This is a genomic window from Rhizobium leguminosarum, assembly GCF_019798305.1.
Lineage (GTDB): Bacteria > Pseudomonadota > Alphaproteobacteria > Rhizobiales > Rhizobiaceae > Rhizobium > Rhizobium leguminosarum_U.
In genome coordinates, this window is sequence record NZ_JAAXDD010000018.1 from 112905 (window position 1) to 158191 (window position 45287).

The following is a 45287-nucleotide window of genomic DNA, read 5'->3' on the forward strand; positions in this document are numbered from 1 at the left end:
AATTCGCCGCTCGCTGAGGTTGAAGAGCGGTTACTTCTTGTTGACGCGCGGAGCGGGCGCCGGACCATGTCTAGGGCTCTCGGCCAACCGCTCGTAGCGGACGCCGGTGAACCAAAGGATCTTGGCTTCGCGGGGCTCTTTGTCCGGGCGACGCGGCGCCCGCGGCTGCCGATCCGCCAATGCGACTACTATTGCCATTCTCGTCTCCATGCACTGCCCGAGACGGATGAACTTGCGATGGATTTCACCCTGCCCGCCAATGTGCGGGCCGGCGCGTCCTGCGGTGCCGGAATGACCGGACCGAGGGCATTCGCGCCTTTCCCACGGCACCTGATTGAAATACCGTGATGTGGAGTTTCGACGATCCAACTACTCAAATCGCGTCGTTCCTATCCGAATTGAGACACATGACAGTTAACAGTTTACTAATGTTCGGCGATGCCAAACACAGTTCGACTCGCCTTCCTTTTAACGCTCGAAGAGTCGATTTGGTTTCACGCCGCCTGCGCAAGGGCCCGGATTGGCATCGGCGCTAAAATTAGAAATAATTCATATAGTTGGCATTGGTGCGGCAATCTCTCCACCTCGAAAAGGGCGGTGTTGCAAAAATGCGTCATGAAAATATTTAATTGCGAGGCGTTCAGATGCGCGTATGTTTCGCTCAGTCGATCACAGTTTCCAGGCACCGATCGATCGGGGATTTTCCACGCTCTTGCCGGAATGCGGAGGATAAGCGATGTCTTTGCTGGTCAATTCATCCTTCTCCCCTGACGATCTCGACGTGCTGCGCAGTGCGCTTGATGCCTGGTGCTCGGAACGGCGCATCGACATCAAAAGCGTCGAGGCGCAGTTCGCGGCATCCGCGGCGCTCGACCTTTATCAGCCCGGTTATGACAGCCGCGAAAAGCTGCTGCACGCGCTGCGCGATCATAGAATCGCCTGAACTTTTCCGCGATCACAGCGGCGATGAGCAATCGTCGCAGCCCCCTTCCAAACCACGCATTTTATGTTGCCGGCTAATCATATCACGACACGCATTGCGTGTATATTTCTGTTGCATTTTAATAAAATCTTCAGCATGCATTAACCCTACCGGTGTAGGATTTGTTCATAACCGTATGGCCTGACATGCGTTCCGCCAGCGCATATCGGCCCTTGGTCCCGTTGTTCTGCGTTTTCGGGGTGTATTTGTGCGTGACCGGTTTCGAGACCTAGAAGGCCCGTTGGCCGTCAGGAAAAAGGACGTGGTATTGATGGCGACTGTCAGCAGTTTCGAGAACCTGTCTCATCCGACACGGTCCGAACTGCGCCAATTCGCCGAACTTTTCATGCCGCTGTTCCAAGCCTCCTCCGACGAAGCCAAGCGGCAGGCGGTCGCCGCCCTTTCTCAATGCAAGAACATGCCAGCTGCGGTGGCGCTGTTCATCGGCAACCAGCCGATCGAGATCGCGGCCCCTTTTCTTGCCGCCTCCAAGGCAATCGCCGACGATACGCTGATCACCATCGCGCGCATGCAGGGTGCAGCGCATGTCAAGACGATCGTCAGCCGCGATTCACTCTCGCCGAAGGTGATCGATGCGCTGGTGGCGCTGCGCCAGAGCCAGCCGCGGCCCGCGGGCGCATCGGCGCCGATCATGGAATCGCCGGCGGTCCCGCTTTCGCCGGCGCCGGCCGAGACCAACGAGGCCGATGCGATGGAGGAACAGCGGGTTGCCAATGAAGAGGCGTTGCGCGAACGCATCCTCGGGCTTGCCGGTCATCTCGGCCGTGCCGACGAAGACAGGCTCGGTCTGCGCACGCTCAGCGACATTCAAGAGGCGCTGCTGGTGCGCTTCGCGCGCTCACGCGAAGCGACGCATTTCGCAACAGCACTTGCCGATGCGCTTTCCGCCAGCCGCTGGCTGGCCGAGCGCATCATGCTCGATCTTTCCGGCCAGCAGCTTGCCACGACACTGACGAGCCTCGGCATGGGCTTTCTCGATGCCGTCTTCGTGCTCGAAAGGCTCTATCCGCACCTTGCCGAACAGCAGCACAACGTCACTCGGGGCTGGATGGTGCTCGATGCGCTCGATCCGGAAGAATGCCACGAACGCGTCGAAGCCTGGCGGCGTGCCGATCGCTACACCTATAGGCACGACGTGTCCAATGTGCCCGCACCTCAGGAAACGCCCAATCACCGCTTCATCCGCCAAGCGCCGCCGCAGCGCGACATGCGCGTCATGGGGCGGCGGTCCCGCTGAGCCGCGGGCTGACCTTGCCACATATCAGCGGTTTGAAATGGCGCTGAACTGACGAGCGCCTTGGCTCTCAGCCGCACTTCGCAAGTGGGATCATATCCCCCAGTTCATCCGCCTCCAGCTCGACGATCCAGAGATCGGGATCGAATTTGCGTTCGCGCTCCAGCATCGCGCGCACCGCTTCCGGTTCGCTGCGCAACAGCCGGATCTCGAACAGGCGGTCGCCGGCCTGGCCCTCGTCGAAAGCGGTCTGCGGCGCCGGCGCATAGAGCGTTTCCAGGCCGTCCCGGAAGTGCTGACGGATGAAGATCGCACCGGCCTCCTCCGCACCCTTCTTCTCGACGGCGGCGAAATCGCCGCTGGCGAAGACGCGGCGCAGGAGGGCTGAAACGAAGATGTCGGCGCGTAATCTCATCGGCGCGGTATAGACCGGCGCGCCGGTTGCGGCAATGCAGGGTCAAGGTCGGATCCCAGGGGTCAGACCTTGACCCTGCATTGCCGCAACCCTCCCCAATGCCGTCCCCGGACGGTGATCGGGGCGGAGGGCCGGCCGTGTGGCGCTCCATCAGCTGGCGATGAAGCCCGTCAGCCGCTCGCTCAGCTGCCAGAGGCGTTCGGCAAGTTCCGGATCGGTTGCCCAAGGACGGACACCGAGCATTTCGGACGAATCGCCGGGGACGGCGGTAGCGATATTGCAGTTCTCGCAATAGACGCCGCCGAGACCCTCGAGCTTCTTGCTGACGGCGCACCAGACGGTGGTCGAAGCCCCTTGCTCTATCGTCTTCTTGTTGTTTTCCGGATCGATGACCGGCTTGCCATCCTCGTCGACATAGCCGCTCGCCTTGAGGAAGTCGGTCGACTGATGGCGGACCAGATTGGTGGTGACGATACCGCCGGGATGCAGCGAGAAGGCCCTGACGCCGTGCTTCGCACCCAAAGCATCCAGTGACACCGCAAAGAGAGCATTTGCCGTCTTCGACTGGCCGTAGGCGAGATAGGGCGCGTATTCGCGGTTCTCGAAATTCGGATCGTCGAAATCGACGCCGGAGAAGACGTGGCCGCGCGAGGAGACGGCGACGACGCGCGCACCCTCGGCCTTCACCAGCGCCGGCCAAAGGCGGGCAGTGAGCTGGAAATGGCCGAGATGATTGGTGGAGAACTGCGATTCGTAACCGCGGGCATCACGCGTCAGCGGATTTGCCATGACGGCAGCATTGTTGATGAGAAGATGCAGGGGCTCGCCGCTTTCGAGGAAGCGGTCGGCGAAGTCGTCGATCGAGCCGGGGTCCATCAGGTCGAGCTTTTCCAGCGCAAGGCCGGGAATGCTTTCCACGGCAGCCTTGGCTTTTTCGAGATTGCGGGCGGGGACGACAAGCCTGGCGCCGGCTTCGGCGAGCACACGAGCCGTCTCGAGACCAAGACCGGAATAACCGCCGGTGACGATCGCGACCTTACCTGAGAGATCGTGCCCGGCAATGACCTCCTCGGCGGTCGAGGCCGCACCGAAACTGGAACTGATGGGAGCCTGTGGAGTGGACATGACATGCCTCCGTTGTGCGTGATGGCCTTATCTACGCCCGTGAAATGGGATTCTGAATGCTTGCAAATCCCGATTTCCTGCTTCATCGTTCAAAAATGACCAGCGATCCGCTCTCCGAAATGCTCAATCTGCTTGATGCGCGCTGCCTTGTGTCCGGTGGGCTGATCGCCGGCGGCGCATGGGCGCTGCGCTTCCCCCGGCCAAAGCGGATCAAGATCAGCGCGGTCGCCAAAGGGCGCTGCTGGCTTTGCCTCGACAATGGCAGCGAACCGATACTACTGGAGGCAGGCGACGTTGCGCTTCTGAACGGCCGGCACTCCTTCATCCTGGCGAGCGACCTTGCCGTTGCGCCCACTGACGCGGTCGGCGCCTTCAAGGAGAAGGTTGACGGCACGGCGCGCCACGGCATTGGCGAGGATTTCCATTATCTCGGCGGCCATATCGCGCTCGGGCCGCAGGGCATGGAGCTGCTGTCCGACGTGTTGCCGCCGATCATTCATGTGCGCGCCGCCCTTGCCGAAGCCGGCGTGCTGCGCTGGCTGCTCGACCAGCTGGTGCGGGAGATGGCGGCAAAGCGGCCGGGTGCCCTGCTCGCCTCGACCCAGCTTGCGCAGTTGATGTTCGTCCAGGTGCTGAGGGCGCACATCATGAGCTCGGCGCCATTGACGGTCGGGTGGCTCCGCGCCTTCGGCGACGATCGCATTGCGCCGGCGCTGCGGCTGATGCATGGCGATCCCAGCCGGTCCTGGCAGCTGGGCGAACTGGCAAAGGCGGCCGGCATGTCGCGCACGAGCTTTGCGCTGCGGTTCAAGATAGTGGCGGGGGTTGCGCCGCTCACCTACCTCACCGGCTGGCGCATGCGCCTTGCCGAACGCGAGCTGCGGGAGGGCAGCATGCCGGTTTCGGCGCTGGCGCTTTCGCTCGGCTACACATCCGAAAGCGCCTTCAGCAACGCCTTCAAGCGGATGACGGGTATGGCGCCGAAGCGCTATCGCGTGGCGATGTCCCGCGAGGCCGGGCCGATCGAAGAGGCGGTGGATGTCGAGGGCCAGGCGATGACGACACATTACAGGCTGGTGAAGGCGGCATCCTGATGGTTAAAGCATTCCGTGTTCTCCAAGTCGCGGAAATGCTCTACCTTTTTGTTTGCGCAATTCCGGACGCAAAACCGCTGCGCACTTTTGCTGGACTTGCTCTATATCGCCCCGATTTCCTTGAGTTTCTTCAGCACCGCCTGGTTCGGCTCACCGTCCTCAGGCAGGTTGTAGTGCTTTTGAAAATGGCGGATAGCCGCGCGGGTCTGCTCGCCGGCGACACCGTCGACGCCGACATTGGCATAGGCCATGTTGGAAAGACCCTTCTGGATCTTCAACACCAGGTCGACATTGGTGATTTCGCTTGATGGAACCTGCTTTGCGGCTGACGAAGCCGTTTTGACCGTCTTTTCAGCGCTACGGATCGCCGCCGCCACCGGGTCTTCCGCCGCGGCCTTCGAGCTTACATCCTCGGGCGGCTTTTCGGCGGGCACGGTCGAAGGACCCGCGGCATCAATCTTCAGCGCTGCCAGCACCTCCGGCGTGGGATCGCCGGTCTGGGTCATGCCGACGGTCTCTTCGAAGAAGAGGATGGCGGCGCTGGTGCGCGGGCCGATGATGCCGTCGGGTACGCCGTTATAGAGGCCGCGGCGCACCAGCTGCTGCTGGATGTCCATGACCAGTTGGCTCGGCTGCTGGCCAGGCGCGGCAGGCGCCGGCGTCGCATTGGTGGTGGCGGCATCCTGTGGCCGTTCGATCCGGAATGTGGTGACCTCGCCCTGCTGCTCCTCGGCCGGGCGGCGGGCACCGAGCACGGTTGGAGACTGCGGATCACGGGTGCGGAAAATCGGATGCGGATGCAGGCCCGGCTGATACCAGAGCGCATTGGCGGCGACGAAGGAGAAGATGACGACGAAAGTGATCGTGCCGCCGGCGACCGACGGATTGCGGCCGATGACGCCGCCGAGCACGGATGCGCCCTGCAGGCCGAGCCCGCCGAGGGCGGCGGCGCCTGATATCAGAAGGCCCGGCTGCTGCCGTCCCCTCTTTCCCTTAGGCGATTTTCGCTTGCGCGCGGCCATCGAAACGCCCCTCTTCCAATTCTGCACCACTATTGACCGCGCCCTTCAGCCGCGGCGGAAACTCGACAGTCGCGCCATGGCCGGCATCTTCGGCGTGCTGGGCACCCGAGCCGTCCACTGCGATCTCGATGGTAATGATCGTGCCTTCGCCCGGCTGGCTGGCGATGGCGAAATACCCGCCATGCAGCGCTACCAGCCCCTTGACCAGGGAGAGGCCGAGGCCGGAGCCTTCGAACCGGCGGGTATAGTCGTTCTGGATCTGGACGAAGGGCTGGCCGAGCAATGCCAGCTTGTCGGCCGGGATGCCGATGCCGGTATCGCTGACCGTCAGCTTGAGGATGCCGTCGCGCGCTGCCGCATCGACCGAGACGACGCCGCCGGCCTCGGTGAATTTTATGGCATTGCCGACGAGATTGATGAGGATCTGCTGGATAGCGCGCTGATCGGCGACGATCTCGCCGAGATCGCGCTGGATACGGCTCGTCAGCGTGAGGCCCTTGGTCTTGGCCTGCAATGCCAGCATCGATTCGCAGGATTTGACGGAGCTTGATATATCGAAGGCTTCGAGGATCAGCTCGTAGCGGCCCGCTTCGATCTTGCTCATGTCGAGCATGGTGTTGACGACGGAGAGCAGATGCGCGCCGGATTCGCGGACCAGGCCGACATATTCGCGCTGCCGGTCGTTTTCGAACTTGCCGAAATATTCACCGATCAGGATATCGGAAAAACCGAGAATGGCGTTCAGTGGCGTGCGCAGCTCATGGCTGACGGCGGCGAGGAAGCGCGACTTGGCGTCGTTTGCGGATTCGGCATCGGCCGCGCGGTTCTGGGCTTCGTCACGCAACTGCTGCTCGACGGAGACATCGCGCAGCTGGGCAATGATGGCGGCAAGTTCGCCATCGGCATCACGCCGGGCTGTCATGTCCATTCTGAGAAAGGCGAACTGGCGTTGATCGCGCGAGACCGAGGGCCGGTCGAGGCGCAGATCGACGCTCTGAGCATCCTCGCCCCGGCGCAGGTCATCAAGCGCCTGCAGGAAAAGGATGCGGTCAGAGACATGCACCTGCTCGAGGAAACCCCTGCCCTTGGGATCGCGCATCCAGGCAAGGAAATCGCGCCGGTCGCGGCCGCCGACCGTCGCCACACTGCCGTGCGGGTCCAGGAAGAAGACGAGGCCGGGGGTGGCTGCAAGGAAGAAATCCTCGGCCGACTGCGTGGCGATACCGGCAGACGAACCCTGACGGTCGAGCGCGATGCTGCCGACGGCGGAAAAGAGAAAGGCGGCGCAGACCATGGCGACACCCGCCGGCAGCGCGACGGCCGGACTGGTGACTGCCGAAAGACCGATAGGAGCAGCAACGAGAGCAGCCGACGAGAACAGCACGAGGCGGCGCAGGATCGCGAGCTCGCGTTGGCGTACGGCTTCGCCGCCGCCCGTCCGGGAGAGCCAACTTGTCGCTGCCCGGTCTACGAGGGCCGTCATCCAGCCGCCAATGTTACTCAATACACGCACGCAATACCCGCCCGAAAGGCTGTCGATCGATCCGGACAATAGGCCTTGGCGACTTAAAGAAAGGATAAGGCAAAAGCGCTGTTCACAGGCTGAAACGGCCGAAATTCCCGTTTTGAAGCATCTGGAAGGCTCTTTGCCTTTTGTGGTTAATAGCAGGTAAGCGACGGATTTTCCTCATATTTCAGCATTGCGTTAACTCTTGTGGCAAGGCGAGCTAGCAAAAGCCCTGCAATTGCAAGCAGGTGTTGCCCTGATGCTTAACGGCGATCGCTCGCATTCGACTAAAATGCGGCTCAAATACCGTTCGCTAAAATTTGAACTAAATTTGCCGCAAATGCGCGTGAGTTTCGAAAAGCGGCATTCGCAACTTGGCGGTAGGGTGAAAACACACCGGACAACCGGCCTGATTCGGCGACAAGAACCGGACGGGGAAAACAGGATGGGCGACGACAATGTGGTTTCTGATCAAAGGATCCTTCTGGTTTGGCCTCGTGCTCGTGCTTCTTTCCGTCTTCAGCACGGAGAGTTCCGACAAGTTGGCCAACGGCCCACAACTGCAGCTTTCCGACGCGTTCACGGCGGCAAGCGGCGCCTATGACTATCTCACAGGCATGTGCTCGGAAAAGCCCGAGGTTTGCGCCAAGGGCGCCGAAACCTTCACCGCGCTCGGCTACCGGGCCCGCGAGGGCGCCCGCGTCGCCTACGAACTTCTCGACAGCCAGTTCAAGGACGAGGCGCCGGCGAACGCAAAGCTTGCCGAACCGCAGATGCCAGTGGCGCTCACCATGCCTTCGCTGACAGCACCTGCTATCCAGGAAAAGGTGCGCGAGGCAAAGGCTGCACTCAACCAGCCGATGCCTTACCGTCCGCCGGTCGAGGATGATGCCTCTCCTGAGACGGTGGTAACTGGCGCGATCCCGTTGCCGACGCCGAAGCCGGCGACCTGACAAAATTTTCGCGGGCATTCGTCCGCAACGGCTTTCGGTTTTATAGCTTGCATCGGCGGTCCGCATGACGCGGAGATACCCCATGCCTGACGTGCCTGCCCTGTTTAATTCAGCATGTTGCTGCGCCGTGAGGAGCCCATCCCTCACGGCGTTTTTTCTATATTAATTTACGCAATTCCCGGCAAAACCGCTTCGTGCTTTGCCTGGAATTGCTTTAACGGTTCAAATCTGCCGGTCTTACACCTATATGCAGTCTGAGAGCATTTCCTGACGCATTCCGGACGCAAAGCCGCTGCGCACTTTCGCTGGAACTGCTTTAATAGTGAAAGGCAACCATGGCATCCCTCGACCAGATCATCGACGACTTCGCCTTCCTGGACGATTGGGAAGACCGCTACCGTTATGTAATCGAACTCGGCAAGGCGCTGCCCGACTTGGCCGAGGAAAAGCGCACCTCGGAGAACAAGGTGATGGGTTGCGCCAGCCAGGTGTGGCTGGTGACCCATACGGCAGGCGATCCCGACAATCCGGTCATGAGCTTCGAGGGTGATTCCGACGCCCATATCGTGCGCGGCCTCGTGGCCATCGTGCTTGCCACCTATTCCGGCAAGACCGCATCCGACATCGCCGGGCTCGATGCCTTCGAGATATTCTCGAAGATCGGCCTGGTGGAGAACCTGTCATCGCAGCGCTCGAACGGACTGCGCTCGATGGTGAACAGGATTCGCGAAGAGGCAAGAGTCCGCGCCGCGGCTTGACCGCGATGATGGCTGATCGGCCTTTAGAGCCTTTCCGGGTTAGATTGAAGCATTCTGTTGGCTCAAACGGAGTCGGATGGTCGACCGGCCCGCGCGTCGTAGCCCAGTTCTACGGCCAAGCCGGCCGGTCGAGCAGCCGGCCCGTTTCAGCCAACCCCCGCAGATTTGCCTGCCAAATCTGCAAGACTTTAAAATCGCTGGCAGAATGCTGCAATCTAACCCGGAAAGGCTCTAGGGCCACAGCCGATCGATTCGGACAGCCCTGCCTTGGCACATCGAATACATTAACACTTGCTGATAGTATAGGAATACATTCTAAGCCTGTCGGCAAAGCATAAGACAGGGTCGCTCAGACTATCTTGGCGCCCGTCCGAATCATCTGCGAAGGGTTGGACTACCAGCGCGATTCAGCTTTTGATAGAAGCGCAGAACCGCTTCGCGCTTTGCCGGGGAAAACCATTTCGCACTTTCCTGCAATGGCTCCATCGAGATTATTTTCCTCGCCTTGAAAAGGCCCACAAAAAAGCCGGGCACAAGACCCGGCTTTTTGTCGTCGATGCTTTCGAAAAAGCTCAGCCGCGGCCGCGCTTGCGGCGTTGCCCGAGGCCCATCTCCTTTGCCAGGCGCGAACGCGCTTCGGCATAAGCGGGCGCTACCATCGGGTAATCGGTCGGCAGGTCCCACTTCTCGCGGTATTCTTCCGGCGAGAGGCTGTGATGCGTCATCAGGTGACGCTTGAGGGACTTGAAGTTGCCGCCGCATTCCAAACACGTGATCTGCTCGTCCTGTACGGACTTGCGGACAGAAACTGCAGGCTTCTGCTTTTCGACGATCGCCGCAGCAGGCTGCGGTACGGACGTGTTGCTCAGTGCCGAATGCACGTCGGAAATCAGATTGGCCAGGTCGCTGACCGGTACAACATGGTTGCTGACATAGGCCGCGACGATGTCGGCTGTCAGTTCCACAAGCAGCTCCGGCGCATTGCCGGTCGCTATATCCGTCATATTTTTTCTCCTGTTAGCATGCACAAACGGTCTTTGACCGACACGCCAAAGACCCGCCTCGTAGAAGCGAACAGCAAAAGCACCGGAAGCGATCTTCTGTTTCGAAAAACGCGAAATCCACCCCTAGATTCCGAAGAGCGAGACCTGTCCTTATACTGCCTGATTGGAAACCACTACGTCATGCTCCAGGCGATGGCCTCAGTTTAGACATTAAAAATCAAAACTGAGGGACTTGGAAGCAGTACGATTGCAATTCACGATCAGAACTCTACTTGCATTTTCAAATACCATCGTTTGACCAAAAGGCCAATTATTATTTGTCGTTTTTCTTGAGAAAATGTGACAGATGAAGAATTGAAGGGCTTTCCGGCAAGCTTTACTCACAGCTTCCTGTGCATAAGTTTTGCATAAATCTGGTAATGTCGCCGAACAGCAAAGGCTCAGCGATCCCTGATATCGTCACGGACCGAGAACTCACCGAGATCATATCCTGAACGGTGGGCAGCTCTGGCAAGCAGATGGGCAGACACCGGCGCCGTCAGCAGGAAAAAGACAAAGCCGGCGATGGCGCGGGCGAGAATCGCCAGATCTTGCGAATAGAGGCCGGCGGCGAGGAGCAATAGGCCGGAGCCGACTGTCCCCGCCTTCGAGGCCGAGTGCATGCGCGTGTAGAGATCGGGCAGCCTGACAAGGCCGATTGCCGCTACAAGAGCAAAGAGCGCACCGACGATCAGCAGCAGGGCGGTGATGGCAGCCACGATATAATCGATCATCGCTTCTTGCCCCCTGACCGCTTTTGCGTGTTGCCATTTGCCGCAGATGCAGACGGCTTCGATTTGATGTTGCCGCGCGACAGCACAAAGCGGGCGAAGGCGACAGTCGCCAGGAAACCGACAAGGCCGAGCGAGATGGCGATATCGATATAGAGCGAAAAGCTGGTCTTGACCGCGATGACCGCAATAAAACCGATGGCGATGCCGGTCAGCATATCGAGGGCGAGAATACGATCCGGCAATGTCGGGCCGGCAACGACGCGCCAGACGGTGAGGATCAGCGCCAGGCCGAGGATCACGAGTGCGGTCGAGGATGCGACCGCGATAATGGCGGCAGGCGTGATCACCGGAAGGCCTCCATGATCTTACGTTCGAAACCGTTGGCGATATCACGCTTGGTTGCCTCAGGATCGGAACAATCGAGCGCGTGGACATAGAGCGTGCGGCGATCTGTGGAAACGTCGACCGAAAGCGTCCCGGGGGTCAGCGTGATGAGGTTTGCGAGCAAAGTGATCTCGAAATCGCTCGTCACCGTCAGCGGGAAGGCAAAGATGCCGGGCTTCAGCTTCATATCGGGCGAGAGGACGGTGACAGTGACCTTCCACGCCGACAGCGACAATTCCTTCAGGAACAGAGCGGCGAGCGAGAGCACCGGGCGGAAGCGGGGGATAATATATCCCTTGCCGCCGAAAGATTCGCGGATGATGACCAGCGCCAGGGTCCCGAGCAGCAAGCCGAGGACGAGATTATGCAGCGAGGCGCTACCCGTCACGGTGACCCAGGCGATGGCAAGCAGCAGGTTGAAGAGGACGAAGATCACGGCGCACCTCCTTCCGGGAAGACCGAGTGAAGATAGGCCTGGGGATCGGCAAGGCCGGCAGCTGCCGATTGCGACAGCGCCAGCAACTGTTCCGGCAGGATGCCGAAGCCGACGACCAGCGCTGTCAGCGCGGCGAGCGGCAGACCGGTGCGCCACCTCGGTCCGGACGGTGTCAGTGCTATCGCCGCCGGGCGCCAATAGGCGAGCAGGAAGAGACGGCCGAAGGCAATCGTCGTCAGAAAACCGCCAACCAGGATCGAAGCCGCCAGCCACCAGGCGCCGAGATCGAGCGAGGCCTTGACGAGAATGACCTTCGGCCAGAAGCCGGAAAAGGGCGGCAGGCCACAAGCGGCAAGGAAGAGCACGAGGGAGAGCGCGGTGAAGCCACCGCTTTGCCTGTAGAGCCCGCCGAGGGCCAACAGCGAAAAGCCGCCGCCGCGGCGGGCGATCTCGCCGGCGGCAAGATAAAGCGCCGTCATCAGCACCATGGAATGGAGCGCATAGAAGACCGCGCCGCTGATGCCGCCAAGGCCGCCGAGGGCGACGCCCGCAAGCATGTTGCCGATGCCCGATATGACGACATAGCCGAACAACCTGCGGATATCGTTTTCGGCAAGTGCGCCGAGGGCGCCGACGACAATGGTCGCGGCGGCGGCGAGCGCGATCACCAGGCTCAATTCCTGGCGCTCCATCGGCAGCAGCATGACCATCACCCGGATCAGCGCGTAGATGCCGACCTTGGTCAGCAGGCCGGCAAATAGCGCCGAGACGGTGATGCGCGGGGTATGGTAGGCGGCCGGCAACCAGAAATTGACCGGAAAGGCCGCCGCCTTCATGCCGAAGGCGAGCAGGAAGAGGCTTGCCAGCGTCATCAGCGGCGCCGTGCCACGCAATTCCGCAGCTTTTGCCGCGATATCGGCCATGTTGAGGGTGCCGAAGGCGGCGTAGAGGATGCCGACGCCAATCAGGAACAACGTCGTGGCGATGAGATTGAGCACCGCATATTTCAGCGCGCCGTCGATCTGTTGGCGCTCGGAGCCAAGGATGATCAGCCCGAAGGAGGAGATCAGCAGCACCTCGAACCAGACATAGAGATTGAAGACATCGCCGGTAAGAAAGGCGCCGGTGACGCCGGCCATCAGCAGCATCAGCAGCGGGAAGAAACCGTATCGCCGGCCGCTTTCACCAATATCGGCCAGCGCATAGATGCCGCCGGCGAGCGCGGCAAGGGCTGCGGTGAAGGCCATCAGCGCACCGAAGAGATCGACAGTGAAGGCGATGCCGAAGGGCGGCAGCCAGCGGCCCATCACCATGGTGAGCGGCCCTTCGGCGGCGACCTTGGCGAGCAGTGCCGCATCGATCAGCGCCAGCGCGGCAAGGCCTGGGATGGCAAGCCAAGCCTGCAGGCGGGGATAGGCGCGCAGCATCAGCAGGACGGCACCCAGCGTAATGCAATGGGCGACCGGCAGGATGGCGAGCCAATGCCCGATCGGCACCGGGGTGGTGATGAGGGCGGCGGAGAGATCGGCGGTGGAGGTGGGGGCGGCCATCAGATGGCGCCTCCGCTATCGCACGAGAGGGTTTGCCGTGGGGTGTGCATCCGCACCAACATCCTCAATACCCCAATGGCGGCAGCGGCCGGTCGTCGGGCTCGGCGGCGCGCATATCGCTGGTGTTGTCGGTGCCGAGGTCCTGATAGGCGCGGTAGGTCAGCACCAGCAGGAAGGCAAGGAAGGAGAAGGAGATGACGATCGCCGTCAGGATGAGGGCCTGCGGCAACGGGTTGGCCGTGTCTGCGGGCAAGCTGTCGAGCCCCACAGGGATGATCGGCGGCACCTCGCGGGTCAACCGGCCGCCGGTAAAGAGCAGCAGGTTGACGGCATTGCCGAGGACGGCGATGCCGAGCATGATGCGGATCGAGAATTTCGACAACATCAGATAGATGGCGGCGGCGAAGAACAGGCCGACGAGGATCGCCAGAAGCGGCTCCATCATTCCACCTCCTTTTCTTCCAATGCCAATGCAATCGAGGTGATGGCGCCGAGCACGACAAGATAGACGCCGACATCGAAGAGCATGACACTCGACAGCGGCACCTCGGCGCCGAAAAGCTTCGGGTAAATCCAGAGGCCGGTCATGAAGGGAACGGCAAAGAGGATGGAAAGAAGACCCGCCATGGTCGACAGCAGCAGGCCGAAGCCGGCAACCGACAGCGGATGGAAGTACAGCGCGCGGCGAACGGCGCCAACACCGCGGGCGATGCCGTAAATCGCCAGCCCGGAGGCAGCAATCAGCCCGCCGATGAAGCCGCCGCCCGGCTCGTTATGGCCGCGCAGCAGCACGAAGACGGAAAAAAGCAGCATCAGCGCGGTGAGAAACGGGGCGACGGTGCGGAAGATGAGGGTGTTCATGCGATCAGCCCTCCGCCGCGGGATCATTTGCGGCAAGCTTGCGCTCGCTGCCAGCGCGGATGCGGATCAACGCCAGGATGGCAAGGCCGGTGACCGCGACAACGGCAATTTCGCCGAGCGTGTCGGTGCCGCGGAAATCGACGATGATGACGTTGACGACGTTGGCGCCGTGGGCGATCGATTTGGAATAGGCGTTGAAGAAAGTCGTTAGCGCATCGTTGAACGGCGCCTCGGTCGCTCGCATCAGCAAAAGCATGAAGCCAAGGCCGCAGACAAGCGCCAGCGCACCGTCGAAGAGCTTGCGGCCGAGCGGCCGCCGATCGGCGGGAGAAAGGCGGAGCCTGGTCATGACCAGCGCGAGGATGACCACCGAGAGCGTTTCGACCATGAACTGGGTAAACGACAGATCCGGCGCGCCGAACAGCAGGAAGATGATGGCGACGGCGAAGCCCTGGATGCCGAGCGAGACGATCGCCGTCAGCCGGTCGCGGGCGACGAGCACGGCGGCAAGGCCGAAGGCGGCGATCAGGAAGACCGCCCATTCATAGAGCCTGACATCGGCCGGCCAGACCGGAAGGCGCGGCAGTTCGCCATAGACGACGAGCGGGATGATGAGGATGGCCGCAACGCAAAGGAAGCTGCAGGTGACATAGATCTCCAGCCGCCCCGGCTGGAGGACACGCATGAGGCGGCCCGAGAAGCGGACAAGGCCCGATATAGCGACATCAAAGCCATGGTCCGGCCCACGGCCTGCCGCGCGCAAGAAGACGGCCATCAGGAAACGAGCGCGCGCGAGCTGCCAGTAAACGCCGATACCGAGCAGTATGGTCAGGGCGGAGAGCGCCAAGGGCAGGCCGATATGCGGTGTCAGCGAAATGTCGATGTCGACGGATGTCTGGCGGATGGCGGCTGCGATCGGGGAGGACAGCACGGTATGGGTGAAGGTCGAGAAGATCGCCGCGAGCAGGCCGAGGACGGCGAGAACGGCCGGGCCGAGCCAAAGCAGGACAGGTGCTTCGTGCGGAGGTTTCGGCGTCTCCACCGGCCGTCCGAGGAAGGGTTTCAGCGCCACGGCGAAGGCGACGGCGAACATCAGCGCATTGCCGAAGACGGTTATCGCGGTAAATGTGATCGCGCGGACATCGGCACCGACGAGTGCCGTGTAGATCTCCTCCTTGGCGAGGAAACCGAAGAAGGGCGGCAGGCCGGCCATCGAAACGGCCGCCGCAAGCGCGATCATCCAGGTGAGCGGCATCGCCCGCATCAGGCCACTGAGCCTGGTGATATCGCGCGTGCCGGTCTCGTGATCGATGATGCCGGCGACCATGAAGAGCGCGCCCTTGAAGAGGGAATGCGCCACCAGATAAAGCGCCGCCGCCTCGACCGCATGGTCCGAGCCGAAGCCGATCAGCAGGACGAGCAGGCCGAGCGAGGAGACGGTGGTATAGGCAAGCTTGAGCTTCAGGTCGGTCTGGCGGATGGCGAGTGCGGTGCCGACCACCAGCGTCAGCCCGCCGAAAAAGGGCAGAAGGATTTCCCAGGCAGGCGTTGCCCCCATGACGGGATTGAGCCGCATCAGCAGATAGACGCCTGCTTTCACCATGGTGGCCGAATGCAGATAGGCCGAAACCGGCGTCGGCGCCTCCATGGCGTTCGGCAGCCAGAAATGAAAGGGAAATTGCGCCGACTTGGTGAAGGCGCCGCCTAAGACCAGAAGGAGGGCTGCGAGATAGAACGGGCTTTCGCGCACGACATCGCCCGTTCCGATGAGCTGCGACATCTCAGTGACGCCTGAGATATTCCAGAGGATCAGCAGACCGGCCAACAGGCAGAGCCCTCCCCCGCCGGTCACAACAAGCGCCTGCAGGGCAGCTCGGCGAGCCGCCGCACGCTCGTGATCGAAGCCGATCAGCAGGAAGGACGTGATCGACGTCAGCTCCCAGAAGATGAAGAGCATCAGGAAACTGTCGGAAGCAACGACGCCGAGCATCGCGCCCATGAAGAGGAAGATCAAGGAGAAGAAGCGCCCCTGATCCTTGTGTCCCTTGAGATAGCCGCCGGCATAAAGCACGATCAGGGTGCCGATGCCGGTGATCAACAGCGCGAAAGCCAGCGATAGGCCGTCGAGGAACCAGGAAAAGGAGAGATGAAAGCTCGGCACCCAGGAATACCCGCCGGTGACGACCTCGCCGCGCGCGATCTTGGGAACGAAACGCAGAAAATGCAGGAAGGCGAGCAAGGGAGCGATCGCCAGGAGCCAGGCACCGTTTGCGCCGAAAATGCGGATGACGAAGGGAGCGGCAAGAGCGCCGACGAGCGGCAGACACAGGGCCAGAAATGTCAGAGCCGTGACATCGGCCATGTCTCCTCCTCTACCAAGATATTTCTTCGGATCGGAATCGATTCAAAGATAAAAATCATGCAGCAATTCAAAGTGCTACAGCATGTTTCGCTCATCTGACAAGACGCGCGGCGCTGTAAGGGCAACGGACGAAAAGCGAATGAAAACCGGCCTGTCTTCTGACTTAGGCGAAACGGGGGAGTGTCTCAAGCGATTTCGGCCGGACTGACGAAGCAGGTGATCTTCCGGTCAGGCCATCGGTCGGGAAAGGCGCGTCAGCAGCCGGGTGATGCAACCATGCAGAATAAAGACCACAAGCGTCAGCGGCCAGAGCAGGCAGGCGAAGAGGCCGGCGAGACGATGGAACGTCAAGCCGTCATGGTTGGCCCAGCCTTCCAACAACGTAACCGCCATGGCGGCCACGGCCACCAGGCCGTAAAGCAGGACGATTGCTGCCTCAAACACCAGTGATTCTCCAATGCACGTAACATTAACCCTAACAGAAAACCCCTAACGGATGTAAAAGCAAGCGTCTTACTCCAATTGCGGTCTACCGCCAATCTCATGGCGCGGCGCTGGAGACTTGATGAAGTGAACGCGGCGCACCACATTTTGCGCAAACGGAAACGCCCCTCGGCGAAAGGAGCACCTCATGTCCGAAACTGCGACCACCGCCAAGATCCACAAGACCGATGCCGAATGGAAAGAGCAGCTCTCCCCCGAGCAATACCGCATCACGCGCCAGCACGGCACCGAACGCGCCTTCACCGGCCCCTATTGGGATTCCTTCGAGACAGGGCTTTACCGCTGCGTCGGCTGTAATGCCCCGCTTTTCCGCTCCGACACGAAATTCGATGCCGGCTGCGGCTGGCCGAGCTATTTCGAAGCGGTATCGCCCGATGCGGTGACCGAACATCGCGACACGGCCTTTGGCATGGTGCGCACCGAAATCCGTTGCGGCAGCTGCGAAGCCCATCTCGGCCACGTCTTTCCGGATGGCCCGCCACCGACCGGCCTGCGCTACTGCATCAACGGTCACTCCATGGTGTTCGAGCCCGGGAAGTAAGCGCGCAGCGCCGCAATCGGCATCTGCCGATCCCGCGGCCATGAGCAGACTAGGCGCGACGGAAATTTCCGTGCCACCATGGACGACATGGTAGCGGCGGCCGCCAGGTGGTCGGCCGCCGCCCTCTTTTCGATCAGCTTCTGATGGCGATGCGCTTGACCTGCGACTGCGCCTTTTCGGTCTTGGGCAACGTGACGGTCAGGACGCCGTTCTTGAAGGTGGCGTCGACCTGATCTTCCTTGACCTCGGTGCCGAGCGGGATGCGTCGCTCGAAGCGGCCATAGTAGCGCTCCGAGAACTGCTTCTCCTTGTCTTCCGTCTCCGAATGCTTTTCACCCTTCAGCGTCAGAACGCCGTCATCGAGGAGGACTTCGATGTCCTTTTCCTCAAGGCCGGGGACTTCGGCCGTCACCTTGATATCCTTATCGGTGTCGGAGATCTCGACACTCGGCCAGCCGGCACCGAAACCGCTGGCGCCCCGCAGTGACGGCAGGCCAGCGCCGAAGCTGCGGAAAGCATCGTCGAGCAGCCGGTTGACTTCGCGATGGAGCGACAGGAAAGGATCATGGTCGTCCTCGCGGAGGAGACTTGGAACTTGGTGGCCGTTGCTGCGGCCCCACGGAATCAAATCACGAACACTCATGGCTTACTCCTTTCTGGTGGTTCTTGAGCATTCCTGAGGTTCAGGCGGCCTGCGTCTCGGCCTCGATCTGCTTGGTCTCGGCCTTCGGCATTGCATTCCCAGTTCCGATCTCGATCTGGCGCGGCTTCATCTCTTCAGGAATTTCACGCTTGAGATCGATGGTCAGCAGACCGTTGACGAGGCCGGCATCCACGACCTTGACGTGGTCGGCCAATTCGAACCGACGCTGGAAGCTTCGACCAGCAATGCCGCGATGCAGGTATTCAACATCTTCGCCGTTCGCCTTCTGCCCTGAGACGACGAGCATGTTCTGCTCTTGGATGATCGCCAACTCGTCTTGCGAGAAGCCCGCCACCGCCATGGCGATGCGGTATTCGTCCTCGCCGGTTTTGACGATATCGTAAGGCGGCCAGTTGTCGATCGTCTCGGCGCGGCTTGCAGCCTCGAGTGCGTTCAACATCCGCTCGAAGCCGACGCTCGACCGGATCAGGGGAGAGAAATCGAGGTTTGTCCTCATAGCCATATCCTCCTTACAAGCAACATGGATACAGGAAACGCCAAGAGCGACAGGCGTCTCCTGGACCTGTCGATCCCTGCTCGGCGATCGACAATACTGATATAATTCAGCCGTTTACTGTTTCAAGAGGATGAATTTCTCAACGAAAAAATTGCTTTCTTCGAAGGCGCCACCATATCTGGGCGTAGCTTGAGAGAGGAGCAATGGTTATGACAATGACTTCAAAGGATGTCATCGCCGTCCTCGGGCGCGCCGATGAAACGCTCGTGGCCGAGGTTATCGCGACAGGCGCCAGCCAGGCTGAACTCGCCGAGGCATTTGTGTGGGCCAGCAACGACGAAGCCTTGATGGGTGAAGGCCGGCCCCTGCCAACAGGTAGGGTTGCTGCGCTTGTCGATCTGCTGAGCTCGGATGAAGAGGAACCGGAGTAGGAAAGGCGGATGACCCGCCTCCAGCGGCTGATCGGACCGAACGAATGGCGTCGCGTCACGGGCGAGTTGTTATTGCACTAAATCGAATCCGACCGTCCCAAGCCAGATCGTTGTGTGCCCCCAGCCATTGTTGCCCACATGGCCCTGCCAGCCGCTCGGTATCGCGCGAAAGCCCCAATCAATCGTGATCGGCAGGGCATGGCCAAGTCGAGGGTACCGAGAGGCCGGCCGGCAGCTTGGTCGAGGCATCGCCGCAGGCAAGGTCGATCTGCGCCTGTTCGAGCCCGGCTGCAGCCGAGAGGTCGAGGCCTTCGATGCGGGTCAGGAACATGAAGGCGCGATCGAACATCGGCGTCGTTTCGAAGGTGGCGCCGGAGAGATCGGCACGGGAGAGATTGGCGAAGGAGAATTTCGCCCCCGTCAGCACCGCTTTGTCGAAGTCGGCGCGGCCGAGCTCGGCCTTTTCGAAGCTCGCCCCGGCGAGCTGGGCGCCGGCGAAATTGGCTCGCTGCAGCTCGGCGCCGGCAAAGGACGCGCCCTCGGCAGCGATATTGGCGAAGCTGGAGCGATAGGCCTCGATCTTGGCGAAGTTGGCGCCTTCAGCATGTGCGCCCTCCAATGAGGCACGCACCAGCGTCGCTTTCTCCAGATTGGCGGATTTGACATTGGCGCCGGCGAGATCGGTCAACGAAAAATCGGTTCCGACGAGATTGGCGCCTTCGAGATCACTGCCCTGCAGCATCAGGTTCTTCTTGGTGCATTCGTGCCAATCGAGCTGCGGCGAGGCCATGCTGCCGCAATCGGCGGCCCGGGTGACAACCGGCGGCAACGCCAGGACGAGGGCAAGGAGACCGAGCGACGATCTTTGCATTGCCATTGAACTATTCACCCCCATGACGCTTACAATACGCTTCAGTCAGCCTTCCGCGAAGCAGGCTGCTTCCACATTCTTACACAGCTCAGACTACAATAAAAAGATGGTGCGCGCCGTTCACAATGGCTTTGCAGGTCAGTCTTGGGCTTTGCCCGATGCGTCTGGGGCTTTGTCGGGCAGGCAGGTCAATCCGCCTTGCCGGGCAGGTGGATCAATCCACCTTGCCGGGCAGGCGAAGTTCCATGCAGGTGAGGTCCAGCCAGCGGCCGAACTTGGTGCCGACCTCGGGAAATCTGCCGGCGATACGGAAGCCGAGCTTTTCGTGCAGCCTGATCGAGGCCGTGTTCTCAGCCTCGATGCCGGCGATCATCACATGGACGTTAGCGGCTGCAGCACGCGCGATCAGTTCCCGCATCAACCGCTCTCCGATGCCCGCACCGCGGCAATCCCTGTCGACATAGACGGAATGCTCGACCGTGTGGCGGTAGCCGTCGAAGGCCCGCCAATCACCATAGGAGGCGTAACCTGCGACCTTACCCGACATTTCGGCGACGATGACAGGAAAGCCGCGCGCCTTGCGCGCCCTGAACCATTCCAGCCGATTTTCGAGATCGACCAGCGTATCGTTCCAGATCGCCGTCGTGTGCTCGACGGCGTGATTGTAGATATCGCGGATGGCGGAAAGATCGGCTTCGGTGGCGTCGCGGAGGAGGACAGCGTCTGTCATGATGCTCGGGTTCATATTGTTTGCGAAGGCGGGCATACGCCCCGCCTCGAGAGATGTAAACGACGGATGCGAACCAGGAACGACTTCGGGCACACCAGTCGTTCAGAGGCCGGGCGGCGACAGGCTGAAACAGGTGAAGACGGCCGAATAATGCACGGCCGCGGCGGTGACGACGAAGCCGTGCCAGATGGCGTTCTGGAAACGCAGCTTCTCCCAGACATGGAAGATGACGCCGAGCGAATAGATGACACCGCCGATGACGATCAGCAGCATCGAGGCGGCGGGAATGCGCGAGGCGACGGGCTCGGCCACCAGAACGCCGCTCCAGCCCATGGCGAGATAAAGCAGGATGGCAAGACGGTCGAAACGCCCGGGAAAGACGCATTTCAGGATAATGCCAACGGCGGCGAACAGCCAGATCGCGACCAGCATCAACAAGAGCAGCGGTTCGTCGGCGCCACGTTCGAGGAACGGCGTGTAGGTAGCGGCGATCAGCAGGAAGATTGCCGAATGATCGAAGCGGCGCAGATACCATTTGGTGCGCGAGACCGGCCAGGCGTTGTAGGAAAAGGAAATGGCAAGCGTCAGCACCAGCCCGACGCCATAGATCCAGGCGGCAGCGAGCGCGCCGTAGGAACTCCAGAGCGTGGCGTAGAAGATCAGCACGGTGGCGCCGATCAGCGCCAACACGAGACCGACGCCATGGACGATACCGTCGGCGATCAATTCGTATCTGTCATAAGCCCAGCGAATGCCGTTGAACTCGCCCATGCACGCCAATCCGTTTCATACCTCGACTGCAATCGTCGCATCGAACGGACGGGCGCGCAACTGCGGCAAAGCGCACGGGCGGTAAATCTTCGTGACAGGCCGCAGTTGCGCAAGATCAAACCTTCTGCCGGTCGATCAGAACCGAGCATTTGGCATGGCGCACGACCCGGTCGGCGGTGGCGCCGATGAAGTAATTGGAAAAGTCGGGAACGTGCGAGGCGACGATAATCAGGTCGGCGCCACGGCGTTCGGCGGTCGAGATGATGGCTTTCGCGGGCGGGCCGTTGGCAATCTCGATGGTTGCCGTGACGCCGGCTGCGGTGATCAGCGCTTCCAGCTTCTCGCGGCTGTCCTTCATGGCGTCCTCGATCATATTGGCCGGCAGTTCGATCGCGACATAACTCGGCACATCCTCGACGACATTGAGTGCGATGATCTCGCCGCCTGCGTCGAGCAGGGACGCGGCCTTGCGGAGGATTTTTTCTCCCTTGTCGATGCCGCCGAGCGCGATCGCTACGATGACCTTCCTGTACATGGCTTCCCTCCATGACTGGGATGCATAAGTTTCCTCTAAGGAAGATATGGGCGCATTGATCGCGATCAAGTGGACACAAGTCATCGTCAACATCTGCTCAACGCTTCATCCTCAAAAGCGGATCTTCTGTGAACAATCGGAATGCGCCATATAGGGATCAAGTACGGCGGCCGAGGTGCGCCTTCTAACTTACAGGCCAATTCAGAGGCAGGAGAACAATCCATGACGACCGAAACTTCCTATGCGCTGACGCGGCCCGCTTATATCGACCAGTCGCATCTCGTCGTGACCGACCTCGGTCTCGTTTCCGGCTTCTATCAATCGATGCTCGGCCTGAAGGTGATCGAGAAGGCGGCGAGCGGCGAAGTCCTGGGCGTCGGCGATCTGCCGCTGCTGACGCTGACCACTGCAAAGAATGCCAGGATCGCGCCGCGCAATGCCGCCGGCCTTTTCCACACCGCTTTCCTGATGCCGAACCGGACGGAGCTCGCCCACTGGCTGCGCCATGCGGCACAGAACAATGTCGTTCTCGACGGCGCCTCGGACCATCTCGTCAGCGAGGCGATCTATCTGTCCGATCCCGAAGGCAACGGCATCGAGATCTATGCCGACCGGCCGCACGAACAATGGAAATTCCATCAGGACGGCATGGTGGAGATGGCAACGCTGCGCCTCGACCTGCAGGCGCTCTACAATAGCGCGCCTGATGAGCGCTGGGGCGGCATGGCCGCGGGGACGGCGATCGGCCACCTGCACCTGCAGGTCGGCGACATCCCGCAGGCAGACGGCTTTTACCGCGACGTCCTCGGCCTCAAGCTGATGGCTCGCTATCCCGGCGCGAGCTTCTTTGCCACCGGCGGCTACCATCACCATCTCGGCGCCAATATCTGGAACAGCCGCGGCGCCATGGCTCGCGCCGGCAACATGACCGGGCTTTCGGACTACAAGGTCCGATTCAATGACAAGGCGACGCTGGATGCGGCGGTTTCCAAGCTGGATGATCTCGAGATCAAAAGCGAAAATCGCGACGGAGGCGTCTTCTTGAAAGATCCGTGGGGCATCGGCCTAACGCTGTCGGCCTGATCCGAAGAGGCTATCGGACCTTCTCGGCACCGGATGGCGTCGTCACCTGCGTCGGCCCCCCACCGTTTCCGCTCGGCGATGGTGAACGGTCCACAGCTTCCGGAGGCCTTGCCGGGCCGGAGGCAGGATCGTTGTTGAAGGTGCCAGGGCCTGATGGTTGCGCATTGATCGGATCCGGCTTGGTCGAGGCTGTCGCCGTTGGATCATTATTGCTGGGGTCGGGCCAGATCGCGACACTGACGCCGGCTATGATGAGGACTGCCAAGCCCGCCGCGATGATCCCCCAGGCCCACCATCGCCGCTGGTCGGAGGCGTCAAGCGTCGCCTTGTCCGCATAGGGCGGCTCGGTGCGGTAAGTCTCGGTGGCATTGATCTGATCTCGATCTGCGGTCATGGCTGTAACTCCTTCCGAGGCCGAACTCCCGTGACCGAAAACTTGTTCCGGCGCGAAAGCCTCACATTCACATGATGACCGCTCGTGCGGTCGGAGGCTCCGGCTGCGACAAATGTGCGATAGCGCACACAGCCGCTCGATTGCCGGCGGAACCGGAACCGCACCGGCGCGTTTCCGTCACGAAGCAATGGGGCTTCGGGGACCTCACCGCATGGGCATCGCCAATGGCATCCGCAAACACGCAAAGAAGATCGCCATCGGCGAGCGCCATACCAGCGCCTGGGCGCAGTCACTGAAGGAGGCGGCCGAGGAGCTGCCGCCGCCACCGCTGCACCGGCTGGAAAAGGACGGGCTCGATGTCAGCATGGCCTGGGCGATCATCGGCATCTTCGGCATTCTCTTCCTTGCCGCCGTCTATCTGATGTCGCTGATCCTCATACCGATCACACTTGCCGTCGTCGTCGGCATGATCCTCGGCATGGCGGCAGAAAAGCTCAGTAGGATGGGGGTGCCGCGGCTTGCCAACGCCTTCATCCTGTCAAGCAGCGTGGCGCTGGTGATCTTCCTGCTGATCAACTCGCTCGCCGACCCGCTGATGACGCTTGCCAATGAGGGTCCGGCCTTTGCCGAGCGAACCATCAACCGCGTCATGCCTTATCTGGAGCGTATCAGATGGCTGCATATCACGCCGGCGACATTCGAAAGCGGGTCGATGTCGATCGGTGCGTTGCTCGAGAACACCGGCAACGTGCTGCACGTGGTGACCACCAGCCTGACGCCGGCGCTGGTGCAGGGGATGATCTTCTTTGCGGCGCTGCTTTTCTTCCTCGCTGGTCGGGTCAACCTGCGCAAGACGATCATCATGACCTTCCGCACCCGCACACAGCGCCTGGCGGCCATCCGTGTCATCAACGCGGTCGAGCAGGTGCTCGGATTCTATTTCGCCACGGCCTCGCTGATCTATGTCGGGCTCGGCGTGGTCATGACAGTCATCGCCTATGCCGGCGGGCTGTCGGCGCCAGTGCTCTGGGGCTTCTTCGCCTTCCTGTCGAGCTTCATCCCCTATCTCGGCATCACGCTGATGACGCTTGCTGTCGCGGTCGCCGGCATCCTCACCTATAATGACTTCATCATCGGCCTGATGCCGGCCGCGGCCTTCTTCACCGTGCATCTCGTCATGGAGAACCTGATCTTCCCGGCGGTGATGGGGCGGCGGCTGGAAATCAATCCCTTCGTCGTCTTCCTCGCCATCCTGTTCTGGACATGGATGTGGGGCGCCGTCGGCGCCATGCTGGCGCTGCCGCTCTCGCTGATCGTCATGACTGTTATTGAAGAATTGCTGATTGAGGAAAAGCCGCAGCCGCAGTTGCCGAAATGATCAACCGGGGGGCCGTCAGTGGCATCTGATCTCGATCTTGCCGAATCCGATCACGACCAGATGGTCAGCGGCCGTTCTCTCTGGGGGAAGAGCGGCATACGGCCGGAATGGCGGCCGATCGAGCAGAGCTTTTCCATCGACATCGCCGTGATCGGCGGCGGCATCACCGGCGCATTGGTTGCCGAACATTTGACGGCGCGCGGTTTTTCCGTCGTTGTCATCGACCGGGAGGAGCCCGGTTTCGGCAGCACCGCGGCGAGCACGGCGATGCTGCAATGGGAAACCGACCGCACGCTCACCGAACTCGAGGATTATTATGGCTTCGAGCGCGCCGCCGGCATCTATCGCCGCAGCGGCGCAGCTGTCGCTGGCCTTGCCAAGCTGATCGCCGCCAACGGCATCGCCTGCGGTTTCCGGCCGCGCAACACGCTCTATCTCGCCGCCAATCGCGAAGGCGCGCGCGACCTCTTGGAGGAGCGCCAGCTCCGTCGCCGGGCGGGTCTGCCCGGCGTCTATCTCGAACATCCCGATCTCTTCACGCAGTTCGAACTCGACAGGGATGGCGCGATCTATTCACCGGGTTCGGCGGAGGCCGATCCGCTGCTTCTGACCTGGGCCTTGATCGAGATGGCGGTGCGGCGCGGCGCGCGACTGGTGAGCGCCTCCGTGACCGCGCTCAACAGCGAAGGCGATCGCGTGACGGCGGAGACAGACAGCGGTCATCTCATCGAGGCGCGTCATGTCGTGCTTGCGACCGGCTATTCGTTGCCGGGTGTCGACATGCCGAAGCTACACCGCGTCAGTTCGAGCTGGGCGCTCGCCACAGTGCCGCAGGACCCGGCAAATTTCTGGCGCGACAGCGCACTGATCTGGGAGAACAGCCACCCCTATCTCTACATGCGCACGACGGCGGACAATCGCATCGTCGCCGGCGGCGAGGACGACGAGACGAGCGATGCGGAGGCGCGCGATCGCAAGCTGCCGGCCAAGATCATCGCAATCCAGGAGAAAATGAAGCGGCTGTGGCCGAAGGCGGATACGCGCGTTGCCCATGCCTGGTGCGGAACCTTCGGCGAGACGGCCGATGGCCTGCCGCTGATCGGGCCGGTGCCGGAGATACCGCATGTGTTCGCAGCCTATGGCTACGGCGGCAACGGCATCACCTTTTCCTACCTCGCCGCACAGATGATCGGCGCCATGCTCGCCGGCATGCAACGGGATTGGTTCGAGGATTTCGCGCTCGACAGGGATGGACCGGGTTTAGCACGCTTTCATTCGGGAATGTATAGAAGCGAGGCGGAAAGCCAAAGGCGCTGAAATTTCAATCGTCTAGCTGGCTTGCTTTCTTGCACTCATTCGCAATTCTTCAACGTGCCTAGACACTTCGCGAACGTTTGGGATACCGATAAAGGCGAATTTTTTGACGCTGTCCCCGTCTCCCTCCCGACGGAAAGTGAGTGTTCCCGAGCGGTCCCATTTTTCCTTAACCTCAACAACGTTGATGGCTGTCGGTGCTATCGTCATTGCTCGTCGCCTGATCAGATTTCGAACAACGAGAAGCCTGCGATCAGTGGCGGCGTAAGCGGTTCGACTCGTGGCAATCATATCGAAAACCACCCCCGCGATAGTCGAGATGCCAATGAGCAAGAAGATCCCGGGGAATATGATGCCCATGATTCCAGCTGGCTTATCGATGCTGATAACCCCGTTATCTGCCCACAATAGCGCGGGGGAACCCACAATCACGAAGATCACGCCAAAAAGCACATCGGGACACTTAAAAACGAAAGTTCCCCAGGCACTTGGCTGGCCTGTCCAGACAACCACTTCCGTGGAATGAAGCTCATTTCGAATTTCACTTTCGACATCCCAAATCGCACGAGACATGCGTTCCCCTACGTCCCCTCAGCCGAACAAGCAATAACAGCATTATTCGTTTTCAGCGGGCGAGCAAGAGAAGAGCTCCCAAACCCTACTCCGTCGTCTTGTCGTCACCGGTGTCCTCGACATCCTGGAGGCGGACGAACTCCGTGCCCTTGGCCTTGAGATCGGCCAGCGCCTTGGCCACACCTTCGCCCGCCGCATGGGTCGGCTGGTTGACGTGGGAAATGACGACGTCGCCGTCCCCGGCCGAGGCGATGCGTTTTTCGGTGATGGCGGCCCCGAGCAGCGAACCGCCGTCGCCGTTTACCGAATAACCGGCGATGCGATAGCCCATGGCGCGAATCTCGCCGATGGCGGACAGGTCATATTTGGCGGTCGAGCCGCGGAACCAGTGCGGCGCCGGGATGCCGGCGGCGACCATGGCGGCAGCGCCGCCTTCGACTTCCTGCCGCACCGCCTGCGGCGAGCCGGCAGAGGCGATGCCATAGACGAGCGTCGGGGTGTCGACGGCCGGAATATGGTTCTGGCCGTGGTTTTCGAGTTCGAAGAGATCGGGATTTTGCAGGAACACGGCAAGTGCTGCGGGATTGCGCTTCAGCCAGCGGGCCGTGACGAAGATCGTTGCCGGGATACGTTCACGCACCAGCGTCCAAAGGATGCGCTCGTCCGCCTGGCCCATGCAGGCATCGAAGGTCAGCGCAATGCGGGCATGGCCGGCGATATTGGAACGGGCGATATGCAGATGCGGCTCGACGAGCTTTGGCGCCGGCGCCTTCGGGGCCGGACTGACCATGGCCGAGATCGGACCGGCTGCGGTCGGCACGGATGACGGAATTCCGTCCGCGAATGCAGCGGAGATGCTGACGAAAAGGAACGCCGACGCGAGCAGGATGCGGTTCATATAATGGGTTTCTATGGTTCGAACTGCCGATTTTAGCGGCAGCTCTCTCCCGGCGCCATGCGGCCGGATGTCACCGCAGCCGCTTTGGGCGGACAGGGCCGTATCAATCGTAGAGATAATACTTGTCCCACTTCTCGCGCGGCACCTTCTCGCCGATCTCGTAATCGAGCTGGCGCACATTGATATGCTGCGGACCGGTGATGCAATTGTAGGAGAGATGATACCAGTCGCCCTTGCTGCGGAAGACCGCACCCGGCGCATCCAGCGAATTGTCGCCGGGGATCGGGTCCTTGAAGGTATAGGCGATCACCTTGTCGGGCTTGAAGCCGGTGCTGTCCTTATTGATGCGGCTCATCGCCTCGGTGTCGCAGCTCTGTTCCAGGCGGGTCGAGGGATCGAGTTTTTCCAGCTGCTTCTTGATGGCGGGATCGACGGCAAAGGCGGGGGCAGCAAGGCTTGCGAGGGATACAAACAGGATCAGACGTTTCGGCATTGCGGAGAGAATCCCTTACTGTTCTGCAATTTCTACCCTACCGCCGACAGCTTGCCGGGAGCTTGGCACGTGCAAATTCACTGAGATAGCGGACTTTGTTAAATATTGTGGTGACATCAAGGCAAGGTGGGCTGGGCGTCCTCCTTGTCTGTGGAAGGTCATCTGTGCCCTTGCCGCTTGATCCGGCGGCGGCGCGCCTCTATCTTTTGCCAACCTGACATTCCCACCGGAGCCATTCCTTGTCCGTTTTCAAGAGCCTGCCGACACCGCCTGCAGCACCGAAGAAGCCCGTCTCCGATACGCGCCACGGCATCACCCGCACGGACGACTATGCCTGGCTGCGCGCCGACAACTGGCAGGCGATGTTCAAGGATCCGTCGATCCTCGACCCTGAGATCCGCCGCCATCTCGAAGCCGAAAACACCTATATGAACGCGGCGATGGAGGACACCAAGCCGCTGCAGAAGGTGCTGTTTGCCGAGATGCGCGGCCGCATCAAGGAAGACGATAGCTCGGTGCCGATGAAGGACGGCGCCCATGCCTACGGCACCTTCTATGTCACCGGCGGCGAACAGCCGCGTTATTTCCGCATCCCACGCGACGGCAATGTCGCCGACGAAACGATCCGCACCGTGCTGCTCGATGGCGACAAGGAGGCCGCCGGCAAGGCCTATTTCCGCCTCGCCGGTCTCGATCACACCAGCGACCACAGCCGCGGCATCTGGGGTTACGACGACAAGGGCTCGGAGTTCTTCACGCTTCAGGTACGCGACCTCCAGACCGGGCAGGATCTCGCCGACCGGATCGAGAATACCGGCGGCGGCGGCGTCTGGGCGCCCGATGGCAAGAGCTTCTTCTATTCGGCGCTCGACGAGAACCACCGGCCGTCGAAGGTGTTCCACCATATTCTCGGCCAGCCGCAGTCGGAAGACCGGCTGGTCTATGAGGAAGCGGATGCCGGCTTCTTCATGGGCGTCGGCGGCTCGCTGCTCGACGATTTCATCTATATCGACATTCACGACCACGAGACCAGCGAATACCGGCTGCTGTCGACCAAAGACCTCACAGCCGAGCCGAAGCTGGTGGCGACGCGCGAAGAGGGCATCGAATATTCGCTGACCGAGGGCGGCGACGTCTTCTACATCCTGACCAATGACGGCGACGCCAAGGATTTCAAGATCATGGAAGCGCCGGTTGATAAGCCCGGCAAGGAAAACTGGCGCGAGGTCGTGCCGCATAAGCCCGGCACGCTTGTTATCAGCCACATGGCCTATGCCCGCCATCTTCTGTGGCTGGAGCGCAAGGACGGGCTGCCGCAGATCATGATCCGCGATCGGGCGACCGGCGAGGAGCATGCGATCGCCTTTGCCGAGGAAGCCTATTCGCTGGGACTGCAGGGTGCGGCAGAATATGATACGGATACGATCCGCTTCTCCTATTCGTCGATGACGACGCCGTCGCAGCTCTATGACTACAACATGGTGACGCGCGAGCGCACGCTGCTGAAGACGCAGGAGGTGCCGTCCGGCCACAATCCCGACGACTACGTCACCCGCCGCGTCTTCGCCCCTGCATGGGATGGCGAGAAGGTGCCGGTCACCCTGCTCTATCGCAGGGATACCCCACTCGACGGCAGCGCCCCCTGCTTGCTCTATGGCTACGGCGCCTACGGCATCACCATTCCAGCCGGCTTCAACACCAACTGCCTATCGCTCGCCGATCGCGGCTTCGTCTATGCGATTGCCCATATCCGCGGCGGCAAGGACAAGGGATTTTCCTGGTACGAAGACGGCAAGATGGACAAGAAGACGAATACCTTCAAGGACTTCGTCGCAGCGGCCGATTATCTGAGTCAACAGAGGTTCACCTCTTACGCGAAAATCATCGCCGAAGGCGGATCGGCCGGCGGCATGCTGATGGGTGCGGTTGCCAACATGGCGCCGGAGAAGTTCGCCGGCCTTATTGCCGCCGTTCCCTTCGTCGACGTGCTCAACACCATGCTCGACGACACTTTGCCGCTCACCCCGCCGGAATGGCCGGAATGGGGCAACCCGATCGACAGCAAGGAAGAATACGAGCAGATCGCGTCCTACTCGCCCTTTGATAATGTCGACGCCAAAGCCTACCCGCCGATCCTGGCGCTCGGCGGCCTGACCGACCCACGCGTCACCTATTGGGAGCCGGCCAAATGGGTGGCGAAGCTGCGCGACAAGACGACGGGCAATGCGCCGATCCTGCTCAAGACCAACATGGACGCCGGCCATGGCGGCGCCTCCGGCCGCTTCCAGCGGCTGGAAGAGATCGCGTTTGAATATGCGTTTGCGATCAAGGTGGCTGGGAAGATGTGAAGCGTTGGGGCATGCCGTGTGGCACCCCCCTCTGCCCTGCCGGGCATCTCCCCCACAGGTGGGGAGATCACAAGTGGCTTGAACTTCCTGCCTCTCTACCGTTTCGCCGTGCTGGAAGCTGATTGTTTGGGGAAGCCGATGCGCCCAGCCAATCTCCCCACCTGTGGGGGAGATGCCCGGCAGGGCAGAGGGGGGCTGGCACCGCACAAGGTCAAGGGAGAAAGAAATGCCCATCTATATCGCCCTACTCCGCGCGGTAAACGTCGGCGGCACCGGCTCTTTGCCGATGGCCGAGCTGAAGGCGATCTGCGAAGGCCTCGGCTTTTCCGACGTCAAGACCTACATCCAGAGCGGCAATGTGCTTTTCCGCTCGGATGACGCGGAGAAGACGGTGGAGGAGCGGCTCGACGAAGCGCTCGGCAAGACGATGGGCAAGCGGCCGGGCGTGATGGTGCGCAGCCGCAGAGAGCTCGACGGCATCGTCGCCGATGCCCCCTTTCCCAAGGCCAAGCCGAATTTCCTGCTCGTCTACTTTCTCCCCGAAAAGCCGCCCGGCGATGCGCTGGAAAAGATGGTGGCGCCCGATGGCGAGGAGGCCAAGCTCGCCGGCCGGGAAATCTATGTGCATTACCCCAATGGTTCCGGCCGCTCGAAGCTGAAGCTGCCGGCGCTGAAGCCAGGAACGTCGCGCAACCTCAACACCGTGCGCAAGCTCGCGGATATGGCGGCGGCGATGGAGGACGGGGACTGAGGGCCAGTGGTGGGGACCTTGGCGTCGCATAGAATTTGATTCAAGCGACGTGCTTCATCTCCTTGTTTTCATGCATATCGTCGTCGCAGGACCGCTGCGCATCTGTGGCCGTATCCATCAGGTCGCCAGCATCTCTCCGGGCTGCCCGGGAAAGGCGGCGTCAGCCTTTGGCGACGGCGCCTTTCGTCTATTTGGCCTTGTAGCCGCTGATCTCCTCGCCGGCGGTCGGCGAGAAGCGCAGGTTCCAGAAGGTGGCGGTGATCGAGATGATGGTGACGACGACGAAGGCCGCCGAAAAATCGCCAAGGGCCGGCGTCTCAGTGCCTGACAAGGCCATGGAACCGTGCAGCGCCAAGGCGCCGATGCAGATGCCGAGCGACAGCATCAGCTGCTGGAAGGTGGTGTAGAAGCTGGTAGCCGAGCTCATCCGCTCCTTGCTGATCTCGTCATAGGCAATGGTGTTATAGGCCGTGAACTGGAACGACAGGAAGAAGGCGCTGAGCACCAGGACGATAAAGACCAGCGGCATCGGCCAGTCCGGCCGGAAGGCGGCACAGAGGCCATAACCGATCGTCCCGAGGATGCCGTTGAGGACGAGGCTTCTGCGGAAGCCCAGCCGGCGGAAGACAAACTTCGCCATCGGCTTCATGGCGAGAGCGCCAAGCGCGGTCGCGATGATGACCTGGCCGGCCGCGGCGGCAGACAGGCCGAAGCCGATCTGGAAGAGCAGTGGCAGCAGGAAGGGCTGCGCGCCCTGGGTGATGCGGGTCAGCGAACCAGCGATAACAGATGTGCCGAAGCTCGGCACCTTCATCAGCGAAAAATCCATGATCGGCGACGGGTGCTTGCGGGCATGTCTGAGATAGGCAATGCCGAAGAGCAGGCCGACGGCGATCAGAAAGATCGAGAAGGCGCCCTCGCCTTCATGGCTCGACATTTCGAAGCCGAAGAGCAGCGAACCGAGCGAGATGCCCGAGAGGACGAAGCCGATGGTATCGAAGCGACCGTTCGCCTTGCCTTTGACCTCGTCGATGTAGATCGAGACGAGGATCATGCCGATGATGCCGATCGGCACGTTGATATAAAAGATCCAGCGCCAGTCGAGATAGGTGACGATGAAGCCGCCGAGCGGCGGGCCGACGATCGGGCCGATTAGCGCCGGCACGAGCAGCCAGGACATGGCGCTGACCATATCCTTGCGGTCGACGCTGCGCATCAGCACCAGGCGCCCGACCGGCATCATCATCGCGCCGCCGATGCCCTGAAGCAGCCGCGCCAGCACCAGGAAGGACAGCGTCGGTGCCAGCGCGCAGAGGATGGAGCCGACGACGAAGACCGCGATCGCCGAGCGGAAAACGGTGCGGGAGCCGAAACTGTCGGCCATCCGGCCGCTTGCCGGAATGAAGATCGCAAGGCTCAGGAGATAGGAGGTCAGGGCGATCGACATCGCCGGGGCGCCGACGCCGAAATCGTGCGCCATGGTGGGCAGCGCGGTCGCGAGCACGGTCGCATCGATGTTTTCCATCAGCATCGCACTCGCGACAATCATCGCGATCACCCGGAAATTGGGCGTGGCGCGCCGAACCATAGGCGCCTGGTAAATCTGATCCGACATCGTCCGGGATCACTCGCGGTGGCGCGGCGGAGCACACAAGGCAGCAAGGCCGCGGGGGATGACATGGCGCAAAGCCAAGGAGAGACGATTTGCTATACGCCCGCGATCATGGCGGCGCTATGTCGTTTATGGCAAAGCTGCTTTGACGAGAGGTAAAGGCAGGTCACGATTCCTTGCATCGGCTCGATCTTCGTGAAGGTCCGGCTTGCGCCGCAGGCACCCCGGCCCTACCTATGAACCATGACCTCCGCCCTGCAGAAAAACCGGCCCGGCGCGGCCTTTCCGTTCGACAACAGCTATGTCGGTTTGCCCCAGCGCTTCTTTGCGGCGCAAGCGCCGACCGCGGTGGCGGAGCCTTGGCTGATCAAGCTGAACGAGCCGCTTGCCGCCGAGCTTGGGCTCGACGTCGAGGCCTTGCGCCGCGATGGCGCGGCAATCTTTTCCGGCAATCTTCTTCCCGAAGGGGCCGAACCGCTGGCGATGGCCTATGCCGGGCACCAGTTCGGCGGCTTCTCGCCGCAGCTCGGTGACGGGCGGGCGATCCTTCTCGGCGAAGTGGTCGATCGCAGCGGCAAGCGCTACGACATCCAGCTGAAGGGCGCCGGACCAACGCCGTTTTCGCGCCGCGGCGATGGGCGGGCGGCAGTCGGGCCAGTCTTGCGCGAATATATCATCAGCGAGGCGATGTTTGCGCTCGGCATTCCGGCCACGCGGGCGCTGGCGGCGGTGACGACAGGCGAGCCGGTCTATCGCGAAGAGGTGCTGCCCGGCGCGGTCTTCACCCGCGTCGCGGCCAGCCATATCCGCGTCGGCACCTTCCAGTACTTCGCGGCCAGGGGCGACACCGACGGCGTGCGGGCTCTGGCCGATTATGTGATCGACCGGCACTATCCCGCGCTGAAAGAGGCCGAGAACCCCTATCTCGCGTTGTTCGAAGCGGTCTGCGAGCGCCAGGCGGCGCTGATTGCCCGCTGGCTGCATGTCGGCTTTATCCATGGCGTGATGAACACCGATAATATGACCGTCTCCGGCGAGACGATCGATTTCGGCCCCTGCGCCTTCATGGATGCCTATGACCCGGCGAGCGTCTTTTCGTCGATCGACCAGCATGGGCGTTACGCCTATGCCAACCAGCCCGCCATCGGCCAATGGAACCTCGCAAGGCTCGGCGAAACGCTGCTGCCGCTGATCGACGTCGAGCCCGACGGCGCGGTCGACAAGGCGAATATCGTGATCAAGAGTTACGGCGAACGCTTCCAGGCGCATTGGCTGGCCGGCATGCGGGATAAGATCGGCCTTGCCGGCGAAGAGGACGGCGATCTCGACCTGGTGCAGGCGCTGCTGTCACTAATGCAGGCGCAGGGCGCCGATTTTACCCTGACCTTCCGGCGTCTGTCGGATCTTGCTGGCGATGACGCCGCAGAGCCTGAATTTGCGGCGAGTTTCCGCGAGCCGGATGCCTGCGGCGCGTGGCTCAAGCAGTGGTGCGAGAGACTGTCACGCGATCCGCCGACGGTCACCGAGCGCGCCATTGCCATGCGCAGCGTCAATCCGGCCTTCATTCCGCGCAATCACCGGGTCGAACAGGCGATCAAGGCTGCCGTCGAGGACGGCGATTTCTCGCTGTTCGAGGCGCTGCTGACCGTGCTTTCAAAACCCTATGAGGACCAGCCAGGCTTTGCCGCCTATCGGGAACCGCCGAAGCCTAGCGAGCGGGTGCTTGCGACCTTCTGCGGAACCTGACAGGCGCTATGCCGGCACTAAAGCGCCATCCGTCCGCTGCCGGATCGATATCCAAATCGAGCCGAGATCGATGCGGGAGCCGTCATTACCGCGTTGAAATTTCCCGCATGTGAACTATTTGCTGCACCGGTGGTTGAGAACGCTCTTGCGAGGGATCCGCCGATGAAGAAAAATAACATTCTGATCACCGCTGGCGCAGTGATCGTCCTGATCGTCATTCTCCTGCTTTTCACCGGCATCGGCCAAGACGAACCTCCGCCCCCCGGACAGCCATCCCCGCACGCGCTTGATCAATCCCAGCAGTGAGTAGGAACCGCCATGGCTATCATCGGCACCTCGATCCTCTTCATCATCATCGGGCTCACTCTTGGCGGCGGCGGGCTCTGGCTCGTCACGCTCGGCGGCAGCGTCTTCTATTTGTTCGCCGGGCTGATGTTCCTGATCACCGCCGGGCTGCTGCTGATGCGCAAGGCGGTGGCGCTCTGGGTCTATGCGGTGCTCGTCGTTGCAGCACTCGCCTGGGCGATCTGGGAGGTTGGCTTCGACTGGTGGCAGTTGGGTCCGCGCGGCGGCATGATCATCCTGCTCGGGCTCTGGCTGCTGACGCCATGGATCCGCCGGCCGCTCGGCCTGCACAGCCCGACGGGCATCACCTATGCCGCGAACCCATGGCCGCTCGCCGTGCCCGTCGTTCTCGCCATCCTCGTCGCCCTTTATTCGATGACGACTGACCCGCATGATCTTGCCGGCGAGCTACCTAGGGATACGGTTGCCGCCAATCCCGCCTTCGGCGGCAGCGTGCCGGATGGCGAATGGCATCAATACGGCCGCACGGCCTTCGGCCAGCGCTACTCGCCGCTCGACCAGATCACCGCCGAGAACGTCTCCACCCTCAAGGAAGCGTGGCGATACCAGACCGGCGACGTCAAGCGGCCGGACGATGTCGGCGAGACGACCTATCAGGTGACGCCGCTCAAGGTGAAGGACACGCTCTATCTCTGCACGCCGCACAATTGGGCGATCGCGCTCGACGCCAAAACCGGCAAGGAGAAATGGAAATATGACGCCAACTCCGGCATGAACCCCGACCGGCAGCATCAGACCTGCCGCGGCGTCACCTATTATGCCGATCCTGCCGTTGCCGCCGGCCAGCCCTGCGCCGAGCGCGTCTACCTGCCGACCTCCGACGCCCGGCTGATCGCGCTCGATGCGGCGGACGGGAAGGTCTGCACCAGCTTTGCCAACCAGGGCGTGCTGCATTTGGAAACCGGCATGCGCTACAACCCGGCCGGCTATTATTATTCCACCTCGCCGCCGGTCGCGGTGGCGGGCAAGATCATCGTCGGCGGGGCGGTGAACGACAATTATTCGACCGAGGAACAATCCGGCGTCATCCGCGCCTTCGACATCAACACCGGCGCCCTGGTCTGGAACTGGGATTCCGGCAATCCCGATGTGACGACGCCGATCACTGAAGGCCAGACCTATACGACCAACTCGCCGAACAGCTGGTCGGTCTTCAGCGTCGACGAGGCGCTCGGCATGGTCTACATCCCGCTTGGCAACCAGGTGCCCGACCAGATCGGCATCGGCCGCAGCGACAATGTCGAGAAATTCTCGTCTTCAATCGTCGCGCTCGATATTGCCACCGGCCAGCTGCGTTGGGTGCGCCAGACGGTGCATCACGATCTCTGGGACATGGACGTGCCGGCCCAGCCGGCGCTGATCGACCTGACGAAGCAGGACGGCACCGTGGTTCCGGCCTTGGTCGGCCCGACCAAGCAGGGCGATATCTATGTGCTCGACCGGCGCAGCGGCGAGCCGATCATCCCGGTCAAGGAAATCCCTGCGCCTGATGGAACGGTCTCGGGCGATCATAGCTCGCCGACGCAGCCGATCTCGGACCTCACCTTCTCGCCCGAGCCGCTTCAGGAAAAGGACATGTGGGGCGTGTCGCTGTTCGATCAGATGGCCTGCCGCATCGACTTCCACCGCTACCACTATGAGGGCCGCTATACGCCGCCTTCGCTTAAAGGCACGATCGTCTATCCCGGTAATTTCGGCACCTTCAACTGGGGCTCGGTGGCGGTGGATCCGGAGCGGCAGATTATGTTCGGCATGCCGACCTATCTCGCCTTCACCTCGCGTCTGGTACCGGCCGCCGATATTCCGCCGAGAGGCCAGGACGAGAAGGGCAGCGAACAGGGGCTCAACCGCAATGACGGCGCGCCCTACGGCGTCTTCATGGGTCCCTTCCTCGGGCTGCTCCAAATCCCCTGCCAGGCGCCGCCATGGGGCTATGTCGCCGGCGTCGACCTGCGCACCGGCAAGATCGCCTATATGCACAAGAACGGCACCGTGCGCGACATGACGCCATTGCCCCTGCCCTTCAAGGTGGGCGTGCCCGGCATCGGCGGGCCGATGCTCACCAAGGGCGGCGTGGCCTTCCTGGGGGCCGCGGTCGACAACTACCTGCGCGCCTATGACGTGACGAATGGCCAAGAGCTCTGGCAGGCGCGGCTTCCCGCCGGTGGCCAGGCGACGCCGATGACCTATACGACTGATGACAGCAAACAATATGTCGTCATGGTCGCCGGCGGCCACGGCTCGGTCGGCACCAAGCCCGGCGATTACGTGATCGCCTATACGTTGCCGTGACGCGAAGCTTCCCGCAAGCTCTGCGCAGGTTTGCCGCTTCATTCTCTCCCCGTTTTTCGGGGAGAGTTTTTATGGAAATTTCCAGTAATATTCGCAACTATTACGGCATCGGCGGCCTTTTCGATCAGCCGGCCAAATCCAAAAATCAGCAGACGGCCGATTTCACCAAAACGGCCTCCAATGCCGCGCCCGGTCTCGAACCAAGCAGTACGCCGCCGTCGATCGCTAATACCATCTGGGCCCTTCAAAGCGCTGAAGGTCCATATATTAGCCCGCCTTCCGACGAAGAAGTGGCGGCAAGGGCGGTGCATAATTCCTTGGTCGACGAATTCTCCAAATGGGGAAACATGACGCCGGCGGAATATATCCGGGCCCGCTATCTCGAGCAGCACGATCTGTCCGAAGCCGATCTGGCCGCCATGCCGGCCGACCAGCGCGCCGCGATCGAGAAGGAAATCGCCGACCAGATCAAGCGCGAGATGGCCGGGATCGAAGATGACGGCACCGAGACGGCAGACGATATCACCGCCGCCTGAGCCACCGAAAGATCGACGGCATGCGGCGGGAGAGCCTCCTCCGCCGCATTTTCCCGTTTCACACCATCTCGACGATCATGCGGCCGACGTCGGCAAAGAGCGGGTTGAGCTCCTTTACCGGCACGGTCGTCTCGCTGATATAGACGGCGGCGACGATCGGGCCGCGATCCGGCGGCCAGATCACCGCGATATCGCCGAGTGATCCATTCGGGCCGGTGCCGGTCTTGTCGCCGACCTTCCAATCCGCCGGCAGGCCGGCCCTGAGCCGCTCCTTGCCTGTCGTGCTCGCCACCAGCCAGGCGATCAGCCTGTCCGAGGAGGCCTCGGTGAGGACCGAGCCGAGGGTCAGGTTGCCGAGCGTGTCGAGCATCGCATCCGGGGTCGTCGTGTCGCGCGGATCACCCCTTCTGCCCTCGTTCAACGTCGGCTCGGTGCGGTCGAGACGCGTCGTGCCGTCACCGATCGAGCGCAGCCAATTGGTCAGCCCCGCCGGACCGCCGAAACTTTCGAGCAGCAGGTTGCCGGCGGTGTTGTCGCTGACGGTCACCGCCGCCTCGCAGAGTTCGGCAAGGGTCATGCCATCGGTTCCAGCATGTTTTTCGCTGATTGGCGAATAGTCCACGAGCTTGTCCTTGCCGTAGCTCACCCGCCGGTCGAGGTTCTCCTCACCCTTGTCGGCACGGGCAAGCACGAAAGCTGCGGCCAGCGCCTTGAAGGTACTGCACATCGGAAAGGCCTCGCTGCCGCGATAGCCGAAAGAGATGCTCGTCTGGGTGTCGAGCACAGAGACGCCGAGGCGGCCGCCGGTGCGTTTTTCCAGCGCAGCAAGGCGGCGGTCGATGTTGTCGTCGCCCTCGCCTGCACTCTCCTCGGCCCCCTCCTTGGCATTGGCGGGAAGCGTCAGCGCGGACAAGCCCATCGCGGGCAGGCACAATGCCGAGCCTATCAGCATGCGGCGGGTCAGACTGAGATCCATGAAATCCTCCGGCGAATCAAGAGGACAGAGCTAAGCAGCGATTGCGGCGACTTGTCGTCCCGACGGCGATGTTGATCGTCCGTCGAGCGATGTTAATCGTCCGTCGAGCGATCTTGTCGTCCGCCGAGCGTCTCGGCCCGCCCCGCTCATGCGGCGCGGGTGACCTCGACCGTCACATGCGACAATTCCTCCAGCGCCGAGAGCCTGCCCTTGTAGAAAGCCGGATCGCGCGGCTGCGAGGTGAGGACGGCGACGATTGCGGCATGATGGCCAGGGCCGACCTGCCAGACATGCAGATCGGTAATCCGGTCGTCCTCCGTTTCGATGGCTCCGCGGATTTCAGCCGGCAGCGTCTCACCTTCGGAAATGACATCGAGCAGGACGCCGCCCGACGATTTCATCAGGCTCCAGGACCAATTGGCGATCACCAACCCGCCGACGATGCCCATCAGGGGATCGAGCCAGAGCCAGCCGTATAGACTGCCGAGCGTCAGCGCCGCGATGGCGAGCACCGAGGTCAGGGCATCGGCGATGACGTGCAGATAAGCAGCGCGGATATTGTTGTCGCCGGTCTTTGCGTGCTGGGCATGGTCGCCGTGGCCGTGATGGGCATGGTCGCCATGACTGTGATGCGCGTGGTGGCCATGCCCGTGATGGCCACGGTGATGGTGCGCATGATCGCCATGCGCGACATGGCCGCCACCGGCCAGCAGCCAGGCGCTGGCCAGATTGACGGCAAGGCCGATGACCGCGACGGCGATCGCCTGGGCAAAACCGATCGGCACGGGATTGGAAAGGCGCAGCAGGCTTTCCCAGGCCATCAGCAGGGCGATCAGGGCAAGGATGATGGCGCTGGCGAAGCCGGCGAGATCGCCGAGCTTGCCGGTGCCGAAGGTGAAACGTGGATTGCGCGCCTGCCGGCGGGCGAAGAGATAGGCGAGCGCCGAAATCAGCAGAGCGCTGGCATGGGTCGACATGTGCCAGCCATCGGCGACCAGGGCCATGGAGCCGTAGAGGGTGCCGGCGGCGATTTCCGCCACCATCATCACCGCCGTCAGCGCGATCACCAGCCAGATGCGCCGCTCGTTGCGCCTATGATCGGCGCCGAGGAAGACATGATCATGTTCCAGGGCATCAATTCCAGCCTTCTCGATTCCGGCACTCATTGCAGGCTCCTTCGCCACCGCTATAAGCTTTTGTTTTTACGCAATTCTCGGCAAAATCGCTTCGCGCTTTGCCTAGGAAAACCGCTTCACACTTTTCCTGGAATTGCTCTAGCGCATATAGGTTCTCAACACTTCCGATATTTCCTCGACCGCCTCCGCCCTCGCCGCATCGTCGGCGGCATTCAGCACATGCTCACGCAGGTGATCGTCAAGCACCTCGCCGGTCAGCCCGGTCAGCGCGCCGCGGACGGAGGCGAGCAGTTGCAGGATCTCGCCACAGGGGCGCTCGGCCTCGAGCGCGCGCTCGACCGCCTCCATCTGCCCCTTCAGGCGGCTGATGCGGGCGACGAGCTTCTTTTTCTGCAGGGTGGTGTGGGACATGATGGGCCTGCCTATAGCATAGGGGGGTATAGTATTAAGTGTGAAGCCGGAGCTCAATGCCTGTGATGGGCTTGAATCCACCATTGACAATGGCTGCATTTCCGACGATCTATCATCCATGATCAAGAACGCGCACCAGAGCCGCTCGTATTTTTGGCTGTACCTGTAAAGGGCGGCCGGACAAGATCATATTGTCAACAAGCCGCCGTCAGGCGGCTTTGTTGTATCGGCAGCGTCCTGACGGCAGACTATCAAAGGACGCGAAGACCATGACCGAAATCGAAGACAGCGAAATTTCACTGATGCGCCCATCGGTGGTGACCATCCGCGCAGCCAAGCCGCGCGACCTGCCCGAACTCGGCGAGATGATCGCCCTGCTTGCCGCCCATCACGGCGATGCGGCTGCGACAACGGCAGAGCAGTTGGAGCGCGACCTCTTCGGGCCTTTGCCCTGGATCAATGCGCTCGTCGCCGAGACCGACGAAGGGCTGATCGGCTACGCCATTCTCGTGCCGCTTTACAGGGCGCAAGAAGGCAAGCGCGGCATGGACCTGCACCATCTCTTCGTGCGTGACGGCCATCGCGGCCACGGCACCGGCCAGCTGCTGGTCGACCGGGCGCGCGAGACCGCCCGCAATGCCGGCTGCGGCTACCTCTCCGTCAGCGCCGCGACCGGAAACGTGCTGGCACACCGCTTCTACGAGCAGCTGGATTTCACCCCGCGTCCGGTGACCGGCATGCGCTACATGCAGTCGATCGCCTAAAGCGCGTCGCAATCTTTCAGATTCGCTTGATCGGCGCTTTAAGTCTTTATTTTTGTTAGGAGCTTTCATGCCTGATTTCAAACTTCATTGCTTCGCTCTCTCCGGGAACTGTTACAAGATTGCACTCTTCTTTGCGCTTGCCGGCATCAAGTGGGAAAGCATTTTCGTTGATTATCTGGGCGGCGAAACGCGTACTGAAGAATGGCGAAAAACCATCAACGAACAGGGCGAGGCGCCTGTGCTCGAACATGGGCAAACCAAGATCAGCCAATCGGGGATTATCCTGGACTATCTGTCAGAGGTGACAGGCCATTTTGGGGCGCAGACGGCCGAAGAACGTCGCGACGTCATGCGCTGGATCTTTTTCGACAATCACAAATTCACGAGCTATTACGCGACGCTGCGGTTCATGTATGGCCTGCAGAAGAGCGGCGAGACGCCCGTCGTCGAGTTTTTGAGACTAAGGGCCAAAGCTGCCTATGCCATTGTTGACGAACACCTCGCCGATCGGGCGTTCATGGTTGGCGACCGGGTGACGATCGCAGACCTCTCTCTGGCGGGCTACGTCTTCATGCCGGAGGAAACCGGGATCGATCACAGCGCCTTTCCGGCAATCGCAGCCTGGAAAGATCGTATCAGCAACATGCCCGGCTGGCGCCACCCATATGATCTGATGCCAGGTCCCACCTCCCTATAAACAGGCGTGGGACCTTGCGAAGGTGCCAAACAACCAAGTTACCGTGCCGGAACCCTCGCGCGATTGGCATCGTTGCTTCCATCGCTAACGGCTGGGCACGGCCTTCAGATAGGCGGCGATCGCCTCGCGGTCGGAGGCAGGCAGGCGGGCGATGTTCCGTTGCACATCAACCATCGAGCCGCCGACGGAATCGAAATCGGGGGTGAAGCCGGTTTCGAGGTAGCTCACGATATCGGCCTCGCTCCAGCCGCCGATACTCTTGGAGGCCGGGGTGATATCGGGTATGCGCCCCTTGCCTTCCGGATTGGGCGCGCCGGCAAGCCACATATCGGCCTTGAAGCCGCCGAGCTCATCACGCGGCGTATGGCATTCGCCGCAATGACCGGGGCCTTCGACGAGATATTGCCCGCGCTTGATCTTATCGTCGCTCTTTGCCAGAGCGACGCGCGGCTGGTCGCTGAAATAAAGGAGTTTCCAGCCGCCGAGGGCCAGCCGGATGTTGAAGGGGAACGGCAGCTCATGCGGTGGCGCGACATTTGTGCTTTTCGGCAGGGTTTTCAAGAAGGCGAAGAGATCGTTGACATCCTTGTCGCTCATGCGGGAATAAGAGCCATAGGGGAAGGACGGGTAGAGATGCTCACCACCCGGGCCGACGCCGCGCTTCATCGCGTTGCCGAACTCGGCAAGCGTCCAGCCGCCGATGCCGGACTTTTCATCGGGTGAGATGTTCGGCACATGGAAGGTCCCGAAAGGGCTCTTCAGCGCCAGACCGCCTGAAAGTGTCAGCTTGGCATCGCCTTCGGAACCGGGTGCGGCATGACAACTGACGCAGCCGCCCGCCCAGAACACCATCTGGCCGTTTGCCGCGTCGGGCGCGCCGAGACCCGCCCAATGGCTCTCCGGCAGCGGATCGGGCGCGGTGACGAGATAAATCGCGCCCCCGCCGAGGACGGCGACGCCGATCAGACAAAGCAATAACCGGATGAACCTGCGGATCATGCCCCGCCTCCCCTTTCGGCGAAATTTCTGTGCGGAACGATTCTGCGGCCAGCCCGCACGGGCGGAGAATAAGGTGATCCGCGCCGGCGGCAAGGCCGGCGCGGATCACCTATCAAGTTCCAGATCAAACGGCCTATCAATCTTTGATACGATAGGCCTTGTGACAGCCCGCGCAATTGGCGCCAAGCGTGTTGATCGTGGCGCCGACGGCGGCAGGATCGGCCGGAAGCTGGGCGAGCGCAGTTTCGGCGTCAGTGGAGAGCTTGGCGGCGCGGGCCTTGAAGTCGTCCATGTTTTCCCAGATTTTCGGGCTCGCCTCTTTGTCGCCGGTCTCGGTGCCCGGTTTGAACTGATCGGGGAAGACCTTGGCCGTTGCGGCGATCGTCGTCAGCGCCGTCTTTACCGTCTCGGCGTCATAGGGTTTCTCGCCCTTGGCGATGGCGGCCATGGCGCCCGCCGAACCGCCGATCTTCTTCATCAGCGCAATGCGCGAATCATGGGTGCCGTCGGCGGCGGTCACCGAACCGAAGGCCATGCCGGCGATCGCTACAGCCGCAGCTGTTGCTTTCCAATTCATATTTCTCTCCCATTTCCTCGGCCAAGATGGCCGATCGCCAATCTGCACCGGGAGCATGACAAAATCCATGCGTCCTGGCAGTCACGTTTTGCCGGATCATCATAAAAACAATGTGATAGGCAGTTCTCTGCTTTTATGCATGTCGTTATCCCGAAACCGCTGCACACTTCCGGGCGACATGCAGTGGCGCTCAGGCGCTTTTCCACCCCTGCCAGAGGCTGAAGGCGGAAACCGCAACCAGCAGCAGCCCGGCGAAACGGCCGACAAAGGCCGTGACGTCGGGATTGGCGACGAGCAGGTCGCGGCTGCGGCCGGCTGTCATCGCCAGCGTACCGTAGATGGCGAACTGGGTGACGACGGTCATGGCGCCCATGATCAGCCCCTGCATCCAGATCGGGCCAAATTCCGGCCTCAAGAACTGCGGATAGACGGCAAACATGAAGATATAGGCCTTCGGATTGACGAGACAGGTGACAGCGCCCTGGCGGAAGGCGCGCCAGCCGGAGCGCGCCGTTCCCGGCCCGACCGCCTCGACGGTGATCGAACTGCGGATCAGCGAGATGCCGATCCAGATCATGTAGGCGACGCCGGCAAAGAGCAGCACGTTGAAAAACTGCGGCAGCATGGTGACGAGCACGCCGACGCCGGCGGCGCCATAGGCCGAATGCACGGCGCCGCCGGCCATGATGCCGCCGGTCGCCGCCAGCCCGCGTTTGACGCCGCCGGTCAGCGAATTGGCGAGCACGAAGAGCATGTCCATGCCAGGCACGATGATGATGCCGAAGAGAAGGGTGAAGAAGAGCCAGAGGTTTTCATGGTAGTTCATGTCAGTTACCGCCTTGGGTTCTGCGGGTCGCTTGGAAAGACCCTGATTGATTTCAATCCGATAGGCGGCTCTATACGCAAACCCAACTGACAGTGTATTGTCAGGAGCGTTGGGATGGGAGAGGTAAAATGCGCAAGGCCTCACGGCTTTTCGAGATCATTCAGATCCTCAGGCTGGCGAGAAAGCCGATGACGGCGGCTGTTATGGCCGAGACGCTCGAAGTGACCGTGCGCTCGATATATCGCGACATCGCCGCCCTTCAGGCGATGCGGGTGCCGATCGAAGGCGGGCGCGGCATCGGCTACATCATGCGGCCGGGCTTCGACCTGCCGCCGCTGATGTTTTCGATCGAGGAGATGGAGGCGATCGTGCTGTCACTGGCACTGCTCGAACGCACTGCGGACGAGGAACTGAAACAGGCGGCACGCCGCGTCAACCGTAAGATATCAGGCGCCGTGCCGCCGCCACTGCGCCAGGCGATGGACAACAAGGCGCTTTACGCCTGGGGCTCGGTCGCGCAGCCGGCAGGCTTCGATCTTGCAATCGTGCGCCGCGCGATCCGCGACGAACGCAAGCTGATGCTCGGCTACCGTGACGAGCTCGGCCGCGCCAGCGAGCGGACGATCCGGCCGATCGCGCTGATCTATTATTCGCAGACCGCCAATATCGTCGCCTGGTGCGAATTACGCCAGGCGATTCGCAATTTCCGCAGCGACCGGGTGGAGCGCTGCGCGACAGCTGAGGATTTCTTCAAGGGCGACGGCGACCGGTTGCGGGAACTTTGGACCAGCGGTTGGACGGAGAAGGCTGTGCCTGCCTAGTGCGCGGTTTGCAGCACAGCTATCCGGAGAATGCCACAACGTCACGACTCCCTCTTCTCCCCAGCGGGGAGCAACCATGTTTCAATTTTGCCGGTACTGTGGCGTCCATTCGGTCTTTCGGATGAGGATGGCGTTGGCGAGAATGATGAGTTTTCGGGCGACGGCTATGACGGCGCACAGGTGTTGCTTCCCGTTGCTGCGCAAGCGCGTATAGAAGGAGGCCAGATCCGGATTGTGCCGGGTTGCCGTGAAGGCGCACATGAACAGGCTCT

51 protein-coding genes and 1 pseudogene (1 of these 52 only partly in view) are annotated in these 45287 nt (G+C 61.6%); 20 read left to right on the plus strand and 32 right to left on the minus strand.

The genetic code is table 11. The annotated features are described in order from the left end of the window. On the plus strand, positions 1-17 hold the final stretch of the coding sequence (locus HFO99_RS28155; RefSeq protein WP_222364946.1) for a DUF1254 domain-containing protein. 532 nt of this gene lie to the left of the window's left edge; the window shows 17 of its 549 coding nt (coding positions 533-549); its start codon lies beyond the left edge, outside the window; it ends in the stop codon at positions 15-17. Positions 18-30: 13 nt separating this feature from the next. Here HFO99_RS28155 and HFO99_RS28160 read toward each other — a convergent pair whose 3' ends face one another. Then, the gene (locus tag HFO99_RS28160; protein WP_003578079.1) at positions 31-198 is read right to left on the minus strand and encodes a hypothetical protein; all 168 of its coding nucleotides are present in this window, start codon (positions 196-198) and stop codon (positions 31-33) included. A gap of 538 nt (positions 199-736) precedes the next feature. Between HFO99_RS28160 and HFO99_RS28165 the strand changes: the two genes are divergently transcribed. Next, complete coding sequence (locus tag HFO99_RS28165) at positions 737-943, plus strand: hypothetical protein (RefSeq protein ID WP_222364948.1); 207 nt, start codon at positions 737-739, stop codon at positions 941-943. Between the two features lie 247 nt (positions 944-1190). After that, positions 1191-2240 carry a hypothetical protein gene (locus HFO99_RS28170; RefSeq protein ID WP_222364950.1) on the plus strand — a complete coding sequence of 350 codons (1050 nt, stop codon included), beginning with the start codon at positions 1191-1193 and terminating at the stop codon, positions 2238-2240. A 67-nt stretch (positions 2241-2307) separates the two neighbouring features. Here HFO99_RS28170 and HFO99_RS28175 read toward each other — a convergent pair whose 3' ends face one another. Further along, a complete protein-coding gene (locus HFO99_RS28175; protein WP_222364952.1) occupies positions 2308-2652 on the minus strand; it encodes a DUF1491 family protein in 345 nt (114 codons plus the stop codon). A 150-nt stretch (positions 2653-2802) separates the two neighbouring features. After that, complete coding sequence (locus tag HFO99_RS28180) at positions 2803-3777, minus strand: oxidoreductase (RefSeq protein WP_222364954.1); 975 nt, start codon at positions 3775-3777, stop codon at positions 2803-2805. Between the two features lie 56 nt (positions 3778-3833). Between HFO99_RS28180 and HFO99_RS28185 the strand changes: the two genes are divergently transcribed. Beyond that, positions 3834-4871, plus strand: a complete 1038-nt coding sequence (locus tag HFO99_RS28185; protein ID WP_222364956.1) for an AraC family transcriptional regulator — start codon at positions 3834-3836, stop codon at positions 4869-4871. Between the two features lie 101 nt (positions 4872-4972). On the opposite strand, the gene HFO99_RS28190 is transcribed toward HFO99_RS28185, so the two are convergent. Both HFO99_RS28190 and HFO99_RS28195 read right to left on the minus strand, forming a co-directional pair. Beyond that, entirely contained in the window at positions 4973-5893 is a 921-nt protein-coding gene (locus HFO99_RS28190) for a peptidoglycan-binding protein (protein WP_222364958.1), read from the minus strand. Then, a complete protein-coding gene (locus HFO99_RS28195) occupies positions 5865-7445 on the minus strand; it encodes a sensor histidine kinase (RefSeq protein ID WP_261323352.1) in 1581 nt (526 codons plus the stop codon). The genes HFO99_RS28190 and HFO99_RS28195 overlap by 29 nt, the downstream gene beginning before the upstream one ends. 413 nt (positions 7446-7858) lie before the next feature. Between HFO99_RS28195 and HFO99_RS28200 the strand changes: the two genes are divergently transcribed. Beyond that, the gene (locus HFO99_RS28200) at positions 7859-8353 is read left to right on the plus strand and encodes a DUF5330 domain-containing protein (RefSeq protein ID WP_222364960.1); all 495 of its coding nucleotides are present in this window, start codon (positions 7859-7861) and stop codon (positions 8351-8353) included. A gap of 335 nt (positions 8354-8688) precedes the next feature. Next, positions 8689-9111 carry a SufE family protein gene (locus HFO99_RS28205; protein WP_064245563.1) on the plus strand — a complete coding sequence of 141 codons (423 nt, stop codon included), beginning with the start codon at positions 8689-8691 and terminating at the stop codon, positions 9109-9111. Between the two features lie 572 nt (positions 9112-9683). Here HFO99_RS28205 and HFO99_RS28210 read toward each other — a convergent pair. From HFO99_RS28210 to HFO99_RS28250, 9 genes are all read right to left on the minus strand, one after another. Next, positions 9684-10115 carry a MucR family transcriptional regulator gene (locus HFO99_RS28210; protein WP_003557810.1) on the minus strand — a complete coding sequence of 144 codons (432 nt, stop codon included), beginning with the start codon at positions 10113-10115 and terminating at the stop codon, positions 9684-9686. Positions 10116-10555: 440 nt separating this feature from the next. Next, positions 10556-10888, minus strand: coding sequence for a monovalent cation/H(+) antiporter subunit G (gene mnhG / locus HFO99_RS28215; protein ID WP_222298620.1), 333 nt, complete (start codon positions 10886-10888; stop codon positions 10556-10558). Beyond that, positions 10885-11235 carry a cation:proton antiporter gene (locus HFO99_RS28220; RefSeq protein ID WP_164579085.1) on the minus strand — a complete coding sequence of 117 codons (351 nt, stop codon included), beginning with the start codon at positions 11233-11235 and terminating at the stop codon, positions 10885-10887. The genes mnhG and HFO99_RS28220 overlap by 4 nt, the downstream gene beginning before the upstream one ends. Then, complete coding sequence (locus HFO99_RS28225) at positions 11232-11708, minus strand: Na+/H+ antiporter subunit E (RefSeq protein ID WP_064245560.1); 477 nt, start codon at positions 11706-11708, stop codon at positions 11232-11234. Before HFO99_RS28225 ends, HFO99_RS28220 begins: the two co-directional genes overlap by 4 nt. Further along, positions 11705-13258, minus strand: a complete 1554-nt coding sequence (locus HFO99_RS28230) for a Na+/H+ antiporter subunit D (protein ID WP_222364961.1) — start codon at positions 13256-13258, stop codon at positions 11705-11707. Before HFO99_RS28230 ends, HFO99_RS28225 begins: the two co-directional genes overlap by 4 nt. Positions 13259-13322: 64 nt before the next feature. Beyond that, positions 13323-13703, minus strand: a complete 381-nt coding sequence (locus HFO99_RS28235) for a Na+/H+ antiporter subunit C (protein WP_222364962.1) — start codon at positions 13701-13703, stop codon at positions 13323-13325. Continuing rightward, on the minus strand, positions 13700-14119 hold the full coding sequence (locus tag HFO99_RS28240; protein ID WP_222252664.1) for a Na(+)/H(+) antiporter subunit B: 420 nt from the start codon (positions 14117-14119) through the stop codon (positions 13700-13702). Before HFO99_RS28240 ends, HFO99_RS28235 begins: the two co-directional genes overlap by 4 nt. Before the next feature lie 4 nt (positions 14120-14123). Then, a complete protein-coding gene (locus tag HFO99_RS28245) occupies positions 14124-16481 on the minus strand; it encodes a putative monovalent cation/H+ antiporter subunit A (RefSeq protein ID WP_222364963.1) in 2358 nt (785 codons plus the stop codon). Between the two features lie 228 nt (positions 16482-16709). Beyond that, a complete protein-coding gene (locus HFO99_RS28250) occupies positions 16710-16925 on the minus strand; it encodes a hypothetical protein (protein WP_222364964.1) in 216 nt (71 codons plus the stop codon). Between the two features lie 187 nt (positions 16926-17112). Between HFO99_RS28250 and msrB the strand changes: the two genes are divergently transcribed. Continuing rightward, positions 17113-17526, plus strand: coding sequence for a peptide-methionine (R)-S-oxide reductase MsrB (gene msrB / locus HFO99_RS28255; RefSeq protein ID WP_164579079.1), 414 nt, complete (start codon positions 17113-17115; stop codon positions 17524-17526). A 133-nt stretch (positions 17527-17659) separates the two neighbouring features. Here msrB and HFO99_RS28260 read toward each other — a convergent pair whose 3' ends face one another. Together HFO99_RS28260 and HFO99_RS28265 are read right to left on the minus strand one after the other, a co-directional pair. Next, entirely contained in the window at positions 17660-18169 is a 510-nt protein-coding gene (locus HFO99_RS28260; RefSeq protein ID WP_222364965.1) for an Hsp20/alpha crystallin family protein, read from the minus strand. 40 nt (positions 18170-18209) lie between these two features. Next, positions 18210-18686, minus strand: coding sequence for an Hsp20 family protein (locus HFO99_RS28265; RefSeq protein WP_222364967.1), 477 nt, complete (start codon positions 18684-18686; stop codon positions 18210-18212). A gap of 209 nt (positions 18687-18895) precedes the next feature. Between HFO99_RS28265 and HFO99_RS28270 the strand changes: the two genes are divergently transcribed. Next, positions 18896-19117: a hypothetical protein gene (locus HFO99_RS28270; RefSeq protein WP_222364976.1), complete on the plus strand. Its 222-nt coding sequence runs from the start codon at positions 18896-18898 to the stop codon at positions 19115-19117. Positions 19118-19295: 178 nt separating this feature from the next. On the opposite strand, the gene HFO99_RS28275 is transcribed toward HFO99_RS28270, so the two are convergent. The 4 genes from HFO99_RS28275 to HFO99_RS28290 form a co-directional block, all read right to left on the minus strand. Further along, on the minus strand, positions 19296-19994 hold the full coding sequence (locus HFO99_RS28275) for a pentapeptide repeat-containing protein (protein ID WP_222364978.1): 699 nt from the start codon (positions 19992-19994) through the stop codon (positions 19296-19298). A 208-nt stretch (positions 19995-20202) separates the two neighbouring features. Further along, on the minus strand, positions 20203-20754 hold the full coding sequence (locus HFO99_RS28280; protein ID WP_222364980.1) for a GNAT family N-acetyltransferase: 552 nt from the start codon (positions 20752-20754) through the stop codon (positions 20203-20205). Between the two features lie 66 nt (positions 20755-20820). Beyond that, entirely contained in the window at positions 20821-21489 is a 669-nt protein-coding gene (gene trhA / locus HFO99_RS28285; RefSeq protein ID WP_222364982.1) for a PAQR family membrane homeostasis protein TrhA, read from the minus strand. A 115-nt stretch (positions 21490-21604) separates the two neighbouring features. Then, entirely contained in the window at positions 21605-22024 is a 420-nt protein-coding gene (locus HFO99_RS28290) for a universal stress protein (RefSeq protein WP_222364983.1), read from the minus strand. A gap of 222 nt (positions 22025-22246) precedes the next feature. On the opposite strand from HFO99_RS28290, the gene HFO99_RS28295 reads away from it, so the two are divergent. Next, complete coding sequence (locus HFO99_RS28295; protein ID WP_222364984.1) at positions 22247-23107, plus strand: VOC family protein; 861 nt, start codon at positions 22247-22249, stop codon at positions 23105-23107. A 10-nt stretch (positions 23108-23117) separates the two neighbouring features. Here HFO99_RS28295 and HFO99_RS28300 read toward each other — a convergent pair whose 3' ends face one another. Then, on the minus strand, positions 23118-23501 hold the full coding sequence (locus HFO99_RS28300; protein ID WP_222332784.1) for a hypothetical protein: 384 nt from the start codon (positions 23499-23501) through the stop codon (positions 23118-23120). Positions 23502-23712: 211 nt separating this feature from the next. On the opposite strand from HFO99_RS28300, the gene HFO99_RS28305 reads away from it, so the two are divergent. After that, positions 23713-24879 carry an AI-2E family transporter gene (locus tag HFO99_RS28305; RefSeq protein WP_222333085.1) on the plus strand — a complete coding sequence of 389 codons (1167 nt, stop codon included), beginning with the start codon at positions 23713-23715 and terminating at the stop codon, positions 24877-24879. A gap of 18 nt (positions 24880-24897) precedes the next feature. Beyond that, positions 24898-26196 carry an NAD(P)/FAD-dependent oxidoreductase gene (locus tag HFO99_RS28310; RefSeq protein ID WP_222364985.1) on the plus strand — a complete coding sequence of 433 codons (1299 nt, stop codon included), beginning with the start codon at positions 24898-24900 and terminating at the stop codon, positions 26194-26196. Positions 26197-26208: 12 nt separating this feature from the next. On the opposite strand, the gene HFO99_RS28315 is transcribed toward HFO99_RS28310, so the two are convergent. The 3 genes from HFO99_RS28315 to HFO99_RS28325 all read right to left on the minus strand — a co-directional run bounded on the left by HFO99_RS28315 (position 26209) and on the right by HFO99_RS28325 (position 28157). Further along, complete coding sequence (locus HFO99_RS28315) at positions 26209-26766, minus strand: PH domain-containing protein (RefSeq protein WP_222364987.1); 558 nt, start codon at positions 26764-26766, stop codon at positions 26209-26211. An 85-nt stretch (positions 26767-26851) separates the two neighbouring features. Continuing rightward, entirely contained in the window at positions 26852-27664 is an 813-nt protein-coding gene (locus tag HFO99_RS28320; protein WP_222364988.1) for a polysaccharide deacetylase family protein, read from the minus strand. A gap of 103 nt (positions 27665-27767) precedes the next feature. Beyond that, positions 27768-28157 (minus strand): DUF930 domain-containing protein, encoded by a 390-nt coding sequence (locus HFO99_RS28325; RefSeq protein WP_222364990.1) that lies wholly within the window; start codon positions 28155-28157, stop codon positions 27768-27770. Between the two features lie 239 nt (positions 28158-28396). Between HFO99_RS28325 and HFO99_RS28330 the strand changes: the two genes are divergently transcribed. Together HFO99_RS28330 and HFO99_RS28335 are read left to right on the plus strand one after the other, a co-directional pair. Further along, positions 28397-30505, plus strand: coding sequence for a S9 family peptidase (locus HFO99_RS28330; RefSeq protein WP_222364993.1), 2109 nt, complete (start codon positions 28397-28399; stop codon positions 30503-30505). Positions 30506-30731: 226 nt separating this feature from the next. Next, positions 30732-31256, plus strand: a complete 525-nt coding sequence (locus HFO99_RS28335; RefSeq protein WP_222252646.1) for a DUF1697 domain-containing protein — start codon at positions 30732-30734, stop codon at positions 31254-31256. A 187-nt stretch (positions 31257-31443) separates the two neighbouring features. Here the strand turns inward: HFO99_RS28335 and HFO99_RS28340 are convergent, their stop codons facing one another. Further along, a complete protein-coding gene (locus tag HFO99_RS28340; protein ID WP_222332778.1) occupies positions 31444-32871 on the minus strand; it encodes a DHA2 family efflux MFS transporter permease subunit in 1428 nt (475 codons plus the stop codon). Positions 32872-33111: 240 nt separating this feature from the next. Between HFO99_RS28340 and HFO99_RS28345 the strand changes: the two genes are divergently transcribed. The 4 genes from HFO99_RS28345 to HFO99_RS28360 all read left to right on the plus strand — a co-directional run bounded on the left by HFO99_RS28345 (position 33112) and on the right by HFO99_RS28360 (position 37808). Next, positions 33112-34614 carry a protein adenylyltransferase SelO gene (locus tag HFO99_RS28345; protein WP_222332777.1) on the plus strand — a complete coding sequence of 501 codons (1503 nt, stop codon included), beginning with the start codon at positions 33112-33114 and terminating at the stop codon, positions 34612-34614. A gap of 162 nt (positions 34615-34776) precedes the next feature. Then, positions 34777-34920, plus strand: a complete 144-nt coding sequence (locus HFO99_RS28350) for a hypothetical protein (protein WP_222364994.1) — start codon at positions 34777-34779, stop codon at positions 34918-34920. A 12-nt stretch (positions 34921-34932) separates the two neighbouring features. After that, positions 34933-37272, plus strand: coding sequence for a glucose/quinate/shikimate family membrane-bound PQQ-dependent dehydrogenase (locus HFO99_RS28355; RefSeq protein ID WP_222364998.1), 2340 nt, complete (start codon positions 34933-34935; stop codon positions 37270-37272). 71 nt (positions 37273-37343) lie between these two features. Continuing rightward, complete coding sequence (locus HFO99_RS28360) at positions 37344-37808, plus strand: hypothetical protein (protein ID WP_222332774.1); 465 nt, start codon at positions 37344-37346, stop codon at positions 37806-37808. A gap of 58 nt (positions 37809-37866) precedes the next feature. Here the strand turns inward: HFO99_RS28360 and bla are convergent, their stop codons facing one another. From bla to dmeR, 3 genes are all read right to left on the minus strand, one after another. Beyond that, positions 37867-38784, minus strand: coding sequence for a class A beta-lactamase (gene bla, locus HFO99_RS28365; protein WP_222365000.1), 918 nt, complete (start codon positions 38782-38784; stop codon positions 37867-37869). Between the two features lie 146 nt (positions 38785-38930). Beyond that, the gene (gene dmeF / locus HFO99_RS28370; protein ID WP_222365003.1) at positions 38931-39950 is read right to left on the minus strand and encodes a CDF family Co(II)/Ni(II) efflux transporter DmeF; all 1020 of its coding nucleotides are present in this window, start codon (positions 39948-39950) and stop codon (positions 38931-38933) included. 108 nt (positions 39951-40058) lie between these two features. After that, positions 40059-40331 carry a Ni(II)/Co(II)-sensing transcriptional repressor DmeR gene (gene dmeR / locus HFO99_RS28375; protein WP_018446272.1) on the minus strand — a complete coding sequence of 91 codons (273 nt, stop codon included), beginning with the start codon at positions 40329-40331 and terminating at the stop codon, positions 40059-40061. A gap of 269 nt (positions 40332-40600) precedes the next feature. Here dmeR and HFO99_RS28380 point away from each other — a divergent pair, with 269 nt between their 5' ends. Together HFO99_RS28380 and HFO99_RS28385 are read left to right on the plus strand one after the other, a co-directional pair. Continuing rightward, positions 40601-41095, plus strand: a complete 495-nt coding sequence (locus HFO99_RS28380) for a GNAT family N-acetyltransferase (protein ID WP_032985037.1) — start codon at positions 40601-40603, stop codon at positions 41093-41095. 67 nt (positions 41096-41162) lie between these two features. After that, entirely contained in the window at positions 41163-41792 is a 630-nt protein-coding gene (locus HFO99_RS28385; protein WP_222365005.1) for a glutathione S-transferase family protein, read from the plus strand. A gap of 84 nt (positions 41793-41876) precedes the next feature. Here the strand turns inward: HFO99_RS28385 and HFO99_RS28390 are convergent, their stop codons facing one another. The 3 genes from HFO99_RS28390 to HFO99_RS28400 all read right to left on the minus strand — a co-directional run bounded on the left by HFO99_RS28390 (position 41877) and on the right by HFO99_RS28400 (position 44194). Then, positions 41877-42791, minus strand: a complete 915-nt coding sequence (locus tag HFO99_RS28390; RefSeq protein ID WP_222332770.1) for a cytochrome c — start codon at positions 42789-42791, stop codon at positions 41877-41879. A 136-nt stretch (positions 42792-42927) separates the two neighbouring features. Continuing rightward, positions 42928-43368, minus strand: coding sequence for a c-type cytochrome (locus tag HFO99_RS28395; RefSeq protein WP_222365007.1), 441 nt, complete (start codon positions 43366-43368; stop codon positions 42928-42930). A 190-nt stretch (positions 43369-43558) separates the two neighbouring features. Beyond that, positions 43559-44194: a LysE family translocator gene (locus tag HFO99_RS28400; protein WP_222332768.1), complete on the minus strand. Its 636-nt coding sequence runs from the start codon at positions 44192-44194 to the stop codon at positions 43559-43561. Between the two features lie 128 nt (positions 44195-44322). Here HFO99_RS28400 and HFO99_RS28405 point away from each other — a divergent pair, with 128 nt between their 5' ends. Beyond that, positions 44323-45015 (plus strand): helix-turn-helix transcriptional regulator, encoded by a 693-nt coding sequence (locus HFO99_RS28405; RefSeq protein ID WP_222365009.1) that lies wholly within the window; start codon positions 44323-44325, stop codon positions 45013-45015. A gap of 81 nt (positions 45016-45096) precedes the next feature. On the opposite strand, the pseudogene HFO99_RS28410 reads toward HFO99_RS28405, so the two are convergent. Further along, positions 45097-45287, minus strand: a pseudogene (locus HFO99_RS28410) (IS110 family transposase); the annotation flags it as partial.

Coding starts and splice junctions, on each gene's coding strand:
- HFO99_RS28240 (WP_222252664.1), bottom strand. CDS start 14,119: ATGAACACCCTCATCTTCCGCACCGTCGCCCCGTTTCTCACCGCGCTG.
- HFO99_RS28210 (WP_003557810.1), bottom strand. CDS start 10,115: ATGACGGATATAGCGACCGGCAATGCGCCGGAGCTGCTTGTGGAACTG.
- HFO99_RS28175 (WP_222364952.1), bottom strand. CDS start 2,652: ATGAGATTACGCGCCGACATCTTCGTTTCAGCCCTCCTGCGCCGCGTC.
- HFO99_RS28180 (WP_222364954.1), bottom strand. CDS start 3,777: ATGTCCACTCCACAGGCTCCCATCAGTTCCAGTTTCGGTGCGGCCTCG.
- HFO99_RS28190 (WP_222364958.1), bottom strand. CDS start 5,893: ATGGCCGCGCGCAAGCGAAAATCGCCTAAGGGAAAGAGGGGACGGCAG.
- HFO99_RS28265 (WP_222364967.1), bottom strand. CDS start 18,686: ATGAGGACAAACCTCGATTTCTCTCCCCTGATCCGGTCGAGCGTCGGC.
- HFO99_RS28160 (WP_003578079.1), bottom strand. CDS start 198: ATGGCAATAGTAGTCGCATTGGCGGATCGGCAGCCGCGGGCGCCGCGT.
- HFO99_RS28345 (WP_222332777.1), top strand. CDS start 33,112: ATGACCTCCGCCCTGCAGAAAAACCGGCCCGGCGCGGCCTTTCCGTTC.
- HFO99_RS28165 (WP_222364948.1), top strand. CDS start 737: ATGTCTTTGCTGGTCAATTCATCCTTCTCCCCTGACGATCTCGACGTG.
- dmeR (WP_018446272.1), bottom strand. CDS start 40,331: ATGTCCCACACCACCCTGCAGAAAAAGAAGCTCGTCGCCCGCATCAGC.
- HFO99_RS28280 (WP_222364980.1), bottom strand. CDS start 20,754: ATGCCCGCCTTCGCAAACAATATGAACCCGAGCATCATGACAGACGCT.
- mnhG (WP_222298620.1), bottom strand. CDS start 10,888: ATGATCGATTATATCGTGGCTGCCATCACCGCCCTGCTGCTGATCGTC.
- HFO99_RS28235 (WP_222364962.1), bottom strand. CDS start 13,703: ATGATGGAGCCGCTTCTGGCGATCCTCGTCGGCCTGTTCTTCGCCGCC.
- HFO99_RS28230 (WP_222364961.1), bottom strand. CDS start 13,258: ATGGCCGCCCCCACCTCCACCGCCGATCTCTCCGCCGCCCTCATCACC.
- HFO99_RS28300 (WP_222332784.1), bottom strand. CDS start 23,501: ATGACCGCAGATCGAGATCAGATCAATGCCACCGAGACTTACCGCACC.
- HFO99_RS28305 (WP_222333085.1), top strand. CDS start 23,713: ATGGGCATCGCCAATGGCATCCGCAAACACGCAAAGAAGATCGCCATC.
- HFO99_RS28340 (WP_222332778.1), bottom strand. CDS start 32,871: ATGTCGGATCAGATTTACCAGGCGCCTATGGTTCGGCGCGCCACGCCC.
- HFO99_RS28360 (WP_222332774.1), top strand. CDS start 37,344: ATGGAAATTTCCAGTAATATTCGCAACTATTACGGCATCGGCGGCCTT.
- HFO99_RS28275 (WP_222364978.1), bottom strand. CDS start 19,994: ATGGCAATGCAAAGATCGTCGCTCGGTCTCCTTGCCCTCGTCCTGGCG.
- HFO99_RS28200 (WP_222364960.1), top strand. CDS start 7,859: ATGTGGTTTCTGATCAAAGGATCCTTCTGGTTTGGCCTCGTGCTCGTG.
- HFO99_RS28380 (WP_032985037.1), top strand. CDS start 40,601: ATGACCGAAATCGAAGACAGCGAAATTTCACTGATGCGCCCATCGGTG.
- HFO99_RS28205 (WP_064245563.1), top strand. CDS start 8,689: ATGGCATCCCTCGACCAGATCATCGACGACTTCGCCTTCCTGGACGAT.
- HFO99_RS28260 (WP_222364965.1), bottom strand. CDS start 18,169: ATGAGTGTTCGTGATTTGATTCCGTGGGGCCGCAGCAACGGCCACCAA.
- trhA (WP_222364982.1), bottom strand. CDS start 21,489: ATGGGCGAGTTCAACGGCATTCGCTGGGCTTATGACAGATACGAATTG.
- HFO99_RS28395 (WP_222365007.1), bottom strand. CDS start 43,368: ATGAATTGGAAAGCAACAGCTGCGGCTGTAGCGATCGCCGGCATGGCC.
- HFO99_RS28315 (WP_222364987.1), bottom strand. CDS start 26,766: ATGTCTCGTGCGATTTGGGATGTCGAAAGTGAAATTCGAAATGAGCTT.
- HFO99_RS28295 (WP_222364984.1), top strand. CDS start 22,247: ATGACGACCGAAACTTCCTATGCGCTGACGCGGCCCGCTTATATCGAC.
- bla (WP_222365000.1), bottom strand. CDS start 38,784: ATGGATCTCAGTCTGACCCGCCGCATGCTGATAGGCTCGGCATTGTGC.
- HFO99_RS28355 (WP_222364998.1), top strand. CDS start 34,933: ATGGCTATCATCGGCACCTCGATCCTCTTCATCATCATCGGGCTCACT.
- HFO99_RS28400 (WP_222332768.1), bottom strand. CDS start 44,194: ATGAACTACCATGAAAACCTCTGGCTCTTCTTCACCCTTCTCTTCGGC.
- HFO99_RS28320 (WP_222364988.1), bottom strand. CDS start 27,664: ATGAACCGCATCCTGCTCGCGTCGGCGTTCCTTTTCGTCAGCATCTCC.
- HFO99_RS28270 (WP_222364976.1), top strand. CDS start 18,896: ATGACAATGACTTCAAAGGATGTCATCGCCGTCCTCGGGCGCGCCGAT.
- HFO99_RS28385 (WP_222365005.1), top strand. CDS start 41,163: ATGCCTGATTTCAAACTTCATTGCTTCGCTCTCTCCGGGAACTGTTAC.
- HFO99_RS28405 (WP_222365009.1), top strand. CDS start 44,323: ATGCGCAAGGCCTCACGGCTTTTCGAGATCATTCAGATCCTCAGGCTG.
- msrB (WP_164579079.1), top strand. CDS start 17,113: ATGTCCGAAACTGCGACCACCGCCAAGATCCACAAGACCGATGCCGAA.
- HFO99_RS28325 (WP_222364990.1), bottom strand. CDS start 28,157: ATGCCGAAACGTCTGATCCTGTTTGTATCCCTCGCAAGCCTTGCTGCC.
- HFO99_RS28185 (WP_222364956.1), top strand. CDS start 3,834: ATGCTTGCAAATCCCGATTTCCTGCTTCATCGTTCAAAAATGACCAGC.
- HFO99_RS28290 (WP_222364983.1), bottom strand. CDS start 22,024: ATGTACAGGAAGGTCATCGTAGCGATCGCGCTCGGCGGCATCGACAAG.
- HFO99_RS28335 (WP_222252646.1), top strand. CDS start 30,732: ATGCCCATCTATATCGCCCTACTCCGCGCGGTAAACGTCGGCGGCACC.
- HFO99_RS28245 (WP_222364963.1), bottom strand. CDS start 16,481: ATGGCCGATGTCACGGCTCTGACATTTCTGGCCCTGTGTCTGCCGCTC.
- HFO99_RS28390 (WP_222332770.1), bottom strand. CDS start 42,791: ATGATCCGCAGGTTCATCCGGTTATTGCTTTGTCTGATCGGCGTCGCC.
- HFO99_RS28350 (WP_222364994.1), top strand. CDS start 34,777: ATGAAGAAAAATAACATTCTGATCACCGCTGGCGCAGTGATCGTCCTG.
- dmeF (WP_222365003.1), bottom strand. CDS start 39,950: ATGAGTGCCGGAATCGAGAAGGCTGGAATTGATGCCCTGGAACATGAT.